This window comes from Clostridium hydrogeniformans DSM 21757 (genome assembly GCF_000686705.1).
GTDB classification, from domain to species: Bacteria; Bacillota; Clostridia; order Clostridiales; family Clostridiaceae; genus Clostridium_Z; species Clostridium_Z hydrogeniformans.
Map to the genome: position 1 here is coordinate 656,720 of NZ_KK366004.1, position 57,671 is coordinate 714,390.

Consider the following 57,671-nt stretch of genomic DNA (forward strand, 5'->3'; position numbering starts at 1 on the left):
GTGGGCTTAATTTAAAATTAATATCCTAGTAATTATAGTTCTTTTTTACATCTTCATAGAAGATAGCGGTAGAGGTTCTAACATAAGGCAATAGCCAAAGTAATCCAATGCCTAAGGTAAATATAGATAGAATCCACCAACCTATAAATGATAAATGAAGTAGAAATAATTTAATTTTATAACCCTTCATCATATTTACACTTTCCTCTATGGCATCATAGGAGCCTAAAAGTGGATTATCAAGAAGCATAAAATGTGCTAGTGCATATCTATTTAAAAAGATTCCAAGAATAATACAAATAATTATAAAAGTAATTATAATGAGGAAGATTGCAGGAGTAAATATATATTTACTACCATGATAATTTACTTCTGCAATTGAAGGATGAAATAAAGCTCCTGTTATGGTTAAAACCACAACTATAATTGCAGGTATTGACCATAAAAGACTAAAAATTGTAGTTAAAAGATGGCAAAGAAAATATCTCAAAAAACTTTTAAATGGATAAAATAGGTCTTCAAGAGAGGTTTTTTCTTTTCTACTAAGTTTAAGGAAAAAATAATTTACTCCAGCAATTAATGGACCTAAAATTATAAAAAATAAAAGGTTTAATAAAACACCTCCAAATCCATATTTATGTGTACTAGGAAGTGTTAATAAGGAGTCTATTAAGAAAAAAATAAAATAGCATAGAACAGCTTGTCCCCAATTACCTTTTAAAGAATCTCTAGCAGATTTTCTTATAGTATAAAAGTTCATATTTTCCTCCTAAATATTAAATATATTTATAAATATATTTAATATTTTATACATATATGAATGAGTTGGTGAATATTACCAAAGGAATTGTGAAAAATACTAAAAAAATTATAACTTATTACATAAAGTTTAAAAACTTTTCTTTAGGTTATATTAAGAAAATTAATAATAGAATTTAATAGAAATACCATGAATTCATTCCAGCATATAAAATCTCTAAGGTGGAGATAATATTTAATGAAGGAGTGATAGAAAATGGGACATAGAGAAGATAAAAAAGCAAAAAAAAGAACAGATAAATTTAAAAAGCCAGAGATAATTCATGAGGATGAAATGAAAAAACATAAGAGTAAGAATACTATAGGTAGTACAATAGGATAGAAAGGAGAGCTGGTTATGACAAGGGAATTTAAAAAAGGTGAATATGGGATAGCAGCAGATAAAGCTAAAAGTCTTCTAGATAAAGGTATAGGTATTACAGAAATAATATCCATGACTGGGCTTACAGAAGAAAGAATAAATAAACTTCATAAGAAAATGAGGGACAAGTTAACATAAAATAAATCTTAAGGAAAGATTTTATAAATTTCTATTTATTTCACAAAGATTTTTCTAATTTAGTATATATAGATTAAGTTATATATAAATTATTTAAATATTTAATATAAAGGAAAGATATTGCATATCTTTCCTAATTTTCTTTTTATAATTATAATGAATTTTCATATATTATGGTGTAGAATATAAACTGTAAAATCTACATAAGAAGATTAAAAATAGTTAGTAGATAGAATGGCTATTTTAGATTATATTTAATAAAAATACAAAGTTTAAATTGCGTTTTAGCATTTGTGGGGGGAATCTTATGAAAAAAGTAGCGGTAATTTTTAATGGTGGAACTATATCTATGAAGGTGGATCCAAAATTAAAGGCAGCGGTGCCAAGTCTCACAGGAGAAGAAATAATGTCTATGGTGACAGGAATTGAAAACTATGCAGAGATAGAGTCTCATACTTTTTCTTCTATGCCAGGACCACATATGACTCCAGAGATAATGCTTCAGTTATCAAAGTTTATAGAGGAACTTTTAAATAGAGGAGATATAGATGGGGTTGTAGTTACCCATGGAACAGATACTTTAGAAGAAACTGCTTATTTAGTGGATTTAACCTTAAATACAGATAAACCAGTAATTTTTACAGGATCTATGAGAAGTGGGTCAGAGCTTGGTTATGATGGACCTTCTAACTTAGCAGCTTCTATATGTACGGCCATATCAGAAGAAGCCAGAGGTAGAGGTGTATTAGTTTGTTTAAATGGAGATTTAAATTGTGCTAGGGAAGTTACAAAAACTAATTCCATGTCTCTTGATACCTTTAGGACTCCTAATTTTGGACCAATAGGTATGGTGGATAATAATAAGGTGTTATTTTATAGAAATAGTTATAACAAGGAAAATTATCACATAGATGAAATAGAGTCTAAGGTAGCTTTAATAAAATGTGCTGTAGGTATGGATTCAGCCTTTATAAATTATTCTATAGATAATGGATACAAAGGTATAGTTATAGAGGCTATGGGAAGAGGGAATATTCCACCTGAGATGGTAGAAGGAGTTAGGCGTGCCATAGAAAAAGATATACCAGTAGTTGTAGTATCAAGATGCTTTGAGGGAAGAGTTTGTGATTCTTATGGCTATCCAGGTGGGGGTAAAGATATAAGAAATCTTGGTGTTATTTTTGGTGATACCCTTCCAGGACAAAAGGCTAGAATAAAACTTATGGTTGCTTTAAGTAAAACTAAGGACATGAAAGAACTAAAAACTATATTTGAAAAGCACTTATATAGTGTTTAATAAATTGAAGTTAATTTACCTTAAAAATAAAGGAGCTGTGGAACTAAAGACTTTACATACAATATATTGATTTGCAAATTTTAAATTAGCAAAATATATTGTAGTATTTATTCTTAGTTAAAATATAGTTTTATTAGACTGGAGGTTTTCCGGGCTTAGAATTATATAAATTTTTAATTTATTGAATGATAAAATCCTATTTAGTTAAGGATAAGTATAACTAAATAGGACTTTTTAATACCTTTACAACTTATAAATGCGAACTTGGATTTGATATACTTTTTATATAGTTCGTATATTGACATAAGATAAATCTATATGATAGAATAATATTCGTGATATGACATGATACAGCACTAAAGATAAAGAGGATATTTATTCCTTGAGGAGGTAATGTTTTGATAGAAAAAATTTTTAAGTTAAAAGAAAATAACACTAATGTTAAAAAGGAGATTGTGGCAGGGGTAATAACTTTTTTAACTATGGCTTATATTATAGCGGTTAACCCAGATATACTTAGCAATACTGGGATGGACAAGGGTGCCTTAGTAACAGCTACATGTCTTTCAGCAGGGTTAGCTACTTTACTTATGGGAGCTTATGCAAATCTTCCTTTTGCACTGGCGTCAGGAATGGGAATAAATGCATTTTTTGCTTTTAGTGTAGTTTTAGGCTTAGGAATTACCTGGGAACAAGCCTTAACGGCAGTTTTTATAGAAGGAATAATTTTTATAATATTATCTTTAACTAAACTTCGTGAAATAGTGGTTAATAAAATTCCACTAACTTTAAAATATGCGGTAACATCAGGAGTTGGATTATTTATAAGCTTTGTAGGATTTGTTAATAGTGGAATAGTGGTTAAAAATGATGCTACTTTAGTATCCATGGGAAACTTAAAATCTCCAGTAGTTATAATAAGTGTAATAGGAATAATTACTATAGTTATACTACATAAGGCCAATGTTAAAGGATCTCTTTTATGGGGAATAGTTTTAAGTACTATAATAGCTTGGGGATATGCCTATTTTAATCCAGAAATGGCTAAAGCCTATAATATTATGCTTCCACAAGGAATAATAAAATATGAGAGCATAGCTCCTGTAGCTTTTAAATTAGATTTTTCATTTATATATAACATGAATACCTTATGGAATTTTGTAATAATAATATTTACATTTTTATTTGTGGATTTCTTTAATACTTTAGGTACATTAGTAGGAGTGGCATCTAAGGCAGGCATGTTAGATAAGGATGGAAATATAAAGGATGCAGGAAAAGCTTTACTTACAGATGCTATTAGTACAACCTTTGGAGCGGTGCTTGGAGTATCAGCTGTAACTGTTTATGTTGAAAGTTCCACAGGGGTAGCTGAAGGGGGAAGAACAGGTCTTACAGCAGTTACCACAGGGATATTATTTTTAATAGCTATGTTTTTTGCTCCTTTATTTGTAGCAATACCAGCTAGTGCTACAGCGCCAGCTTTAATAATAGTAGGATTCTTCATGATGGATAATATAGGGAAAATAGATTTCACAGATTTTGCAGAAGGAATACCAGCATTTTTAACTATAATATTAATGCCATTAACCTATAGTATAGGGGATGCTTTGACCTTTGGAATATTATCTTATGTAATAATAAATCTAGGATTAACTATACTAGGTAAAAAGGAAAATAAGGTCTCAGGAGTAATGATATGTTTAGCATTAATATTCCTGTTGAAAATAGTTGTATCTTAAGATATAAGTTATAGTTATGAAGATGGTGTAGTTTTTTATAAGAGCTACACTATTTTTATAAAAAACATACACGAAAAATAATTGAATTTATAAAAATAATAATATGTATATTGACAAATGAATATTAAATAAATTAAAATAATATTCGTAGAATATAAGAGGGGGATGGGTATGGATAAATTTTTTAAACTTAAAGAAAATAATACAAATATGAGAACGGAAATTATTGCAGGTATAACTACATTTTTAACTATGGCTTATATTATTGCAGTAAATCCAGACATACTTAGTATAGCAGGTATGCCTAAGGGGGCATTGGTAACTGCTACTTGTCTTACAGCAGGTCTTACTACAATATTTATGGGTTTATATGCTAATTTACCTTTTGGACTAGCTTCAGGAATGGGACTTAATGCTTTCTTTACATTTGGTGTGGTTATAGGTCTTGGAGTAAGCTGGCAAACAGCCCTTACTGCAGTTTTTATAGAAGGAATTATATTTATAATATTATCTTTAACTAATGTACGTGAAGCAGTAGTTAATACAATACCATTAAATTTAAAATATGCAGTAACCGTAGGTATAGGACTATTTATAAGTTTCATAGGATTTGTTAACAGTGGGGTAGTTATTAAAAATGAATCCACTATGGTATCTATGGGGAATTTTACTTCACCGACAGTAATCATTGCAGCCTTTGGACTTTTTACCATGGTTGTTTTTTATAAGAGAAATATTAAGGGGGCTTTACTTTGGGGGATAGCTGTTAGTACTATAGCAGCTTGGATATATGCCATAATAGATCCACAAGGAGCTGCTTATTACAAGATATTTTTACCAGAGGGAGTATTTAAATATGAAAGTATATCATCTATTGCTTTTAAACTAGATTTTTCTATTTTTAATGACCCATCAAAAATATGGACCTTAGTTGTGGTAGTTTTTACTTTCTTATTTGTAGATTTCTTCGATACGGTGGGAACACTGGTTGGAGTAGCTTCAAAAGCCAATATGATTGATAAGGAAGGAAAGGTGCCAGGAGCTGGAAAGGCTCTTCTTGTAGATGCCATAGGAACAACAGTAGGGGCTTTACTTGGGGTTTCAACAGTAACAACTTATGTAGAAAGTTCAGCAGGAGTTGCAGAAGGGGGAAGAACTGGACTTACATCCTTAGTTACAGGAGGTCTATTCTTACTAGCTATGTTCTTTGCACCATTATTTGTAGCTATACCAGGTTCTGCAACAGCACCAGCATTAATAATGGTAGGGTTCTTTATGATGGAGAATATAACAAAGATAGATTTTAGTGACTTTTCAGAAGGAATCCCAGCTTTCCTAACTATAATATTGATGCCTTTAACCTATAGTATAGGGGATGGTTTAACTATTGGGGTATTATCTTATGTGATTATAGGATTATTAGTTGGAGTATATGATAAGGGTAAGAAAAAAGTTTCTAATGTTATGATATGCTTAGCTTTTATCTTTATAATAAAACTAATAGTATCTGGAATAGGCTAAACTTAATACTAAAGCTTGTTTTAAAGGGAAAAGACTTTATTACTAAATTATTAGTGATAAAGTCTTTTTTTATATATTATGTTATTTTTAGTACCTCCTTAAATACAGGTGAATAGTATAAAGTAAACTATTTAAGGAGGAAAATCCATGAAAATAAACAATAGGTTAAGTTCTATAAAAGAATATCATTTTAAAACATTAGAAGATATAAAGGATAACCTTTCTAAAGAAGGGAAAGAGGTTTTTGATTTTGGAATAGGTGAACCAGATTTAAAGACTAGAAAAGATATAAAGGATACTATTATTAAATCCTTGGAATATGATGGATTTAATAAATATCCACCTTATGAAGGAATTAAGGAATTAAAAAGAGAAATATGCAAATATTATAAAAATATATATGATGTAGAGTTAGATGAGGATGAGGTTATAATATTAATAGGTTCTAAGGAAGGTATTAATAATACATTTCCAGCTTTTTGTGACTTTAAAGATGTAGCTTTAATACCAGCTCTTGGATATCCAGTTTATTCAACATCCTCAGCACTTTGGGGGATAGAAACTTATAGGTTTCCTCTTATAAGGGATAATGGGTATTTACCTAATATTAATAACATACCTAAGGTTGTTATTAAAAAGGCTAAGCTTATGGTGTTAAATTACCCAAATAATCCAACAGGAGCAGTAGCAACTAAGGATTTTTATGATGAGGTTCATAAGTTTGCTTTAGATAATGATATAGTAGTATGTAATGATAATGCTTATGGGGATATAATAAAGGATAATGAGGGGAGAATATCTTTACTATCTAGTGGAAAGGAAAATGTTTTAGAGTTTGGTAGTTTTTCTAAAACCTTTAGTATGACAGGCTTTAGGCTAGGATATGCAGTGGGGGATAAAAGGTGTATAGAGAGGCTATTAAAAATAAAATCTAATGTAGATTCAGGACAATTTCTACCAATACAGTATGCAGGTATAGAAGCTCTTAGTAAACTATCTCATGTATTAGAGGAGCTTAATATATATAATGAAAGAAGAAATATTCTTGAAAAAATATTAGATGAAAAGAATGTAGAATATTTTAAGGGAAAAGGAAGCTTTTATCTATGGGGAAAGGTTCCAAGGGGGTATTCCACTGATGAGTTTACAAAAGAACTTTTATATAATTATGGCATATTAGTTACCCCAGGCTATATTTTTGGATATCAGGGAGATGGATGGTTTAGGGTTGCTTTAACTAAAAATGTTAATATAATAGAAAAAGCATTTTCAAGAATTTCGGAGTTTTAGGGAGAAAACAGGTCAAAAATCAAACTTTTTGCAAATAAAACTTGAAATTCTCCTATTAAGTTATGTATAATAGGTAGTATGAATTGGGAGCAACCGTAAGGAGGAATGTCATGGTTAAGAGTATGACAGGCTTTGGGAGAGGAACTAGTGGTGAAGAAGGTAGCATAAGTTTCTCTGTAGAGCTAAAGAGTGTTAATCATAGATACTTAGATATAAATGTTAGGATGCCTAAAAGTATGATTTCCTTTGAGGAGAAAATACGAAAGATAATAAATGAGAGGCTAAGCAGAGGAAAAGTAGATATATTTATAACCTATAAGAATTATGGAGACTTCCATGGAGAAGCAATTTTAAATGAGGCTTTAGCAGATAGCTATTATAAGACATTAAAGTCTATTAAAGATAGGTATGAGAATGTTAAGGATGATATTTCTGTTTCTTTAATTTCAAGTTTTCATGATGTAATAAAGGTAGAAGAAAAAGAAGAAAATATGGAAGAACTTTGGGAAGGATTAAAGTTTAGCTTAGAAAATGCTCTTTCTATGTTAGTAGAGATGAGAGAAATAGAAGGGGAAAAACTAAAAGGGGATATTATCTTAAAGTGTGATAGTATAAAATCTTTAGTGGATAAAATTGAAGTTAAAGCTCCTGAAGTTGTTAAGGAATATAAAATAAGATTAGAAGAAAGAATAAAAGATTTAAGTGATAATATAACCTTAGACGATAATAGAATAAGTGTTGAGGTTGCTTTTTTTGCGGATAAGGCTAGTATAGATGAGGAGATAACAAGATTAAATTCTCATATAAATCAAGTTAAAAATACTTTAGAGTTAAATGAACCTATAGGAAGGAAACTAGATTTTATAGTGCAAGAAATGAATAGGGAAGCCAATACCATAGCTTCAAAATCTCAAGACTTAGAGATTACAAATATGGTTTTAGATATAAAAAATCACATTGAAAAAATAAGAGAACAGGTACAGAATTTAGAATAGTGTTTAGGAGGAAGAATATGAGTATAAAACTTATAAATATTGGCTTTGGAAACATAGTTTCTGCTAATAGATTAGTAGCTATTGTTAGCCCAGAATCTGCGCCAATCAAGAGAATAATCCAAGAGGCAAGAGATAGGGGTATGCTTATTGATGCAACTTATGGCAGAAGAACAAGAGCAGTTATAATAACAGATTCAGATCATGTTATATTATCAGCAGTTCAACCAGAAACAGTGGCACATAGATTATCTTCTAAGGAAGAGGAGCATGTGGATGAGGTTGATGAATAATGCAGGATAAAAAAGGTGTATTAATAGTAATATCCGGACCTTCAGGGGCAGGAAAAGGTACTATATGCAAGGAACTTTTAAATAGACATAACTTTTACTTGTCCATTTCAGCTACAACAAGATCCCCAAGAATTGGGGAAGTAGAAGGAGTGAATTACTATTTTAAAACCAGGGAAGAATTCCTAGAGAAGATTGAAGAAGGTGATTTTCTGGAGTACGCAGAGGTTTATGGAAATCTTTATGGAACACCAAAATCTAAAGTTCAATCTATGATAGATGAGGGTAAGGATGTAATTCTAGAAATAGATATACAAGGTGCCCTTAAGGTTAAGGAAAATGTTTCTGAAGGAGTATTTATATTTATACTTCCTCCATCAATGGAAGAATTAAAGCAAAGGATTATAAAAAGAGGAAGCGAAACTGAAGAGTCATTGATGACTAGATTTAAGTCTGCATATCAAGAAATTAATTATATTTCAAAATATAATTATGCAGTGGTAAATGATACAGTAGAAGAAGCTGTTAAGAAAATAGAAAGCATATTAGTTGCAGAAAACTGCAGAGTAGACAGAATGAAAGAAAAAATATTAGATTCTAAGGAGGGCTTAATCCATGAACAACTCTATGATTAATCCATCAATTTCAACACTATTAAATAAGGTAGACAATAGATATTCTTTAGTTATAGTAACTTCAAAGAGAGCAAGACAGCTTATTGAAGGAGATACTGCTAACGTTAAAGTAGAAGGAGTTAAACCACTAACTCTTGCTATAAATGAGGTTAATGAAGGATTTATACAGTATGAAGCAGTGAAAGAAGGTATCAAGTAGAAATGCCTAAAAAAAATGTGGTGCTTGGAGTATCAGGGGGCATAGCTGTTTATAAAGCCCTTGATATTGTAAGTCAGCTAGTTAAAAAGGATGTGGAGGTAGATGTTATAATGACAAAGTCTGCTACAGAATTTGTCACGCCTCTTAGTTTTCAATCCTTAAGTAGTAATGCAGTTATAGTTGATATGTTTAAGGAACCTAAACATTGGGAAATTCAGCACATATCTTTAGCTAAAAAAGCAGACATTATGCTTATAGCACCAGCCACAGCTAATATAATAGGAAAGATTGCTAGTGGAATAGCAGATGATATGTTATCCACAACAATTATGGCTACTAAGGCAAAGGTGATTTTTGCCCCTGCTATGAATACAAATATGTATGAAAATCCTATAGTTCAAAATAATATAGAAAAACTTAAGTCCTATGGATATGAATTTATAGAGCCAGCCAGTGGCAGACTTGCTTGTGGTGATACAGGCCGCGGAAAACTTGAAAGTACTGATTTAATAGTAGAACATGTTATGAGTGAGCTATACCCTATAAAGGACCTTAAGGGGAAAAGGGTATTAGTAACAGCTGGACCAACAGTTTCACCTATTGATCCAGTGAGATATATAACTAATAGATCCACTGGAAGAATGGGATATGCCATAGCAGAAGAGGCAAGAGATAGGGGTGCAGAGGTTACCTTAATTACAGGTCCTTCTAATATTAAAGAACCTTATAATGTGGATGTTATTCATGTAAATACCAATGAAGAAATGTTATCTTCTGTTTTAAGTCATTATGAAAGTTCTAACATAGTTATAAAGTCAGCAGCTGTGGCAGATTATAAGCCTAGGACTTATAGTGAGAAAAAAATTAAAAAAGGTGAAGGAGATCTTAGTATTACTCTAGAAAGGGATAATGATATATTACGATTTTTAGGGGATAAAAAGAAAGATCAAATTCTTGTAGGATTCGCAGCAGAAAGTAATGATTTAATAGAGAATGCATCCTTAAAGATGAAGAAAAAGAATTTGGACTACATAGTGGCTAATGATATAACTTCTAAGGATACAGGGTTTTCTTCAGAAGATAATAAGGTTATAATCCTAACAAAGGATGGAGAAGAAATATCTTTAGGAAAAATGCCTAAGAAAAGTGTAGCTAAGGAATTATTTAATATAATAAATAATAAAAAGCGCTAACTGCGCTTTTTTTCATATATATCATTTATATTACCTAAGCTTTAAAATTTTTAGAAAAGTTTATATACATATTTTTAGCAGCAATATAATTAATAAAATAAATTTATGCTTTTATTTGGAAGTTTAATTTATGGATAGATAGGTTATATATCTAATTAATCTTAAGTAATTGTAAATATAAAAGTATAATTTAAATATAAAAATTATAGTGGGATAAATATCTTATATTAATAGATAATAGGTTTAAATAATTTATTTAAGTAATATAATTTAGATAATATAATTTAGATAATATAAAGGATAGTAATATGGAACCAACGTTTTTTAGGTAAAGGGTGATAAAGTGAATAAATTCGCTGGAGTAATAGTAAATAATGATTCCGTGCAGGTAGATAGAGTCTTTACCTACAAAGTGCCGGAAGATATTAGAAATATAATTACCATAGGTCACAGGGTTAAGGTGTCCTTTGGTATGGGGAAAAAACTAATTGATGGATTTGTGGTAGAACTATATGAGGATATAGAAGAACAAGGAATAAAGTTTAAATCAATAAATAGTATTTGTGAAAAAGACCCTCTATTTACTAAGGAAGATTTTTATGTTGTCCAGTATATGAGAGATAGATATTTATGTACATATATGGAAGGTATAAGACTCTTTATACCTAGAGGTGTGACTAAAGGGGTATCATATAAAGAGAAGCAAGTACTATATTCAGTGAAAAATTTAGAAGTAAAATATGATAAAGAACCATATAACTCTATTTTTAAACTTATTAAGGATAATGAAGGTAAGTACACAAAAACTCAGCTTTGCAAGGAGTTTAGTCTTTCCTTAAGCTCTATAAATACCCTTATAAAACATGAATATTTAACAACAGAAAAAACTATAGTTAATAGATTTAATACTAGGGAATATAGTTTCTATGAAGAGAAAAACTTAACAAAAGATCAAGAAGAAGTGGTTAAAGAAGTTATAAATGGGTCATCCTTTATATATCTATTAAAGGGAGTTACAGGCAGTGGAAAAACTGAGGTATATATGAGAATTGTAGCCCAGTTTTTAAGAGAGGATAAAAGTGCTATAATTTTAGTACCAGAAATTTCCCTAACACCACAAATGGTTGAAAGATTTAAAGGAAGATTTGGTCGTGATGTTGCTGTTTTTCATTCAAAGCTTTCTGATGGAGAAAGATTTGATGAATGGCATAGAGTGAAAAGAGGAGAAGTTAAGGTTGCAGTAGGAGCAAGATCAGCCTTATTTCTACCATTTAAAGATTTAGGAATTATAATAATAGATGAAGAGCATGAGGCTACATATAAGTCAGAAAGTGACCCAAAATATAATGCAAAAGAAGTGGCAGAATTTATGGCAAGAAATAGAGGGCTTAAGGTACTTCTAGGATCTGCAACCCCATCTATTGATACTTATTATAGGGTCCATAAAAAAGAGATTAAACTATTAACTTTAAACCATAGGGCAGATGGAGCTAAGATGCCAGAGGTAAAAGTAATAGATATGAGAGAAGAGCTTAAAAATAATAATAAATCCATGTTTAGTAATGAGTTAAAAGAAGAGCTTGCAAGAGTTCTTGAAAGAGGAGAGCAAGCAATACTCTTCTTAAATAGGAGGGGCTTTTCAACCTTTGTATCTTGTAGAAAGTGCGGTTATGTATTTAAATGTGATAAATGCGATATATCACTTACATATCATGCTCATGGATCCTATCTTTCATGTCATTATTGTGGGAAAAGAACTTCTGTTAATACAACATGTCCTAGTTGTAAAAGTAACTATGTAAAGTATTTTGGAGTAGGTACAGAAAAAGTTGAGATGGCATTAAAAAAGGAATTCAAAGATGCTAAGGTTCTTCGTATGGATTTAGATACTACGAGAAGAAAAAATTCCTTTGAAGATATATATACCTCTTTTAAAAATGGAGAGGCAGATATATTAATTGGAACTCAAATGATAGCAAAGGGTTTAGATTTTCCCAATGTAACCTTAGTAGGAGTTATTGCCGCGGATCTTTCCTTAAACCTTCCAGATTATAGATCTGGAGAAAGAACATATCAGCTTCTAACCCAGGTATCAGGAAGAGCAGGACGTGGAAAAAAAGAAGGTAAAGTGATAATTCAAACATATCTACCGGATAACTATAGTCTTAAATATTCAAAAGATAATAATTATGAAGGATTTTTTAAGGAAGAAATATCCTTAAGGAATACCATGAATTACCCACCCTTTTCTAGAATAATGTCAATTAACATGAGCTCTAAGAGAGAAGACATACTTATAAAAACTATAGGAAAGGTTGGTATAAATTTAAAAGATTTATTAAAAAATACTAATAATATAGATATACTAGGGCCATGTCCGTGTATAATAAGTAAGATAAAAGAAATGTATAGATGGCAAATAGTTATAAAAGGAGATATAGGAGAAGATCTTGCTAAAGTTATAAGAGATAATACTTATACTTTAACTAAGGAAAATGCAGCTTATATAAGAATAAGTATTGATATAAATCCTAATAGCCTAATATAATATAAAAGAAGACATATATAATTAAACATTGGAAGGAGAATATACTATGGCATTAAGAAATATAAGAACCATGGGTGAAGATGTATTAAGAAAGAAGAGTAAACCTGTAGACGAGGTGAATGATAGAATAAGAACCCTTGTTAAGGATATGATAGAGACTATGTATGAGGCAGATGGGGTGGGTCTTGCAGCACCTCAAGTTGGAATACTTAAGAGAGTGGTTGTAATAGATGTTGGTGAAGGTCCAGTAGCTCTTATAAACCCAGAAATAATTCATAGCGAAGGAAGCTATATTGATGTAGAGGGATGCTTAAGTGTTCCAGGAGAGCAAGGAGAAGTAGAAAGACCTTTTAAACTTACAGTAAAGGCTTTAAATGAGAATGGAGAAGAAGTTATTTATAATGCAGAAGAGCTTTTTGCAAGAGCAGTATGCCATGAGCTAGATCATTTAGATGGAGTTTTATTTGTAGATAAAGTAATAAAGTAATTGAAGGAGGAGTAAAATATGAATATAGTATTTATGGGAACCCCAGATTTTGCAGTACCTTCTTTAAAAATTTTAATAGAAGAATTTAATGTTAGTGCAGTATTTACCCAACCAGATAGAAAAAAAGGTAGGGGGAAGAAGTTAGCTATAACTCCTGTAAAGGAAATAGCATTAGAGAATAATGTACCTGTATACCAGCCAGTAAAACTTAGAACTGATGAGGAATGTATAAAGGCTTTAAGGGATTTAAAACCAGATTTTATAGTTGTTGTTGCCTTTGGTCAAATACTTTCTAAAGAAGTTTTAGATATACCTAAATATGGATGTATAAATCTTCATGGATCATTACTTCCTAAATATAGAGGGTCAGCACCTATACAGCATTCTATAATTATGGGAGAAAAGGTAAGTGGAAATACCACTATGCTTATGGATGTAGGCATTGATACTGGAGATATGCTTTTAAAGGATCAAGTTGAAGTTAAGGAAGATATGACCTCAGGGGAACTTTATGATATTCTTAAAAATAAAGGAGCAGATCTTTTAGTAGATACTTTAAAGAAATATTCAAAAGGAGAAATAACTCCTATAAAACAAGAAGATGATAAAAGTACCCATGCATCTATGTTAAACAAAGACATGGCTAAGATAGATTGGAGTAAGACATCAGAAGAAATTCATAATTTAATAAGAGGATTAAATCCTTGGCCTGTTGCTTATACTTCATATAAGGATGAAAATATGAAGATATATAAAAGTCAGGTTTTAAATAAAGAAAGTACAAAATCACCAGGAACTATTATAAATGTTAACAAAGAGGGAATAGAAATTTCATGTGGAAAAGGAGTTATCTTATTAGAAGTTATACAATTTCCTAATGGAAAGCCTCTAAGTGTTGCTCAGTATATTAATGGTCATTCTATTGAGGAGCAGGAGATTTTAAAATAAGGAGGGGTTCATATGCCATTTTTTTATGACAGTACCTATTTATTTTTAATACCAGCTATGCTTATTTCTCTATGGGCTCAATTTAAAGTATCCTCTACCTTTGAAAATTATTCAAAGGTTAGAGGAAGTAGAGGAATAACTGGAGCAGAAGCAGCTAGAAATCTTTTAGACAGTAATGGTTTATATTATGTACCCATAGAGATTGTGAGGGGAAAACTCTCAGATCACTATGATCCAACAGTGAAAGTACTTAGACTTTCAGAAGATGTGTATTATGGAACATCTGTTGCTAGTGTGGGAGTGGCTGCCCATGAAGTAGGTCACGCAATTCAACATAAGAATTCTTATAAGCCATTAGTGATTAGGAATTCTATAGTACCAGCTGTAAATTTAGGATCTAGTTTATCTTGGATATTGTTTTTTGCAGGAATAGTTTTATCTATAAAACCATTGGTAACCTTAGGAATTGTATTTTTTTCAGCAGTGGTAGTGTTTCAAATTATAACATTACCTGTGGAATTTGATGCATCAGCAAGAGCCTTAAAGGAGATTAGAGCCCAAGGTATACTTTATGGAGAAGAAGAAAGAGGAGCAAAAAAGGTTTTAGATGCGGCAGCTTTAACCTATGTAGCAGCTACAATAATGGCAGTATCTCAACTTATAAGATTAGTAGCCATAAGTAACAGTCGTGATAATTAGAAATACGAGGTAACGATATGAAAGCAAGAGAAGTAATAGTTAAGGTATTAGATGAGGTTTTTAGTAACAGTGCTTATTCTAATATCGCTTTAAACAGTGAACTAAAGAAGAGCAATTTAAATGATAAGGACAGAGGACTAGTAACAGAAGTGGTTTATGGAACTATAAAATATAAATATTCTATAGATTTAATACTTAAGAACTTTATACAAAAGGATTTTAGTACTATACAAAATAATGTGCTTAATGTATTAAGAAGTGCCATTTATCAAATGCACTATTTAGATAAGCTTCCAAATTATGCAGTGGTTAATGAGGCTGTAGAAATTGGTAAAAAGGAATCAGAGGGTGCAGGAAAGTTTGTAAATGGTGTGTTAAGAAGTTATATAAGAAGTGATAAAGAGGATTTATTAAGAGAGTTTAGTGGAGATATTGGATTTTTATATTCCTATCCTAGATGGATGGTAAATCTCTTTACAAAGCAATATGGAGATTATGTAGCTAAATTAATCTTAAAAGGTTTAAATGAGACGCCTTATATGACAGTAAGAGTTAATGAACTTAAAGGAAGCTTTGATGATGCCTTTGAAAGTTTAGAAGAAAAAGGTTATGAGGTAGAAGAAGGTTATATATGTCCAGAGGCTATAATAATAAAAAGAGGTAAGGGAATAGAAGAAAATCAAGCATTTAAGGAAGGACTTATAACAGTTCAAGATGAAAGTGCTATGTTAGTTGCTCCTCTTATGGAAGTTAATGAAGATGAAGTAGCCATGGATTTATGTAGTGCTCCAGGAGGAAAAGCTACACATATGGCAGAGCTTATGAATAATAAGGGAACTGTAATTGCTCAAGATATACATGAGCATAAGCTTAAGCTAATAGAAGAAAATATATCAAGACTTAACCTTAATAATGTAAAAACCGTTCTTGGAGATTCTACTAAGCTTAATACTGACTTTATAAATTATGGAGATAAGGTTCTTATAGATGTACCTTGTTCTGGCCTTGGAATTATTAGAAAAAAACCAGAGATAAAATGGACTAAAAACCCAAGGGATTTAAGAGAAGTTGTAAAGGTTCAAAGAGAAATAATGGATAATGCTGCTCAATATGTAAAGAGTAAAGGAATATTACTTTATTCAACTTGTACTTTAAACAAGGAAGAAAATGAAAATAATATAGAGTGGTTCTTAAATAAGCATAGAGATTTTACAATTGAGAAGATATATTTAGGAGAGGCTGAAAATATAATATATAGTGATGCAGGGTATATTACAGTATTACCTAATAAGTATATGGATGGATTCTTTATAGCAAAACTTAGGAAAAGGTAATAGGAGAGAATAATGGAGAATATTTATGATTTAACCCTTAATGATCTTAAGCTATGGATGAAAGATAATAAAGAAAGTGAGTTCAGGGCTAAACAGGTTATGGATTGGTTATATAAAGGAATCAATTCTTTTAATGAAATGAAAAATATACCTAAATCTTTAGCTGAGAAATTGGAGGATAATTTTAAGTTCTATCTTCCAAAGGTAGTTCATGAGTATACATCAAAAGCAGATGGAACTAAAAAAATATTATTAGCCTTAGAGGATAATAATTTAATAGAATGTGTAATTATGAAATATAAGCATGGGAACTCCATATGTGTTTCTACCCAAGTTGGATGTAGAATGGGATGTAAATTTTGTGCATCTACCCTAGATGGAAGAGTACGTAATTTATCTAATGGAGAAATTTTATCTCAGCTAATAGTTGCAGAAAACTTAACTAAGGAAAGGATTTCCAATATTGTCTTAATGGGAAGTGGTGAGCCTTTAGATAATTATGATAATGTAGTTAAGTTTCTAGAGATTGTTAATGCAACCTATGGATTTAACATAGGTCAAAGGCATATAACATTGTCAACCTGTGGAATAGTCCCTAAAATAAAGGATCTTGCAGATAGAAAGATGCAGATAACATTAGCTCTTTCCCTTCATGCCACTACAGATGAAAGAAGAAAGTCTATAATGCCTATTGCAAATAAATATTCCTTAAAAGAAATATTAGAGGCATGCAGATACTATATAGATAAAACAGGAAGAAGGGTAACTTTTGAATATGCTTTAGTTAAGGGAGTTAATGATTCCCTAGAAGATGCTAGAGATTTAGCAAGACTTTTAAAAGGAATGCTGTGTCATGTTAATTTAATTCCTGTAAACGAGATTAAAGAAAATCATTTTAAAAAGACAGAAGCGGAAGAGGTAAAAGCTTTTTCTAAGGTTTTAAATGACTATGGTATAGAAGCTACAGTAAGAAGAGAAATGGGATCAGATATAAATGCTGCTTGTGGCCAGCTTAGAAGAAGCTATATAGAAACCCAAAAATAGCAATTAAAGGGGTGTTTTAAATGGTGGGATTCATAACTGATGTAGGAAATGTTAGGAGTATTAATGAGGATTATTTAGAAATTTATGAGGATGATGAAAAATTACTTTATGTAGTGGCAGATGGTATGGGAGGTCATAATGCTGGAGAGGTGGCAAGTAAATTAGCTACTGATACCATAATTTCTTATATAAAAGAAAGAAAAGTTGAATCTCCAGAGGAGCTTCTTAAGAATGCAATTAAAGCTGCTAATGAGAGGGTATATAATTATTCCTTAAGTAGCAATAATTTAAATGGGATGGGGACTACAATTACAGCTTGCTTAATAATTAAGGATAAGGTGTTTATAGGAAATGTAGGGGATAGTGGTTGTTTTATTTTAAAAGAAAATAATATAAAAAAGATAACCAAAGATCATTCCTTAGTTCAGGAACTTTTGGATGAGGGAAGCATTACAGAAGAGGAAGCTAAAAATCATCCCAATAAAAATATTATAACAAGAGCTATAGGAACGAAGGAAGAGGTTTTAACTGATATATATAAGCTAGAGAAAAATGACTTCCAACATATTTTGTTATGTACTGATGGTTTTACAAATGAAGTATCCAGTTCGGAGATAGTTGATTTAGTAAATTCATCTGAAAATTATAAGGATTTTTGCATAAAGGCTATAGAACTAGTAAAAACCAGAGGAGCAAGAGACAATATATCTTTAATTATAGTTGGAGGAGAGTAGTATGATGATAGGAACTGTGCTAGGTAACAGGTATGAGCTTATTGAAAAAATAGGCGAAGGTGGTATGGCAGAGGTATATAAGGCAAAGTGTAATAAATTAAATAGATTTGATGCAGTAAAAATATTAAAAAAAGAATTTTCCTCTGATACACTAGTAGTAGAAAAATTTAAAAGAGAAGCTACAGCAGTAGCAAACTTATCTGATAATAATATAGTAAATGTTTTGGATGTGGGTACCCAAGATGATATAAATTATATTGTTATGGAATATGTAAAAGGAAAAACATTAAAGGATGTAATAAGAGAAAATGGAAAGATTCCTTATACAAAAGCAGTAGGGTATGGAATAGAAATAGCTAAAGCATTAGACTGTGCCCATAGAAACAATATAATACATAGGGATGTAAAGCCACAAAATATTTTAGTAACTGAAGATGATATAATAAAGGTAACAGACTTTGGAATTGCTAAATCTACAGATTCCGCAACTATTACTAACACTAGTAAAATTTTAGGATCTGCTCATTATTTTTCTCCAGAACAAGCTAAGGGAAATTATATAGATTATAGAACTGATATATATTCTTTAGGAATTGTATTATATGAAATGGTAACAGGAAGGCTACCTTTTGATGCAGATAGTCCAGTATCAGTGGCATTAAAACATATACAAGAGCAACCTGTTCCTCCTATTAATATAAATGATACAATACCAGAGAGTTTAAACAGTTTAATATTAAAGGCAATAGAAAAAGATCCAATAAAAAGGTATTCTTCTTGTAAAGAAATCATAAATGATTTAATAAAAATAAAAAGAAATGAGAATATAGATGTGACTCCTAAAAAACAGGATGATCAGTTTACAAGAGTAATGAGTCCTATAACTGATGAAGATATTAGAAAGAGCAATGCTAATAAAGAAGCAAATAAGCCTTCTAATTCTCCTAAGAAGAATATAAAAGATGAAGAATTAGAAGAATATGATGATGACGATGATTATGAAGACGAGGATTATGGAAAAAGTAACAAAAAGAAATTTTTAATCTTATCCTTAGTTGGAATACTTGTGATAGCTCTTGGAGCTATAGGAGCTGCAATGGTATTTAAACCTTCTGATAAGAAGGCTGAATCTATAGAAGTACCACAAATCATAGGACTAAGTCAAGAAGAGGCTAAAAAGCTCTTAGAATCTAAGGGGCTTAAAATGGAGATTGTTGGAGAGAACCCAGATGATAAATATCCAGAGGGATCTATTGTTTCTAGCCATCCAGGAGTTGGAGAAAAGATAGAAAAAGGTAAGGAAGTTAGGGTTATAATAAGTGGAGGGGTAGAGAAATTAAAAGCCCCAGGGCTGGGAGAACTTGATAAAAATGCAGCTGATACCCTATTAAAGAGTCTGGGACTTTCATTAGGTAAGATAGAGTCTGAATACAATGATACAGTGCCAAGTGGAAAAGTTATTAGTCAAAACCCGGTGGAAGGTAAGGAAGTTAAAAAGGGAGATTCTATAGATATAGTTATAAGTAAGGGCCCACAAATAAAATATACTACTGTTCCCTATTTAGGAGAACAGCATAAATCTAATGTTCCTAATATTTTAAAGGGAAGGAAATTGACCCCAGGAAAAGTGAATGAAGAAAGAAAAGTAACTAATAACAGAGATGATTTAAATAAGAATTATACTGTAATATCTCAAAGCTTAGAAGCCGGTAAAGAAGTTGCAGAGGGTAGTGTTGTAGATGTTAATGTAATTGTATATGAATATAAAGAACCGGAACCAGAATTAATTAATATACCAGGTGGAATTAAAGGTGCTACAGTTAGAGATGCAAGAGCTATAATAGAAGGAGCGGGCTTTACCTTTAGTCCAGGAAGCTTTAAGGATGATGATGTTGTAAAAGACTATACTGTAAAAAATGGAAAAAGTAATAAGGCACCGAAAGGGGCTCTTATAACAATAAGTGGTGTAGAAGAAAAAAAGCCAGAAGAAAATCCAAAACCAAAACAGCCATAAAACCTGGTGATTTAAAAGTATAGGATAATAATAATCATTAAATAAATCCAGTAGGAGGAAATATGCAAGGAACTATAATAAAAGGCATAGGAGGCTTCTACTACGTAAAGGTTAATAATAGGGTTATAGAATGTAAGGCAAGGGGTAAGTTCAGATATGATGGACTTACCCCTATAGTCGGAGATAGGGTGGAAATAAGCCTTAATGGTGAAAAGGGAGTTATAGAAAAGATTTTTCAAAGATCATCAGAGCTTATAAGACCATTAGTTTCAAATGTAACCCAAGCCTTTGTAGTATTTGCTGCTAAAAATCCAGATATAAATATGGATCTATTAAATAGGTTCTTAGTGTTATGTGAGAATAATAATATTAAGGCAGTAGTATGTCTAAATAAAATAGATTTATGTACTAAAGAGGAATTAGAAGATTTTAAGCTTTTACTTAATAATATAGGTTATGAAGTTCTTCCAATAAAAGCTAAAGAGGGATATAATTTGGATAACTTAAAAGAAAGACTTAAAGGAAACGTAACTGTTTTATGTGGTCCTTCTGGAGCAGGAAAATCAACTTTATTAAATAAATTTAGTGGAAGAGAACTTATGGAAACAGGAGAAGTTAGTAAAAAGCTAGGAAGAGGTAAGCATACTACAAGACATAGTGAACTTATAGATGTAGAAGAAGGCTTTTTAGTTGATACTCCAGGATTTTCTAATATAGACATTACATTTATAGAAGAAGAGGACTTGATGCATTGTTTTCCTGAATTTAAGGAGTATAATGGAGGATGTAAGTTTTCAACCTGCCTACATAATAAGGAACCCCACTGCTCAGTTAAAGATGCAGTAGCTAAGGGGAATATAAGCGATTTTAGATATAACTTTTATTTAAAAACATTAGAAGAAATTCAAAGGGGGAAAAAGAAAAAATGGTAAAATTAGCACCATCAATATTATCAGCAGATTTTTCAAAACTTGGAGAACAAATAGAAAGGTTAAATAAAACAGAAATAGATATGATCCATATAGATGTTATGGACGGAAGTTTTGTTCCTAATATATCTTTTGGAGCACCAATAATGAAGTCTATAAGAAGTCTTACAGACAAAACTTTTGATGTACACTTAATGATAGAAGATCCTTCAAGATATATAAAAGACTTTGTAGATGCAGGTTCAGATATAATAACAGTACATTATGAAGCCGATAGACATATAGATAGAACTATAAATTATATTAAAAGCTTTGGAGTAAAGGCTGCAGTTGCTTTAAATCCAGGAACTCCTGTATCATCCATAAAAAATATATTTAAATCCTTAGATATGGTTTTAATAATGTCAGTAAATCCAGGATTCGGAGGACAAAAGTACATAAACTATGCTTCAGATAAGATAAAGGAAGTAAAAAATCTTTCAGAAGAATTAGGTCATAAGGTTATGATAGAAGTAGATGGAGGAGTAGATTCCTCTAATATAAATCAGGTAGTAAGTTGTGGGGCAGATGTTATAGTCGCAGGATCTGCTGTATTTAAAAATGGGGAAATAGAGGAAAATGTAAAAAGACTTAGAGAGGCATTATAAGATGAAAATAGTGGTAATAGGAGGGGGAAATAAACCTTCCAAAGAGCTTCTTAAAAAAAGCTGTAATAATTGTGATCTTATAATTGCAGCGGACAAAGGGGCACAGTATTTATTTGAGGAAAATATATTTCCTAATATAGTTTTAGGAGATTTTGATTCCATAGATAATGAAATATTAGAAAAGCTTAAGGAAAAGAATCTTAATATAGAAGTTTACCCTAAGGAAAAAGACTTTACAGATAGTGAGTTAGCTTTAAACATAGCCCTAAAGCATAATCCAGAAGAAATAATTATTTTAGGGTGTATAGGTACAAGAATGGATCATGTTCTAGGTAATATTGGTCTTCTTTATAAGTGTTTAGAGAAAAATATAAAGGGAAAACTTGTAGATGATAATAATATAATTTTTTTAGTTAATAAGAGTACAACTTTAAAGAATGAGGGAATGAAATACATAGGATTTCAAGGCTTTAGAGATATGGTATCAGACTTTAATATAAGAGGAGCTAAGTATGACCTTTATAATCACAATTTAAAGTTCGGAGAGTGTATTACTGTATCTAATGAATTTATAGAAGATTCCATGGATATTATTTTTAATGAGGGAATTGTTATGGTTATATATTCAAATGATTAAGTATAGTTAATCATTTGGTTTTTAGAAATGAAATTAAACTTATCCAGGGATTTTACTCTAGAGAAGTTTAATATGAAGTAATCAGTAAAAATAAAATTCCTAAGGATATATATATTTAGTAGGTTAGAGTATCTAAATAAGGTTAAAAATAATAATGTAATAAAAATTTATATAGTCACCAAAAAATTACTATATCATATAATGATATCAAAGCAAGTAAATTTTTGGTGATTTTTTTGTCTAGAAAATTATGTCCAAGAACAGTTATTGGAATGGTTATAGGAGCAGTAGGTATGGGGATTTTACTTGCTGTACTTGTTCCTATATGGGGGTGGCTTTTAGTAGCAGGGGCAGCCTTAGTTTATATAGGGTGGTATGTTGCTGAATGTTTCAGAAGATAATATATATGGAAATTATTATGGGAGGATGTTATGAAGATTATTGCTATTAAAGTACCTAAATTTATATCAAAAATAATAAAAATATTTAAAAGAAAGTAGAACAAAAGAATATGAAAAAGACAAAATAAAAAATGCAATTGTTATTTACAACTGCATTTTTTGTTTTGCCTTTTATATAGCACGTTGAACCTTTCCGGATCTTAAGCATCTTGTACAAACATGAACAGTTTTAGGTGTTCCGTTAACTACTGCCTTAACTTTCTTTACGTTTGGAGCCCATTTTCTCTTTGATTGTCTATGAGAGTGGCTGTACTGTACTCCAGAAATAACACCCTTGTTGCAAACTTCGCATCTTCTTGACATTATAAAACACCTCCTCTAACCCTACGAAGAATAGTCTTCAATCATAACGTAAGTTATTTTAACATAAAGTCAATATGGTTTGCAAGTGAAATATTAGTATATCTTAAAAAATAATTAATTAACTTATTTAATTTCCTTGAATAAATCCTGTAATTAATATAGAATATACTATATGGAATTTTTCAAGGAGGAGAATGATTATGATAGGTTTTTCCAATGAAAGCGGATATGTAGGATATTCAGAAGAAGTTATAGCTAATATAGTAGGTCTTTCCACTATGGAATGCTACGGAGTCGTTGGAATGGCTTCAAAGAACGCAACTGACGGATTTTGGGAGCTTATGAGAGCTGAGAACCTAAGTAAGGGTGTTAAGATAAATAGTAAAGATGATGAGCTTAATATAGAACTTTTTGTTGTAGTTCAATATGGAACTAAAATATCTGTTATAGCAGATAATATAATTCAAAAGGTTAAATATAATGTAGAAAATTATACAGGTTTAAAAGTTAACAGTGTAACAGTGAATGTACAAGGTGTGAGAGTCTAGGAGGTACAGAATGAAGTATTCAAAAATAAATGGTGAAAATTTTTATAACATGGTTATAAATGCTTCAAATAGATTAGAAGAGCAAAAGGAGTTTGTAAACTCTTTAAATGTGTTTCCAGTACCAGACGGAGATACTGGAACTAACATGTCTATGACTTTTAGATCTGCAGTGAAAGAAATAGAAAACATGGATGTATCCTCAATTGGGGAAGTAGCAAAGAAACTTGCTAAAGGAGCCCTTATGGGAGCAAGAGGAAACTCAGGAGTAATATTATCTCAAATATTACGAGGAATATCTAAAGGCCTTGATGGAAAAGAAGCGGTAGATGCTGAAGAGTTTTCAAATGCTTTATTAGAGGGTAGCAAGGCGGCTTATAAGGCTGTTATGAGACCTATAGAAGGTACTATCCTTACTGTGGTAAGGGCTGCAGGAGAGGCAGCAGTTGCGTCTAAAAAGAAAGATGTAACGGAGTTAATGGAAGAAGTGTGTATAAAGAGTAATGACATGCTGAATAAAACTCCAGAGATGCTTCCAGTACTTAAAAGTGCAAAGGTAGTAGATTCAGGTGGAATGGGTCTTTTAATTATCTTAAAGGGAATGCATGAGGCTTTAAATAATGATATAAAGGCAGTAATACAAGATGCGGTAGCGTCTAAAGAAAATGTATCAGCTGCAAATAATTTAGAGTTAAATGCAGAGGATATAAAGTTTGGTTATTGTACAGAGTTTATAATCTTAGGAAATGCGGATAAGGCAGATAACTTTAAGGAAGAAATTGAAGTTTTAGGTGACTCTATGATAGTAGTTGGATATGAGGATGTAATAAAGGTTCATATTCATACTAATGATCCAGGAGCAGTTTTAGCTAAGGCAGTTACCTTAGGAGAATTATCTAAGATAAAAATAGATAATATGAGGGAAGAACATAGAAGTCTTGTTGTAGATCAGAATGAATATGAAAAGATAGAGACTGCAATTTCTAATGAATCAACTGAGAGAAAGAAATATGCCTTTGTTTCTGTAGCTATGGGAGAAGGAATTAAGGATATTTTTGAAGACCTTGGAGTTGATTATGTCATTGAAGGTGGCCAGACAATGAATCCAAGTACTGAGGATATAATGAAGGCTGTTAATGACATAAATGCAGATAATATATTTATACTTCCAAACAATAAGAACATAATAATGGCTGCCAATCAAGCAGCAGATCTTTCAGAAGATAAAAATGTGGTGGTTATACCAACAAAGACAATTCCACAAGGAATAGTATGTGTTACTATGTTTAATCCAGAAGCTGAAGTTAAGGACAATGTAGAAGCAATGGAAGATGCTATGAGCAGCGTTAAAACAGGATCTATAACTTATGCAGTTAGGGATACTGAAATGGATGGAAACATAATAAAAGAGGGAAATATCCTAGGTCTTGTAGAAGGTAAAATTAAAGAAGTGGGAGAAGATGTCATAGAAACAACTAATGAGGTTATAAAATCTATGGTAGATGACGAAAGTTCTTTAATAACACTTTTCTATGGTAGTGATATAGATGAAGAGAAGGCTAAGAGTCTACAAGAGAATCTTGAAGAACTATATGAAGACTTAGACGTTCAAATGTATAAGGGTCAGCAGCCATTATATTATTTTATAATTTCTGTTGAATAAATATAAAAAAGCCTTCGGGCTTTTTTTATTTGAGTTAAGGAGAGGATACAGTGAATATTTATAGCTATGTTCATGAATTAAAGGGAGTTGGACCTAAGGCAAAAGAAGCCTTAAATAAAGCGGGTATATATACTATTTTAGATTTGCTTTTATATTTCCCAAGAGATTATGAAAACATAGATTTGAATATAGATATAGAGGATATAGATGAAAAACAAAAAATTGCTTTAGATTGTACTTTAATTGAGGTTAAAAGAGATGTGAGAACTCAAACTAAAAAGACCTTAACAACCCTTATATTTAATTATAAGGGACTAAAAGTTAGGGCAGTTTGGTTTAATCAACCTTATATAAAGATGACTTTTAAAATAGGAGAAACATATAAACTTCTTGGAAAGTATAAGAAAAAAGGAAAAGACCTTGAAGTTATGAATCCACTAAATGCATGTAAGGAACTTGATAAAACAGAAATAATACCTAAGTATAATTTAAATAGTAATCTTACAAATAAACTTTTATCAAAGCTTATTCATGGAGTATTAGACAATGTGTTGATAAAAGAGAATCTGCCTTTAAATATAGTAGATAAATATAACTTTATATCTTTAAATGATTCCATAAGGGAAATACATTTTCCAAAGGACAGAGTAACTTTAAAAAAAGCTAAGGATAGGTTGAAGTTTCAAGAGCTTTTCACCTATTCTGTAAAAATACTGATGCTTAAAAACCATATAAAGGGAGACAGAAAAGGAATAGGATTTAAAATCTCAGAAGAATTAGCTTTGCTTAAGGAAAAGTTACCTTTTTCCTTAACTAAGGCTCAAAGTAGGGTAATGAGAGAAATTCTTATAGATGAAAAGAAGACCAGTCCTATGAATAGATTAGTTCAAGGAGATGTAGGAAGTGGAAAAACCATAATAGCCATAATAGCCATGTTTAATGTAATAAAAAATGGGTATCAAGGAGTATTTATGGCACCTACTGAAATTTTAGCAAATCAACATTACTTAGAGATTCTTAAGGTACTAGAGGGCTTTGATGTGGAAGTAGAGCTTTTAACAGGAAGTACTAAAGGAAAAGAAAAGCTAAGGATTAAAGAAAGAATAAGAAATGGTGATCCTATAATAGTGGTGGGAACTCATGCCTTAATAGAAGATGATGTGGAGTTTAAGAGGTTAGGGATGGTGATAACCGATGAACAGCATAGGTTTGGTGTTCATCAAAGGAGTAGGCTTATAAATAAAAATGAAGAAGCTGATGTTTTAGTTATGACAGCAACTCCTATACCTAGAACTTTATCCTTATATCTTTATAGTGATTTGGATATATCTATAATAGATGAGTTACCTCCAGGAAGACAAAAGATAGATACTGTATTTTATAATGAGGAAAATAGAAGCCTTGGATATGAGCTTGCATTAGAGGAGATTAAGAAGGGAAGGCAGGTTTATATAGTTTGTCCCTTAATTGAAGAAAATGAGGACTTAAAGATTAAGTCTGTAGAGGAAACTTATGAGTATTTAGTAGAAGGACTTCTTAAAGGGGTACCTATTGAAATTCTCCATGGAAAAATGAAGCCAAAAGAAAAAGATGAAATAATGAAAAGATTTAAGGTTGGAGAAACAAAAGTATTAATATCAACCACAGTAATTGAGGTTGGAGTCAATGTGCCTAATGCTAGTGTTATGATAATTGAAAATGCAGAAAGGTTTGGACTATCTCAGCTTCATCAGTTAAGAGGAAGAGTTGGGCGTGGCAGACATAAATCTTACTGTATATTAATTGCTAAGGCTAATAACAATGTAACTAAAAAGAGAATGCAAATAATGACTATGAGCAGTGATGGGTTTTATATTGCAGAACAAGACCTTAAAATAAGAGGGGGCGGAGAACTCTTTGGATTTAGGCAACATGGGGATAATGGGCTTATATTAAGTGATTTTGTAGAAGATATAGATATACTAAAGGCTGCCAATAATGATGCTAAATTTGTTGTAGAAAGTAACACTATGGAAAATATAAAGATATGTAAGGAAATAGTAAACTCTTTAGAAAATACAACAAAATACATATGCTTTAATTAATGAAGCTAAATTTATTTTGTAGACTTTCTTTACTTATGATAAAATAATATAAAGCAGACTAAAGGAGGACAAAAAATGAGAATAATTGCAGGTCGTGCTAAAGGAAGAAGGATTTTGTCTCCAGATACTATGGAAACAAGACCTACCTTAGATAGGGTTAAAGAAAACATTTTTAACATAATACAGAATTATGTTAGAGATTCAGTGGCTTTAGATGTTTTTGCAGGAACAGGAAGCTTAGGTTTAGAAGCAGTTAGTAGAGGGGCAAAAGAATGTTATTTAATTGACAAGAGCCCAGTTACATTTCCACTTCTGAAAAAGAATGTGGAAAACTTAAAATTTCAAGATGAATGTACTTGTTTAAATATGAATGCCTATGATGCTCTTAAAAGATTCATAGATAATAATAAAGTTTTTAACTTAATATTTATAGACCCTCCTTATCTAAAGGATATGATTCCAAAAGCTATAGATATGATAACTGAAGGAAATCTATTAGATCCTAATGGGTTAATTGTAACTAAAATAGATTCCACAGAGGATATTTATAAGGGGAATCATAGGATTGAATTAATAAACGAAAGAATATACGGAAATACAACAGTGTGTTTTTATAAGTATAAGGAGGATTAATCATGAGAAGGGCTGTTTACCCTGGAAGTTTTGATCCTGTAACTAATGGACACTTGGATATAATAAAAAGAGCTTCAAAGATCTTTGATGAAGTTATAGTGGTGGTTTTAGTTAATGTGGATAAAAAAGGACTTTTTAGCAATGAAGAAAGGGTAGAACTTATAAAAAGAGTTACGAAATCCTATAAAAATGTTAGAGTTGAAAGCTATAATGGATTACTTATAGACTTTATGAAATGTGAAGATGTTAAAGTTATAATAAAAGGTTTAAGGGCAGTTTCAGATTTTGAGTATGAATTTCAAATGGCTTTAATGAACAATAAGCTAGATTCAACAGTTGAAACCCTATTTATGATGACCAATGCAAAATACTCTTATTTAAGTTCATCCTCAGTAAAGCAGGTAGCAAAATTTGGAGGGTGTATTAAAGGACTAGTGCCAGAAGAAATAATAGAAGATGTAGTGAGGAAAATAAAAGAATAGGGGGAGAGCTAGATGGAGGTTATAGAGTTAATCGATTATCTTCATGAATTAGTAGATACGGCTCCTAAGGTTCCTATATCTGGTAAGGTAGTTTTAGATAAGAAGGAGCTATTAAGCATATTAGATGATATAGTTTCATATCTTCCAGATGAACTTAAAAAAGCCCAGTGGGTTTTAGGAGAAAAGGACAGAATGCTTTCAGAAGCTAAACATCAATATGATTCAATGATGAAGGAATGTCAGGATATAAGAAGGAAGCAAATAGAAAGTCATGATATAACCAAAGAGGCGGAAGTTAGGGCTCATGACATAATAAATAAAGCTCAAAGAGAAGCAAAAGAAATGATGATTGGGTCAAGAGATTATGCTGATGAGGTTCTTTGCACCTTAGATAAAGAAATAGAAGAAAAAGGACGAATGCTTTTAGAAAGCATGAAAAAAGATATGGACGGTTATTTAACATCCATATCTAAGGATATGATAAATTCAACAAAGATAATAAGAGAGAACATAAAAGAATTAAGAAATATTAAATAGTTTTCTTAATTTTATAAGTAACATAGGGATTATAAAAAGTAGTATTAAGGGTATAAAAGAAATATAAATATTTTTATTAAAAGTAGGATTAAAAGTATATATATCTATAGGTATAAAAGTAAAAATAATGTAAGTTATAAAAAAGCTTATTATACCTTGGATGAATTTTTTTAGGATGTATCTGGAAATGGATACATCCTTTATTTTATATATAAAGGAATGAACCTGGCAAATTATAGAAAGTCCACTAAAGCTACATAAAAAGCTTATAAATGATAGTTTTAGATTTATAGGTAGTGAACTTTCAGCTAATATATAGCATCCATTAGTTATTTCAAAGATTCCAAGAACAACCCCAGATACAGCATCCTTAGGTAAAAAGAATAATAATTTTGATAAGTAGTTTACTATATTATAAAAGCCATTAGAATTTTTAATTATAGCTACTAATATAGAAAATATTACAACATAAGTACCAACTGATAGTGCAGTTTTTAATGAGTTATCCAAAGCCTCTTTAAAGATGGAGCCAAAATTAGGCTTTGTAAAATTTATGTTTTTTTCTAAAGATGGTTCTTTGGTTAAGGGTCCTATATAAGCCATAATAAAAGAAGAAACATAGTTAGCGATAAGAAGATAGACCCCAACCCTTGGAAGCTTGACCATGGATGTACTTACAGCCCCTATTATAAAAAGAGGACTGGCACTACTTGCTATGTTTAGAAGTCTTTTAAAAGTGTTTTTATTAATAAGTTTTTCTTCATATAAGTGACAACTATATTTTGCCCCTAAAGGATAGCCGCAAAGTAGGTTTACTGCTAAAGTAAGACTACATTGACTTGGAAGCCTTAGAGGCTTGCAAATAAGTGGACCAAGAGCTTTAGAGTAGATAGAAACCCCTCCATAGAGTATTAAAAGTTCTGTTATAACTAAGAAGGGGAATAAAGTTGGAAACAGATTGTTAAAAAATAGTTTAGCTCCATTTATGCAGGAGTCTATTATAAGGTTAGGATTTAGAATAAAGTATATGGTTATTAAGGTTAATAAAAATGTGGCTATATAGTTTATTCTATTATTTTTAAGAAGTATAAACATAAGAATAAATATGCCTATAAGAGAAAGATAAAATAAATATATCAAAAGAACCTCCAAATAATTGATTCATAAAAATTATATTACTATAATCTTAGAATATTCATAAATTAGAAAAAGAGATTTTAAGTTATATTAAAGTTAATATAACTTAAAATCTCTTTATGAATTCAATATAAATGGAGGGTATAAGAAATCAGAGTTCTCTTTTATGTTATTACAAAGAAGGCTATAAGCTCTGGTTCCCTGAAGGTCTAACTGTAAAAATGGGTTGGTATCCTTTAGGAGTTTAGTTAAGATTTTAACCTCACTATTTAATTTTATATTCTTTAAAATTTTACTACCATTTTCATTGAAAGCAAGGGGGCGTATATAATTAGGACAAGTTTTTCTAAGAGATAAAATATCGTAATTATCAAAACCAATAAAATACTGACAGAGTATACGATTTATTCTTGTGTAAGTATATCTCTTACTTTTAACTTTTAGAATCAATTCATTTAAAGATGAAGAGTTAATTATTTCCTTTAAAATTTTATTATCTAAACCCTCTGAAGCTTCAGGAATAAGAGAAAGATTATTTTTATTACATAAAAGCTTATATTTTATAAAGGAAAAGATTTTTTCTTCAAAGACAAAATCATAACCTTCATTTTTTAGAGTAGAAAGAATATCATAAGAAGCTTTAGGCATATGTTCTGACAATGGATTTAAATCTTCATTATTTTTTAAATAGTCTCTTATAGATGTGGCGCTAGAGAATATTGGATTCAATGAAGAATCATTATATCCACCACCTATTCTTTCAATGGTTAAAGGTTTTATATTACTATTTAATTTTATTAAGCTTTTACAATACTCTATGGCGAGAATATTATTAGGAGAAGATAAGAGACTATCTATAGTATTATTAAGTATTGATGTTTCCTTTAAGTAATCCTTAAGGGCAAGAGTCCTAGAGGTTGTAAAAGGTAACCCCTTGTTTAGATAATCCTTAAGTAAAGTTTTATATTTTAGTGGCTCATTGGAAAGTACTTCGGCAATGAGAATTATATTATTTACATCTCCACATTCACTACCAAAGGATAGATAATCTATGGAATTTAATCCATTTAAAATGGATACGGCACCATGAGAAAAGAACTCAGCTGAAGATAAGGAAAATAAGGTAGGCAGCTCTAATACTAGGTCTGCGCCATTTAGAACAGCCATTTTAGCTCTACTCCATTTATCCATAATTGAAGGAATACCCCTTTGGGTGAAGTTTCCACTCATTAAGACAATTAATAAAGAATCCTCTGTTAAAGCCTTAGTTTTTTTGATATGATATAGATGACCACTGTGAAAAGGGTTATATTCAGAAATTATAGCACTAATCTTCATAAAAATGCTCCTTCTATTTTAAATATATAATATTATACAGTATTTTTGGCAAAAATTAAATATAAGTAATTTTTAGCTTGGATTCAGAAAATTTATAAAATAAAGAATTTAATATTTGCTAATATATTTATGATTTTTTGTTGAAAAGTATATACTATTAAGAGTATATTATATATAGAAAGCCTTATTTTTGAAAGGAGTAATGAACATGGACTTAATGAAAAAGATTTGGGAAGATGCTAAAAGTGATGTTAAGAGGATAGTTCTTCCAGAAGGTGATGAGGAAAGAACACTGAAGGCTTCTGAGGACATAAAAAAAGAAGGACTTGCAGAAGTAATCTTAGTTGGTAATTTAAAAAGTATAGAAGAGAAAGCTAAGAATATTGGTGTTAACTTAGAGGGAATAGAAATAATAGATCCTGAAAACTCATCAAAAACAGAAGAGTATGTTAATGCTTTTTATGAGCTTAGAAAAAATAAAGGTATGACAATAGAGAAGGCTAATAAGATAGTTAGAGATCCTCTTTACTATGGAACAATGATGGTTAAACTTGGGGATGCTGATGGAATGGTTTCAGGTGCTGTACATACAACAGGAGATCTTTTAAGACCAGGACTTCAAATAATTAAGACTTTACCAGGAGTATCAGTTGTTTCAAGTTTCTTTATAATGCTTGTACCTAACTGTGAATATGGTGAGGATGGAATGTTATTCTTCTCAGATTGTGCTGTTAATCCAAATCCAACTGCAGAGCAATTAGCATCTATTGCTATAGCTACAGCAGAAACAGCAAAAAACTTATGTAAGATAGATCCAAAGGTTGCAATGCTTTCTTTCTCAAGTATGGGAAGTGCTGATCATGAACTTGTAGAAAAGGTAAGACGTGCAACAGAGATAGCTAAAGAATTAAGACCAGATTTAGATATAGATGGAGAACTTCAATTAGATGCTGCTATAGTTGATAAGGTAGCTAAGCAAAAGGCTCCAAATAGTAAGGTTGCAGGTAAGGCTAATGTATTAATATTCCCTGATCTTCAGGCAGGAAATATAGGATATAAATTAGTTCAAAGATTTGCAAGAGCAGAAGCAATTGGACCAGTGTGCCAAGGATTTGCAAAGCCAATAAACGACTTATCAAGAGGATGTAGTCCAGAGGATATCGTTAATGTGGTAGCATTAACTGCTGTTCAAGCTCAAAGTGGAAGTAAATAAGAAGTAACTTTTTAGATATATAAAATAAATAAAGTGAAACTTAATTCACATGGGATTTTTAATTCAGATTAATTTATATGATGGCTAGGAGCTGTAACACCCCAAGCCTCTAAAGTTTAGGGATAACAGTTGCTATGCCACTAGATGAGCTTATTTAACCTTCAGATGGTGGAAAGAACACCATCTGAAGGAAGATTCGTTCTATAATAAATAGTTTAGGGGCTTTACAATTCTTATAGCCAGTATTAATTTAGCTAGGGTATTAGAATTGTAAAGTCCCTGAATAAGAATATGTTTTACAAAAAGAGAGGAGAAATAATATGAAGGTTTTAGTTATTAACTGTGGAAGTTCTTCATTAAAGTATCAATTAATTGATATGAGTAATGAAAAAGCGTTAGCTGTAGGTTTAGTTGAGAGAATAGGTATAGAAGGTTCTATACTTACTCAAAAGGTTGAAGGAAGAGATAAATATATAATAGAAACTTCAATGAAAGATCATAAAGTTGCTATAGGTCTTGTTTTAAATGCTTTAGTTGATGAGAAAAATGGAGTTATAAAGAGCATGGATGAAATCTCAGCAGTTGGACACAGAGTTGTTCATGGTGGAGAAAAGTATGCTAAGTCTGTAGTTGTAACAGAAGAAGTTATGAAAGAGTTAGAAGAGTGTGCAAAACTTGCTCCACTTCATAACCCACCAAACATAATAGGAATAAATGCATGTAAGGAGCTTATGCCAAATACACCAATGACAGCAGTATTTGACACAGCATTCCATCAAACTATGCCAGAAAAAGCATATATATACCCACTTCCATATGAATTATATGAAAATAATGCTATAAGAAAGTATGGATTCCACGGAACTTCTCATAAGTATGTTTCAAACATAGCAGCAGAAGAGATGGGTAAGGATATAAAGGATCTTAAGATAATAACTTGTCACCTTGGAAATGGAGCAAGTGTTGCTGCAGTTAAAAATGGAGAGTGTGTAGATACTTCTATGGGATTCACTCCACTTGAAGGATTAGCAATGGGAACTAGATGTGGAGATATAGATCCTGCAATAGTTACATTCTTAATGACAGAATTAAATATGTCTGCTGATGAGGCTAATACAGTGTTAAATAAGAAGTCAGGAGTTCTTGGAATTTCAGGAGTTTCTTCAGATTTTAGAGATATTGAAGGAGCTGCTGCAGAAGGAAATAATAGAGCTAAGCTTGCATTAGATATATTCAATTATAGAGTTAAACAATACATAGGATCTTATGCTGCATCTATGGGTGGAGTTGACTGTGTAGTATTTACAGCAGGACTTGGAGAAAATGCAATAGAGACAAGAGAAGAAATATGCAGTGGATTAGAATTCTTAGGAATAGAAGTAGACCATGAGAAAAACAATATACGTGGTAAAGTAAAAGAAGTAAGCAAAGATGGTTCAAAGGTTAAGGTATTCGTAGTACCAACAAATGAAGAGCTTGTAATTGCAAGGGACACAGTAAGTTTAGTTAAATAAATTCCAAAATAAACTTGACTTTTAAATTTTAAGTTTATATAATAAATTGTGTTCATAGGGTATATTTTATTATTCCCTACAAAATATTATCTATATAAGGCAAAAGCTAATAAGCTTTATATGGGGTGAAATTATGAAAATTAATATTTCTGAATTAATAGGAAAAAAATTAAAGAAGAAATCCGTAGAACTTTCTTTTAAAGGAGAGGAGTTTGTCCATGAGGGAGATGAAATTAAATTTTTAGATCCCATTAATGCCCATGGAGAAATTATTTCTAGGGATAATATAGTAAGCTTAGACGTTAATATTCAGACTAAACTAAGCCTTCCTTGTTCTAGATGTTTAAAACCTTTTGTTTATCCTATAAATATGGAGATGAATGAAAAATTTTCAATATCAGATGGTGAGGATGAAAATGCTATTACCCTTGACGAGGAAATCTTAGATATTCCAGAAATGATCAAGGGAAGTATAGTTATGGCATTACCAATTAAAAAACTTTGTAGTGAGAACTGCAAAGGTCTCTGCCAGCAATGTGGTGCCAATTTAAATTTAGATAATTGCTCTTGTGATAATCTAGATATTGACATAAGGCTGGCAAAGTTAAAAGAATTGTTTCCAAGTGATTAAGGAGGTGTAATAATGGGAAATCCAGCAAGAAAAACTTATAAAGCGAAGAGAGACTCAAGAAGAGCTCAAACTTTCAAGTTAAGTGTACCAGGAATAATAGAATGTCCACAATGCCACGAAATGAAACTTGCTCACAGAGTATGTAAGAGTTGTGGTTACTATAAAGGTAAAGAAGTTGTTGCATCTGAAAAATAAAGAAAGTCTTATGACTTTCTTTTCTTTGTATATAAAAGAATTTTAAGGGGCGTTGATTATGAAAATTGCAGTTGACGGATTTGGAGGAGATAATTCTCCAGGTGCTATAGTTGAAGGCTGTGTTCTTGCAACTAAAGAAATAGATGTTAATATAATAATCACAGGAAAAAAAGAGATTCTTGAGACTGAACTTAGTAAATACGACTATGATAAAAATAAAATAAAAATCCATGATGCAGAAGAGGTAATTAGTTGTAATGAGGAACCTGTTAAGGCTATTAGAAGAAAGAAAAATTCATCTTTATACAAAGCTTTAAGTCTTGTTAAAGAAGGAGAGGCTCATGGGGTTATCTCAGCTGGAAGTACAGGAGCTTTTATGGCTGGAGCTACATTAGTAGTTGGTAGAATAAAGGGAATAGATAGACCAGCCCTTGCACCAGTTATGCCAGGAAAAAATGGACCTTTTATGTTAATTGATTGTGGAGCAAATGCAGAGTGTAAGCCACCATATTTAGTTCAATTTGCTAAAATGGGAAGCGTATATATGGAAAATATAATGAAAATAAACACACCTTCTGTAGGCCTTATAAATATAGGGGCTGAAGAGGAAAAAGGAAATGAGCTGACAAAGGCTTCATATAAGCTTTTAAAAGAAGCACCATTAAACTTTGTTGGTAATGTGGAACCTAGAGATATTCCCCTTGGAAATACTAAAGTTCTTGTTTGTGATGGATTTGTAGGAAATACAGTACTTAAGATGTATGAGGGAGTAGCGGGAACAATCTTCTCTACATTAAAGGAGAATATGCTAGCCTCAACAAGAGGAAAACTTGGTGCATTAATGTTAAAGCCTGTATTTAAGAAATTTAAGAAGGACTTTGATTATAAAGAAGTTGGGGGAGCAGCCTTCCTTGGAATAGATGGAATATGTATAAAAGCTCATGGAAGCTCAGATAGTAAAGCCATAAAAAACGCTATAAAGCAGGCTAAAATATTCTATGACAACAAAGTCATCGAAAAAATAAAAGAAAAAATAATTGAAGCGTAAATTTTATATATTTTATTTATTGACGACTTTCTAAATATGTAATATTATCTAGGTATAGAATTTCTTAGGGAGGTGAAAAATTTGGTATTTGAAAAAGTAAAATCAATAATAGCAGATAAGTTAAGTGTTAGTGAAAGTGATATAACTATGGAAACATCTTTTGTTGATGACCTTGGAGCAGATTCCCTTGATGTAGTTGAGCTAATCATGGCTTTAGAAGATGAATTTGAAATAGAAATATCTGATGAGCAAGCAGAGAGTGTTACTACTGTTGGCGAAGTTGTGGAATATATAAGAGAAAATAGTGAAGATTAACATTTAGAAGTCCCGTAAATCGGGGCTTTAATTATATGAAATAAAAGTTTATTCTTGAATTTGTAATGCTTTGGCAAATTGAAGAATAAACTTACGCGGGAGTTGGACAGATGTTATTTAATAATTTAATAGGAGAACTTGAGAATAAAATAGGAGTTAAGTTTAATAATAGGAAATATATTGAGGTAGCTCTTACTCATAGTTCTTATGCTAACCAATATAAGAATGTAAAGTTTAACGAAAGATTAGAATTTTTAGGAGACTCTGTACTTCAATTATCTATTACGGAGTATCTTTTTAATCATTATGAAGATAAAACAGAAGGGGAGCTTACTAAAGCTAGAGCTTTAATAGTATGTGAAAATTCCCTTTATGAAATAGCTAGGAAATGGTCTCTTGGAAAATATATAAAAATGAGTAAAGGGGAAGAGCTCACAGGAGGGCGTGATAGGGTATCAATACAGGCAGATTGTGTAGAGGCTATATTAGCAGCTATTTACCTTGATAAGGGCATAGAATTTGTTGAGAAGTTTATAATAGAGAATTTAAAAGATACTATAGAAAAAGCTATAAACAATGAAATAGTTTTAGATTATAAGACTAAACTTCAAGAAACCCTTCAGAAAAATGGAGAGGTAACTATAGTGTATAATCTTACTAAGTTTGAAGGGCCTCCTCACAGAAGAAAATTTTATACAGAGGTTTTAATAGATAATTCTGTAATGGGAAATGGAGAAGGATATAGTAAGAAGGAGTCAGAACAAAGTTCAGCGAAAGAAGCACTTAAGAAGTTGGAGGATTTAGATGAAAAGTAAAAGACATTATATAATACCTATCTTTGTACCACAAATAGGTTGCCCTCATAATTGTGTGTTTTGTAATCAGAGTAGGATTACAGGAGAAAACCTAAAAGATATGGGGGTTAAAGAAGAAGAGGATGTAAATGCTGATACTGTAAGAAATACCATAGAAGAATACTTAAGTACTATAGACAGGAATGGGGCTATAGTTGAGGTATCTTTCTTTGGGGGAACATTTACAGGTATACCTATGGAAAAACAAAGAGAGTTATTGTCTGTGGCTAAAGAGTATAAGGACTCAGGAAGCATAGATTATATAAGAATGTCAACAAGACCAGATTATATAGATGAAAACATATTAAAGCATTTACAGGGATTCAATGCAGACATAATAGAACTAGGTGTGCAATCCTTAGATGAAGAAGTTTTAAAAAAGTCAGGCAGGGGTCATAGCAAAGAAGATGTAATAAGAGCGTCTAAACTTATTAAGGAGTATGGATTTACCTTAGGCCATCAAATAATGCTAGGATTACCTTCAGATAACTTTAAAAAGGATATAAATACAGCCTTAGAGAGTATTTCTATGAAACCAGATATATGTAGAATATATCCAGCTCTTGTTATAAAGGATACTCCCATGGAAATTATGGTTAAAAAGAATCTATATAAGCCCTATACCTTAGAAGAGGCAGTGGAAATAAGTAAAATATTATATTCTATGTATATAAGTAATGGAATTAAGGTTATTAGAATAGGGCTTCAGCCAACGGAGAATATTAACTATGATGGGGACATTATAGAAGGCCCATTTCACCCTGCTTTTAGGGAATTGGTAGAAGGAAAAATTTATAATGGACTTATAGATAAATGTATAAGAGAGTTTAATAGTAATATAGTTATAGAGGTAAATCCTAAGGATATATCTAAGATATACACCAATAAAAAAGAGTTTTTTTATGACATATTAAAACAAAATAATATAAAAAAACTGAGAATAGTTGAGAATCCATCTCTTTCAAGAGGAGAACTTTTAATAAAGAATGATGAAAATAACATAAAAATGTCTATAAGTTCATGGATTGAAGAAATTGCAAAAGAAGGAAAAGATACTCTTTTATAGAATATACCTAAATATGTTAAATTTAAAACAATATTTAGACATATCTAGGAGGATTTATTATGGAAGTATTAAAGGTATCAGCGCATTCACAGCCAAAATCAGTAGCAGGTGCTTTGGCAGCCCTACTTAGAGATAGAACAATTGCGGAAATACAGGCTGTAGGGGCAGGGGCTGTTAATCAAGCAATAAAGGCTATTGCTATAACAAGGGGGTTTGTTGCTCCCAATGGTATAGATTTAGTGGTAATACCAGCTTTTTCAGAGATAAAAATTGAAGGAGAAGAAAGAACTGCTATTAAGTTCATAGTTGAACCTAGATAAGTAAAAAAATACTTAGCTGTTTTTTGAAAATACTCTAAGACCTTGGTTAATACTAAGGTCTTTTTATAATTATAGAGAGTTCTTGATATTTTATTATATTTTTTATAAACTAATATAAGATAAAATAAATATTTTATGATTAAATTAAAAGAATCTTTAAAAGTAAATAAGATATTGAAATATATAATTATATATCTATAACTTAGATAAGATAAGTGATACTTTAAATAAGATAAAGGGATAAAAAATAAAGGAGTGTTTAATTTGAGAGCGAAGACAAGAGAAAAAATAACTAAGGGATTAGTGATTTTTATGATTTTGGTGTTTGTATTATCTATATTACCTACGGTATTTAGATAAGTTAGAAGGAGACGTGAATATATGTTTTTAAAGTCCATAGAAATAAGAGGTTTTAAGTCCTTTGCAGATAAAATAGAGCTAGATTTTAAGCAAGGAGTAACTGCTGTGGTAGGACCTAACGGCAGTGGTAAAAGTAATATTTCTGATGCTATTAGATGGGTTCTAGGAGAGCAAAGTGCAAAGAGTCTTAGGGGAGGAAAGATGGAAGATGTCATCTTTGCGGGAACCCAATATAGAAAACCAGTAGGACTTGCTCAGGTGGCTTTGACTTTAGATAATGCTGAAGGAGAGCTTCCTATTGATTATTCAGATGTAACCATATCAAGAAGGTTATATAGATCAGGAGAAAGTGAATACTATATAAATAACACCTCTTGTAGACTTAAGGATATCCATGAACTTTTTATGGATACTGGTATAGGTAAGGAAGGGTATTCTATTATAGGGCAAGGAAAAATAGATGCAATATTAAGTGGTAAGGCAGAGGAAAGAAGAGCACTACTTGAAGAGGCTGCAGGAATAGTAAAATTTAAAACAAGAAAAGAAGAAGCAGAGAAAAAACTTAATAATACAGAACAAAACTTAGTAAGAATTAATGATATTTTAGGTACATATGAGGAGAGAATTGAGCCACTTAGAATAGAAAATGAGAAAGCAGGTAAATTTATAGCTCTTTCAGAGGAGTTAAAGACCTTAGAAATATCCTTAATAGTGGATTCTATAGATAAGGTTAAGAATAATGCTAAGGGAATAGATGAGGAGATAAAAGAGTTAAATAAGACTATAGAGGGGCAGGAAAAAGAAAGAAACGAATTTAAAGGTATTTCGGAAAAGTTAGAAAATACATTAGAAGATGAAGATAAAAAATCAAGTGAAGATAAGGTAATATATTATAGCAGTAAGGAAAAGTCCCAGGAACTTGAAGGGGAAATTCAGCTTCTTAATGAAAGAATAAAAAATATAGATTTTAATATAGAGAAAAACTATAAAGAAATTGAAGAAGAAAAACATAAGGTTAAGAGTCTTATAGATAATAAGAAGGAAAATGAAGAAAAACTCTTAATAGATAAAGAGAATCAGAAGTTAATAAATGAACAGATTGAAACTTTAGAGAAGACAATACAAGATTATAACAAGGGGCTTAAGGATATAGAACGGGGCTCCATAGATTTAAGGGATAAGGAAATAAAGGCTTTAAGAGATATAGCCTCAGAAGAAAATAAAATAGAGATGTTAAATAAGGATATAGAAAGCCTTAGCAGTAAATTAAAAGTTTTAGAAACATCTTATGATAACTCCAATAACTCTTTAAAAATTAATATTACTACAAAGAATATGTTAGATGGGAATAAAGAAGAGCTTTTAAAGAAAATAGAGTCTATTAATGAAGACATAAAAAGTAGTAGAAAAGAAATGAATAGGCTTTTAAGTGTTATAAACCAAAATGAAAAAGTTCTTAAAGAGAAAAATATAAAATTCAATAAGCTAGAGGCAAATCACCAAATGCTTAGAAACCTTCATAAGCAATATGAAGGATATGCAAGAGCTGTAAAACTTATTATGAAAGAGGTTAGTGAAGAAAGAATTCCTAATATGAAAGGAAATTGTCATGTTCTAGGAGAAATTATTAAGGTTAAAAAAGAATATGAAACTGCCATTGAAATTTCTCTAGGGGGAGGAATTTCTGACATAATTACAGAAAATGAATCTCAGGCGAAGATACTAATAAACCACCTGAAAAAGAATAATTTAGGTAGAGCCACTTTTCTTCCATTAACTATAATAAAGGGTAGAAAAGTAAATTTAAATGACAATATAAAAAAAATAAAAGGCTATATAGGAATAGCAAGTGAGCTTATTTCTTATGATGAAAAGTTTACACCTGCTATAAATTATGTATTAGGTAGAACTATAATTTGTAATTCTATGGATGAAGCCTTAAATTTTGCAAAGTATACGGATTATTCTTATAAGATAGTAACCCTTCAAGGAGAGGTTATAAATCCAGGAGGAGCCCTTACTGGAGGAAGTATATATAATAAAAATGTAAATATAATAGGAAGAAAAAGAGAGATAGAGGGAATAGAGAAGGAGTTAAATGAGATATCTAAAGACTTAAGAGATTTAAATGCTAAAGTTATTATTGAGAAAAATAGCTTTAAAAATTTAGATGATAAGTGCTTAAATCTAAAGGATGAGGTACACTTTAATAATATAGAAGTTACTAGAATCCAAGGAGAGATATCTAGTATAGTAAATGAAAATACAAAGTTAAAGGAAGCTTTAGAGGTTTCTCTTAAGGAAAAAGAGCTTATAAGTAAAAAAATTACTAGAAGTTATGAGGAATTAGAGCTTAAGAAAGAAAATATAGTAAAATTAAAAGAAGAAGAAGAGTCAATAAAAAGGAATAAGGAATTAAGAGAAAAAGAATTGTTAAGTAAAGAAGAAAATTTAACAATACATAAGGAAAACTTAGTAGAGCTTAAAGTTAAAAAGGCACAAATAGATGAAACCTTAGGAAGTGAAATTAAGGAAATAAGAAGGTTAGAAAATGATATAAAGGAATTAACTCTTAAGGAAGAGCTTAAAAACAGTGATATAGATAAAAATATTTTAAGTAAGAAGGAAAGCCTAAGGAGTATAGAAGAAAATAAAAAATTAATAGAAGAATTAAATAAAAAAATTCAAGGAATGAAAAGTGATTTTGAAACTTATGAAGCAAATAGGGTTAAACTTAAGGAAGAAATAAAGTTAAATAATAATAAAATAGAAAGCTTAACTTTAGATCTTAATAAACTGGAGGATTCCATAAACAAAAAGAGCATAACAAAGGCTAAGTATGAAGTGGAAGAAAACTCTCTTTATTCTAAACTTAACGAGGATATGAATTTAACCTTAGCTGAGGCTTTAGACTTAAGTATAGAGGTAGTTGACTTAGAAGATTTTAAAGGAAATATAGGGAGATTAAAAGGGAAAATCTCATCCCTTGGAACAGTTAATTTAGGAGCCATAGAAGAATATGAAGAAGTAACTACAAAGTATAAATTTATGAGTACTCAAAGAGAAGATTTAGATAAGGCTAAGGAAGAGCTTGTTAGTGTAATAGGTGAGATGACTTCTAAGATGAAGGATGTTTTTAATAGCAATTTTAAAATTCTTAAGGAGAATTTTAATGAAACCTTTAGAGAATTATTTAAAGGAGGAAGTGCAGATTTAATATTAGGAGAGGGAGATGAACTTTCTGCTAATATAGAAATAAATGTACAGCCCCCAGGAAAGAAACTTCAAAATATAAGTCTTATGTCTGGTGGAGAGAAAGTATTATCTGCCATTGCCTTATTATTTGCTATACTAAAAATGAAGCCTACACCATTTTGTATATTAGATGAGATAGAGGCAGCTCTTGATGATGCTAATGTTAATAGATATGCAGAATTCTTAAAACAATTTGCAGGAAATATACAGTTTATAGTAATAACCCATAGAAAAGGAACCATGGAAGCAAGTGATATCCTTTATGGAGTAACCATGGAGGAGAAAGGTGTTTCTAAGGTGGTTTCTGTGGATCTAAGTGCTTAATAGAAGGAGGAGAAAACATGTTTGGAGGATTTTTTGAAAAATTAAAAACTGGACTTTCAAAAACAAGGGATAACTTAACAGACAAAATGAATGAGGTATTTAATTTAGCAGTAACTATTGATGAGGATCTTTATGAGGAGCTAGAAGAAATATTAATTACCTCAGATATAGGGGTGGATACATCAGTAGAAATTATAGAGAGACTTAGAAAAAGAATAAGAGAAGAGAAAATAAAGGATGTAGAAGAGGTTAGACCTTGTCTTAAAAAAGTTATAAGGGATATGATGAGAGAAGGAACTAAGGAAGTAGAAGAGTATGAAGGAGAAAAAGCTATTTTGATTATAGGAGTTAATGGGGTTGGAAAAACCACATCCATAGGAAAAATAGCAGCTCAATACAAAAAACAAGGTAAAAAAGTTTTATTAGCTGCAGCGGATACCTTTAGAGCAGCGGCTATAGACCAACTAGAGGTTTGGAGCCAAAGGGCTAATGTAGACTTAATAAAACATCAAGAGGGGTCAGATCCAGCAGCAGTTGTATTTGATGCCATATCTGCTGCAAAAGCGAGAAAGGTAGATATTTTAATTTGTGATACGGCAGGAAGACTTCATAATAAGAAAAATCTTATGGATGAGCTTTCAAAAATCAACAGAATAGTAGATAGAGAATTTAAAGAGTCTAAGAAAGAAACTTTACTAGTACTTGATGGAACAACAGGACAAAATGCTGTAATTCAAGCTAAGCAATTTAAAGAGGTCTGTGATATAGATGGAATAATTCTTACAAAGCTTGATGGAACAGCTAAAGGTGGAGTTGTAATATCTATAGTTAGGGAACTTAATATACCTGTAAAATATATAGGTGTTGGAGAAGGAATAGAAGATCTACAAAAATTTAATGAGGAAGAATTTGTTGAGGCACTTTTTTAAAAAAGTGTTAAGTAAAAATACTTGACAGGGCTCTAGAGTTTTGATATTATATCTTTTGTAAGTTAGGTGATTGATATGGAAAAAAGAGTAGAGATATCCTTGCTTATGGACTTCTATGGAGAACTTTTAACAGATAAACAAAAAAGCATTATGATGCTTTATTATAACGAAGATTTATCATTAAAAGAAATCTCAGAGTTAAATGAAACCAGTAGGCAAGCAATACATGATTTAATTAAAAGATGTTATAAACAACTTTTATCTTATGAAGAGAAGTTAGGACTTCTTGAAAAAAGCTTAAGTCAAGAAAAAGCTAAAGAAGAAATACTTAAGGAACTTAATAGTTTGGATCACCAAATAGTAGATGAAAAGCAAAAGAAGAAGATTTATAATATAGAGCAACTTGTCAAGGAAACCATTTAAATGTAGGAGGTTTTAACATGGCTTTTGAAGGATTAGCATCAAAACTTCAAGATACACTTAAAAAGTTAAAAGGCAAAGGTAAGCTAACAGAAAAAGACGTAAAAGAAGCCATGAGAGAGGTTAAGCTTGCTCTATTAGAGGCAGATGTTAACTACAAGGTAGTTAAAAGCTTTATAAAATCTGTTAGTGAGAAGTGTTCAGGAAGCGAAGTACTTGAGAGTTTGACACCAGGACAACAGGTGGTTAAGATAGTTAATGATGAGCTTACAGCTCTTATGGGAAATAGTGAAAGCAAGATAAATTTTGATGATAAAGGACTTACAGTTATAATGCTTGTAGGACTTCAAGGTGCTGGTAAGACTACCATGGCAGGAAAACTTGCTTTATCACTTAGAAAGAGAAATAAAAAGCCATTACTTGTTGCAGGGGATATATATAGACCAGCTGCTATAAAGCAACTTCAAACAGTGGGAAAGCAAATAGATATTCCAGTGTTCTCTATGGGGGATAAAGTAAGTCCGGTGGACATTGCTAAGGCTTCAATAGAACATGCAAAAAGCAATGGACTTAATGTAGTTATAGTGGATACAGCAGGAAGACTTCATATAGATGAAGAACTTATGCAAGAACTTAAGGATGTAAAAAGTGGTATAGATCCTAATGAAATATTACTTGTAGTTGATTCAATGACAGGGCAAGATGCTGTAAATGTAGCTGAAACCTTTAATGACTCATTAGATATTTCAGGAGTTGTATTAACAAAGCTTGATGGTGATACTAGAGGGGGAGCAGCCCTTTCCATAAGATCCATGACTAATAAACCTATAAAATTTGCAGGGGTTGGAGAGAAGATGACTGATCTTGAAGTCTTCCATCCAGATAGAATGGCATCTAGAATACTAGGAATGGGAGATGTTTTATCTCTAATTGAAAAAGCCCAACAAGCTATAGATGAAAAAGAAGCAAAGGAACTTGGTTCCAGAATGTTAAATCAAGAATTTAACTTCGAAGATTTCCTTCAAGCAATGGCTCAAATGAAGAAACTTGGACCTTTAACCAAGATTTTAGAAATGATGCCAGGAGTAGGAGGGAAAGAGCTTCAGGGAATTGATTTAAGCCAAGGGGAAAAGGAAATGGGTAAAACTGAGGCAATAATTAATTCCATGACAATAAAGGAAAGACGTAACCCACATTTAATTTCTTCTTCAGGTTCTAGAAGAAAAAGAATAGCAAAGGGTTCAGGTACCACTATTCAAGATGTAAATAAACTTTTAAAAAGTTATGAGCAGATGAAGAAGATGACGAAACAAATGAAGGGCATGCAGAAGAATTCTAAAAAAGGATTTTTAGGCAAACTTCCTTTCATGTAATAAATACACTAAAGTTTTAAAGGAGGTGAAATACATGGCAGTAAAGATAAGATTAAGAAGAATGGGTGCTAAGAAAGCTCCTTTCTACAGAGTAGTTGTTGCTGATTCAAGAAGTCCAAGAGACGGAAGATTCATAGAAGAAATAGGATATTACAATCCTGTTGCTGAGCCTCAAGAGCTAAAGATAGATAGCGAAAAGGCTAAGAAGTGGATGGAAAACGGAGCTCAACCAACAGATATCGTAAAGAAGCTTTTCGGTAGAGCTGGAGTTTAATCCAGTATTGGTTAGGAGGTGAATTCTCATAGGATGTTTTAGGATATCTTGTGAGAAGCTTTGAATGAAAAACTTAGTCGAAATTATCGCTAAATCCTTGGTGGATAACCCGGATTTAGTTGAAGTTAATGAAATCACTGGAGAACAATCTATTATAATAGAGCTTAAAGTTTCTCAAGATGATATGGGCAAAGTTATAGGAAAGCAAGGCAGAATAGCAAAAGCTATTAGAACCGTTGTAAAAGCCGCAGCAATAAAGGAAAATAAAAGAGTAGTAGTAGAAATACTAAATTAGAAGGAGTTAGGTTTTGCCTAGCTCTTTTTAATTAATCTATATAAAATAATTAATTTATATAGTATTCTATGTTCTCTTATAATTTATTGATTGTATAGGAAGTATAAAATCAATAAATTATAAGGGAACATAGGTAGTTTTATTTTACATAAAATACAAGTGTAATCTTTAAATAAATATTTTTTATTTAGGATATATTTAATGTTATAAAAATAACTAAATTTTGGTGGTGATATATTATGAAAGAATTTATGACTATTGGACAGATATCAAAACCCCATGGTGTTAAAGGGGAAGTAAAGGTTTTTCCTTTAACAGACAATGTAAAAAGATTTAAGAAATTAAAGACTGTTTTTATTGATGATAAAGAAGTAAAGGTTGTTTGGTGTAAGCTTCAATCAGATAGGGCAATATTAAAACTTGAAGGAATAGAGTCCATGGATGATGCAGAAAAGCTTAGAAATAAATATTTAAATATAAGAAGAGAAGATGCAATAAGACTTCCAAAAGATACTCATTTTATAGTAGACATTATTGGGTGCTCTGTTTATGATAGTAATGAAGTTTTTATAGGAGAAGTTAAGGAAATAATAAAAACTGGTTATAATGATGTGTATTGGGTTAAAGATGGTAAAAAGGAAGTTTTAGTTCCAGTACTTAAGGAAATAGTATATGATATAGACGTTGAAAATAAGAAGATAGTTATTAAACCAGTTGGAGAATGGCAAGATGAAGATTAATGTCTTAACTCTTTTTCCAGATATGTTTAATATTTTTAATGAGAGCATAATAGGGAGAGCAAAGGAAAAGGGAATAATATCCTTAGAAACTTGTAATATAAGAGACTATTCAGAGAATAAGCACAAAAAGGTAGATGATTATCCTTATGGAGGAGGTGCTGGAATGGTTATGACTCCTCAGCCTATAGTTTCTTCCATAGAGGAAACTAAAAAAATAAATAAGGGCAAGGTTATTTTTCTTGGGCCTCGTGGAAAAACCTTTAATCATAAACTTGCAGAAGAATTAAGTAAAGAAGAAGAACTTATATTTTTATGTGGACATTATGAAGGCATTGATGAGAGGGTGTATAAGTACATAGATATGGAAATTTCTCTTGGAGATTTTGTTCTTACAGGGGGAGAAATGGCATGTATACCAGTTATAGATAGTATTTTAAGACTTATTCCAGGGGTATTATCAAAGGAAGATAGCTTCATGGAAGAATCCTATTATAATGGAACATTAGAGTATCCTCAATATACAAGACCTGAAACTTTTAGAGGGGAAAGAGTACCAGAGGTTTTACTTTCTGGTCATCATGAAAATATAAGAAAATGGAGAAGGCTTATGTCTCTTAGAATAACTAAGAATAGAAGACCAGATCTTTATAAGAAAATTCTACTTACAAAGGAAGACAAAAAACTTCTGAAAAGTGAATAAAATATATTGAACTCTTAAATATAACTATGATATAATAAACTTTGTGCTAGTACGGGCGGTCCTCTATGGTACTTATACTGTAAGAACGTCAAGATTATTTAAGGAGGGAATGCACATGAACGAATTAATAAGAGCTATAGAAGCTGAACAATTAAGAAATGACTTACCAAGCTTTAATGTAGGAGATACTGTTAAAGTATACGTTAAGGTTAAAGAAGGAAACAGAGAAAGAACACAAATGTTCGAAGGAACTGTTATAAAGAGACAAAATGGTGGAGTTAGAGAAACTTTCACAGTAAGAAGATTAGCTTACGGTGTTGGAGTTGAAAGAACTTTCCCAATAAATGCTCCAATAGTTGAAAAACTAGAAGTAGTAAGAAGAGGTAAGGTAAGAAGAGCTAAGTTATTCTACTTAAGAGATAGAGTAGGTAAGGCAGCTAAGGTTAAGGAATTAATCAGATTATAATAGAACATAATTATTTAAAAGAGGGGTTAATGCCCCTCTTTTATTTACATAAATACCTTGATTGAATTTAAGGTAAGGGTATATATAGATGAAGACATTTTTAGGGTGAGGTAAACTTTAATATAAGAAGGATTTACCCTAAGAAAAAATTTATATACACTGTTATTCTTAATTATAGGGTTTTAAGTTTTAAACTTAATTTATACATATATCCAAGAAAAGATAAATCAAGGATATTTTTAATGAATAGGTTAAGCGTTTATGTAAAAACCCTATAGTATAGTAACATGATTATAGTTAGAACTAGGATATAAATTACAAGAGATTTAGAAAGGGTGATTTTAATGGCTATTAACTGGTTCCCTGGGCATATGGTTAAAACCAGAAGAGAGATAAAAGAAAATTTAAAATTAGTAGATGTAGTTATAGAGATAAGAGATGCTAGAATACCAAAGTCTAGCTCTAACCCAGAAATAGAAGAATTATGTAAGGGTAAGCCAAGAATAATACTTTTAAATAAGAGCGATCTTTGTGAAAAAAATACTACAAAGAAGTGGATAAGAGAATTAACTAAAGAGGATATTAGAGCCATTGAGGTTAATTGTGTAAAAGGAGAAGGCCTTAAGAATATTAAGCCTATGATGGAAGAACTTTTAAAAGAGAAACATGATAGACTTAAATCTAAAGGACTTAAAAATATAGTAATGAGAGCTATGGTAGTTGGAATACCTAATGTGGGAAAATCTTCTTTTATAAATAAAATGGCTCAAAATAATATTGCTAAAACTGGAGATAGACCAGGAGTAACTAAAAATAAGCAGTGGATAAAAACTAAAATAGGTATAGAGCTTATGGATACCCCAGGTATACTTTGGCCTAAGTTTGAGGATGAAGAAGTAGCTTTAAGTCTAGCTTTTACAGGAGCCATAAAGGATGAAATAATGGATGTGGAAGAGCTTGCATTAAAACTTGTAGAAAAACTTCAAAATATGTATCCAGAAAATTTAAAGACAAGATATAAGATTCAAGATATACATGAAAATCCATTAGACACTCTAGATGCTATTGCTAAAAAAAGAGGGGCTATAATGGGTGGAGGAGCCATAGATTATAATAGGGTTTCCGTTATGCTTTTAGATGAATTTAGAGGTGGGAAAATAGGAAACATATCCCTAGAAACACCTTAAAGATAGGGGGATACATATGGATTTACTAAATATAAATACTCTTGAAGACCTTAAATTTAAAGATATAAAATTAGCAGTAGATTCTTTAGATATTAGTGTTCTTAGAGAGGAAGATTTAAAATACTTAGGTAATCTTATAGGAAATGATAAAAGAAAAAATGTAGTTTCTCTTATAGGAAAATTAGAGAGAAGTTATACTAAATATAAAGAAGAAAATATTAGAGTTAGAAAGCTATATGATTTTGATAGGCAATTTGGAGAAAATATAATTCTAGCAGGAGTAGATGAGGTAGGTAGGGGACCCTTAGCTGGTCCTATAGTAGCTGCAGCTGTAGTTTTAGATTTAAAGAACCTAAATGATATAATACTATATATAAATGATTCTAAGGCCTTATCAGAGCGTAAAAGAGAGGAACTTAGTGAAATCATAAAAAAGAAAGCTATTAGTTATAGTATAAGTGAAGCTTCTAACTTAGAAATAGATGAAAAGGGTATAGCTTATTGTAATAATAAAGTGTTTAAGGAAGCTTGTTATTCTTTAAATACAAAGCCTGATATTGTATTATCCGATGGATATATGATAAAGGATTTTACCATAAGAAATAAATCGGTAATAAAGGGAGATGCCCATAGTGCATCTATAGCCTGTGCCTCTATAATAGCAAAAGTATATAGAGATAATCTTATGAAAAAGTACCATGAAGTTTATCCAAATTATGATTTTAATAATAATTCAGGATACGGTACTAAAAAGCATATAGATGGTATAAAAGAATATGGAATAACTAAAATACATAGGAAAAGTTTTTTAAGAAACATATGTGAGGATTAAAAGGTTAAAATATTTTTAATAAGATTAAACCTACACCTATCATCATTTGTATTTAAAAATACCTCAAGGGCATCAAACCTTACAAAGTGTTTGGTAAGCCCTTTTTTTATTATATAAAATTCCGCTAGTTTTTTGAGTTTTAAGGATTTGTATTTAGTTATGGCTTCTACAGGATATCCATATTTAGTTGAGAATCTAGTCTTTACCTCAATAAAACATAAGATATTATTATGAAAGGCTATTATATCTATTTCTCCTATTGTGCAGTAAAAATTTCTTTGAAGAATTTTATATCCTTCCTTAATTAAAAAGTCACAGGCTATATCCTCACCATAACTTCCTATGGATTTATTTAAATTTTTCATAATACCTCCTATTAATACAGATTTTGATTATTACATATCACTTTTTCTTAAAACTTTAAAAACATATTTAAATATATGTTATATTTAAATAGTAAAATAAAACAAAGGTTGGGATTTTATGAATATATCTTTAAGTTTAAGAAAAGTAGTAAAAAATAAATTTCCAGCACTGACTCATAGAAATTTTAGATATTTCTGGTTTGGTCAGTGTGTTTCTTTAGTGGGCACCTGGATACAAAACACAACTCAAAGTTGGCTAGTTTTAGAAATTACTACAGAAAATACCGCATTTCTTTTAGGTGTCATAAATGCACTTCAATTTTTACCACTTATGTTATTTTCTTTGTTTTCAGGAGTAATAGTAGATCGATTTAATAAACGTAATATTTTAATTTTTACTCAAATTGGTCTTATGATTATGGCATTTTTGCAGGGAATACTAGTTTGGACTAACACCATAGAGTATTGGCATTTAATGATTATAGCTTTTTTAGTGGGATGTTTAAACTCCATTGATTTTCCAACACGTCATTCTTTTGTTATAGAACTTGTAGGAAAATCAAATCTTATGAATGCTATAGCCCTTAATTCCACTATATTTAATGCAGCAAGGATTTTTGGACCGGGTATTGGTGGACTTTTAATAGGGTATGTTGGGATAGCTCCTTGTTACTTTATAAATGCAGTTACCTTTATTCCTGTGATTTTTGGAATATATAGTATAAAGGGTATAGTAGCAACTAAAAGTAAGGTTAATAATGGTAGTGTTATAAAGGATATAAAAGAAGGTTTAATTTATATAAAAAATAATAAAATTTTAGTAAGAACCTTTGCTCTTATAACCATAGTAGGAATTTTTGCTTTTAATTACAATGTTTTAATACCTATTTTTTCAACTGAGGTTCTAGGATTAACTAGTAAAGAGTATGGATTTTTAATGTCTTCCTTAGGAGTAGGCTCTTTAATTGGAGCCTTAAGAATGGCCACAAAGAAAAGTTCTATGCCTAAGGAAAGGTCAATACAGATAATAGGGTATATAGTTTCTATTTTGTTAATAATTATAGGCATAACTACTAAGTATTATACTTTATCCTTGTTTTTGGCCTGTATTGGAATTTTTAATGTATCATTTTCAACAAGTGCTAATTCTAGGGTCCAGTTAAATAGTAAGGATGAGTATAGAGGACGTGTTATGAGTGTTTATAGCATGCTATTTGCAGGAGTAGCACCTATTGGTAGTATGTTTACAGGCGCTTTATCTAATAGTGTAGGACCAAAAGGAACATTTGTATTAAGTGGAGTTATTGCAGCTTTATTAATAACTTTAATAAATATATTATTTAAAACTAAGGATAAGGAATTATAAAATAAGATTTATATGTCAATAATCACATTGAGGTGAGATTATATGGCTATTAATCTAAATAGTGCCACCATAAGAGGGATAGAAGGAGAAATGGTTAGGGTAGAGGTAGATATAGTAAGGTCTCTTCCATCCTTTACCATAGTAGGACTTCCAGATACCACTGTAAAGGAGTCAAAGGAGAGGGTCAGAAGTGCCATAATAAATAGTGGATTTGAATTTCCTTTAGGAAGAATAATTGTAAATTTGGCTCCAGGAAATCTTAAAAAAGAAGGAACATATTTTGATCTTCCTATTGCCTTAGCTATACTTAGAATAACTGAGCAGATACAAGGGTTTAATGAAGAAGAATTTATAATCTTAGGAGAGCTTTCTTTAAATGGAGAGTTAAGAGGAGTAAAGGGAATTCTACCTATAGTAATTGAATCCAGTAATAATGGGTTTAAGAATTTTATTGTACCCTATGATAATGTAAAAGAATGTTCTATTATAAAAAATACAAAAGTATATGCTTTTGAAAACTTAAAAGAAGTTATAGGATTTTTAACCTATAGAGATGTTATGCCTTATTCTATAAAAGAGGATAAGGTGAACATAAGAAACTTAGGGGATTTTCAAGAGGTAATAGGACAAGAAAGTGTAAAAAGAGCATTAGAAGTAGCTTGTGCTGGAGGTCATAGTGTAATACTTTATGGAGAACCAGGTACAGGAAAATCAATGCTTGCTAATAGAATCCCTAGTATATTGCCGGAATTAAGTTATGAAGAATCCTTAGAGGTTACTAAAATATATAGTGTCTGTGGTATATTAAATAAAAATAATGGATTGGTTAAGGAAAGACCTTTTAGGAGGCCTCACCATACCACATCTAATATAACCTTAGTTGGTGGGGGAAGAGATTTAAGACCTGGAGAGATAACCTTAGCCCATAATGGGGTACTATATTTAGATGAGATACTGGAATTTAAAAAAGATGTATTAGAGGTTCTAAGGCAACCTTTAGAGGAAAGAAGCATAACTGTATCAAGATTAAGCGGAACTGTAGAGTACCCCGCAAGCTTTATTTTAATTGGATCAATGAATCCCTGCATTTGTGGTATGGCCCTATCAAATTCTCCCTATAAGAGATGTTCTTGTACGGAAAGGGAGAAGAATAGATATATTAAAAAACTATCAGGACCCCTATTAGATAGGATAGATATGTTTATTTTTGTTCCTCCAGTTAATATTGAAGAATTAAATGGAGGAGGGTCCCTAGGTGAAACTTCTAAAGAAATTAGAAAAAGAGTGGAGAAGGCTAGAAAGAAGCAGAGGGAAAGATTTAAAAAGGAAAATATATATTGTAATAGTGAAATGAACCATAGGCATATACGTAATCTAGGAGAGATAAACAAAGGGGCTTTAAACATACTAGATAAAATATATTTAAAGTACAATATAAGTCCAAGGGTATATGATAAGTTAATAAAACTATCTAGAACTATTGCAGATTTAGATAATAGTGATTCGATTAAAGAGGGTCATATTATAGAAGCAATTCAATATAGAAAATTTATAAATGAAGAAATAATCTAGACATCTAATATAGGTGTCTATTTTTGTATACATAAAAAATTATTGGATATAATTTAAAAATAAAAAAGGAGGATAGGGTATGAATATAACCAATACTAATACTGTTCTTTGGATAGCTTCATCATCTATAAGCAATACTAAGAAGAACTATATATATGATCTTTACAATGATAAGGAAGAATTATTATATAATATAGTAAATTATAAGCTTAATATGCTTTCTTTAAAGGAAATGGAGGAGCTTATAAGAAGCTTTAATAAAGAAAATATTAATGCTATATCACAAAGGATTAAAGAAGAGGAATTAAAGTATCTTTTATATGGAGAAGAAGATTATCCTAAGGAGTTTTATAACATAGAAGAACCACCATTTATTATTTTTTACAAGGGAAGTTTAGATATTTTTAAAAATAAAAAGGTATCAATAGTTGGAGCAAGAAATTGCACAACTTATGGAAAAGAGGTTACAAAATATATTGTTAAAGAGTTAAGTTCATATAATATTAATACAGTAAGTGGAGGTGCCAGGGGAATAGATACTATAGCTCACTTAACATCCATAGAAAATAGGAGTAAAACTTTGGCTGTTCTTGGATGTGGTATAGATATTGTATATCCTAAGGAAAATTTAAGATTATTTAAAGATATAGAAAAAAACGGATTAATACTAAGTGAATTTCTTCCAGGTACTCCTCCCATTAATTATAATTTTCCACAAAGAAATAGGCTTATAAGTGCCTTAGGAGATATAGTAATTATAATAGAAGGAAGCAATAAAAGTGGCACCCTAATAACTGCATCCCATGCTTTAAAGCAAGGAAAGGATGTAATGGCAGTACCTGGACCTGTTTATTCGGAATTAAGCAAGGGCTGTAATAAGTTGATAAGGGATGGTGCTTATCCATTCACTGAAATAGAAGATGTTTTAAGTTTACTTAAAATTAATAAAAACTCTAATAAATTAAAGGAAGAAAATAATAAAGCAGAGAATAATACATTAAAAGAGAGAATATACAATATAATAAGGAATGAACCTATGCATATTGATACTATTGTGAAAATAACTAATATTGACATAAAGGTATTATATGAGTTATTATTTGAATTGCAATTTGAAGAAAGAATTTTAGCTTTAAATGGAAATTTCTATGTGAAAGCCATTTAATTGAATAATTAATTAAGACATACAGGGGGTGAATTCTCCATATTAAATTTAATATTATGGAGTAACATATGGGACAAAAACTTGTAATAGTAGAATCTCCAGCAAAGGCAAAGACCATAAGTAAATATTTAGGGAAAAATTTTGTTGTTGAGGCTTCAATGGGTCATGTTAGAGATCTTCCTAAAAGCCAATTAGGAGTTAATATAGAAGAAAATTATAATCCTAAATATATAACAATAAGAGGAAAAGGAGATCTTTTAGATAAGCTTAGAAAGTTAGCTAAGAAAAGTGAAAGAATATACTTGGCAACTGACCCTGATAGAGAGGGTGAAGCTATATCTTGGCATTTGGCCAATGTTTTAAAAATTGATGATGCTGAAAAATGTAGGATAGAATTTAATGAAATAACTAAAAATGCGGTACAAAACTCTATAAAGAACCCAAGAGAAATTAATAAGGATTTAGTAGACGCCCAGCAAGCTAGAAGAATATTAGATAGGTTGGTTGGTTATGAAATAAGTCCTATTTTATGGAAAAATGTTAAATGGGGATTAAGTGCAGGAAGAGTTCAATCAGCAGCACTTAACTTAATATGTGACAGAGAAGATGAAATAAGTAAGTTTGAGCCAAAAGAGTACTGGACTATTGACTGTCTTCTTCAAAAGGAAAAAAATAAATTTAAGGTAAAGCTACATAGTATAGATGGAAAGAAAGCTGAGATTAATAATGAAGAGGAAAGTACCTCAATTCTAAAAGAAATTAAAAATGGAGAATTTAAGGTAAGTAAGATAAAAAAGTCTGTGAAGAATAAGAATCCAATGGCGCCTTTTACCACAAGTACTCTTCAACAAGAGGCTTATAGAAAGCTTAATTTTCAAACTAAGAGAACAATGTCCGTGGCTCAACAGTTATATGAAGGTATAGAGGTTAAAGGACACGGAACCCTAGGATTAATAACTTATATGAGAACTGACTCTGTTAGAGTATCTCAGGATGCTCAAAATGCAGCCTTAGATTTTGTTGAAAACTCTTATGGAAAGGATTATGTTCCACAAACACCTAGGATTTATAAAGGAAAAAAGAATATACAGGATGCTCATGAAGCTATAAGACCAAGTTATATTGAAATAACTCCAGAGATTGCTAAGAAAAGTTTAAAGGATGAGCAATACAAATTATATTCCTTAATATGGAATAGGTTTATTGCTAGCCAAATGGCTTCTGCACAACTTAATTCCTATGGAATAGAGGTTGAAAATGGAAGATATAATTTTAGAGCTAGTGGATCTACTGTTAAGTTTGATGGATTTATGAAAGTATATGAGTATGTAACTGAAGAGGAAGAGGAAAGCACCAAGCTTCCAGAACTTTTAGATGGAGAAATATTAAAGCTTAATAAAGCTGATGGGAATCAACATTTTACTCAACCACCAGCAAGATTTACAGAAGCGAGTTTTGTTAAGGTTTTAGAAGAAAAGGGAATAGGAAGGCCAAGTACTTATGTTCCTACTATATCTACATTATTACAAAGAAAATATGTAGAAAGAGAAAAGAAAAATCTAATACCTACGGAACTTGGACAGATAGTAAATAATATTATGGAAGAGTACTTTAATCAAATAGTAGATGTAGAATTTACAGCAGGAATGGAAGGTAAGCTTGACAATATAGAGGAAGGAAGTGAAACCTGGTCTAAAGTAGTAGATGAATTCTTCACTCCTTTAAAAACAAGTATTGAGATAGCAGAAAAAGAGATATCAAAAATAACCATAGAGGATAAAGTTAGTGATGTTCCTTGTGATAAGTGTGGAAGGCTTATGGTAATTAAAAGGGGAAGGTATGGAGAGTTTTTAGCTTGCCCTGGATATCCAGATTGTAAGAATACTAAACCAATAGTAGAAGAAGTTGAGGCTCCTTGTCCTGTATGTGGAGGAAAGGTGTTACTTAAAAGAAGTAAAAAAGGAAGAAAGTTTTATGGTTGTTCTAATTATCCAGAGTGTAATTTTGTAAGTTGGCAAGAACCATCTACAAAAAAATGCAATTTATGCGGAACATATATGCTTAAAAAATATAATAAGTCTAAGGGTAACTATTTAGAGTGTGCAAATAGTGAATGTAAAAACAAAGAGTATGAAGAGGAAAACAAGGATAAAAAGGAAAATGGTTAGTTCTCAAGAAATTGGTAATTTTATTTATAGTATTTAAGTAAAATGTCGAAAATAAAAAAATATGGTTGAAATAGAAATATCATTATGTTATCATAGTCTAGGTGGTTTGGAAACTATTCTAAAAATTTAATGTTTTTAGAATATTCGGAATTAAAAAAGTAATTCTTCCACATATAGCAAGTATTAAAATAAATATTTTAGTAATAGTAGTAAATTTGTAATAGCAAGGAGGAGAAAAATGTCCACATTATTGAATAAAACAAGGATGTTAAATAGGATATTACAAAAGTCTGGTACAGAACCAGTAGTATTTGATGATATTTGTAAGTTATTAAGTGATGTTTTAAATTGTAATGTTTATATAATAAGCAGAAAAGGAAAAATATTAGGACATAATTTTTCAAACGGATTTGAATGTGATGTTGTAAAAGATAATGTTGTAGTAGAAGGAAGATTTCCAGAAGATTACAATGCTAAGCTTCTAAATATTAATGATACAATGCCTAACCTTCCAAATAAGGGTGAATGTGTATTTGATGTAGAAGAGGAATGTGAAGCACCAGGAAAGCTTTCAACAATAGTACCTATAATTGGAAATAGAGAGAGGATAGGTACATTATTATTAGCTAGATTTGGAGAGCCTTTTACAGATGAAGATTTAGTTATAGTAGAATATAGTGCAACTATAGTTGGTCTTGAAATGTTAAGAGCAAAACAAGATCAAATAGAAGAGGAAGCAAGAAAGAAGGCTGTGGTTCAACTTGCAATAGGAACTCTTTCTTATTCTGAGCTTGAAGCTGTAGAGCATATTTTCAATGAATTAGATGGTACTGAAGGTTTACTTGTTGCTTCAAAGATAGCAGATAAGGTTGGAATAACTAGATCTGTTATAGTTAATGCTTTAAGAAAATTTGAAAGTGCTGGAGTCATTGAGTCTAGATCCCTTGGAATGAAGGGAACTCATATAAGAATTTTAAATGAAAAATTATTAGATGAGTTAAATAAAATAAAATAGGTATATTTAAGTTAAGGGGGAAGTTGGA

At 30.9% G+C, this 57,671-nt stretch carries 59 protein-coding genes; 54 read left to right on the forward strand and 5 right to left on the reverse strand.

The features are described 5' to 3' along the window. Positions 1-25: 25 nt before the first annotated feature. A complete protein-coding gene (locus BR69_RS0116330) occupies positions 26-760 on the reverse strand; it encodes a DUF975 family protein (protein ID WP_027634155.1) in 735 nt (244 codons plus the stop codon). A gap of 255 nt (positions 761-1,015) precedes the next feature. Between BR69_RS0116330 and BR69_RS22330 the strand changes: the two genes are divergently transcribed. The 23 genes from BR69_RS22330 (at position 1,016) to BR69_RS21875 (ending at position 22,899) form a co-directional block, all read left to right on the forward strand. Next, positions 1,016-1,141, forward strand: a complete 126-nt coding sequence (locus BR69_RS22330; RefSeq protein ID WP_278246100.1) for a hypothetical protein — start codon at positions 1,016-1,018, stop codon at positions 1,139-1,141. A gap of 15 nt (positions 1,142-1,156) precedes the next feature. Further along, positions 1,157-1,318, forward strand: a complete 162-nt coding sequence (locus BR69_RS21870) for a hypothetical protein (RefSeq protein WP_160169959.1) — start codon at positions 1,157-1,159, stop codon at positions 1,316-1,318. Between the two features lie 307 nt (positions 1,319-1,625). Further along, positions 1,626-2,615 (forward strand): asparaginase, encoded by a 990-nt coding sequence (locus tag BR69_RS0116345; protein ID WP_027634156.1) that lies wholly within the window; start codon positions 1,626-1,628, stop codon positions 2,613-2,615. Positions 2,616-3,016: 401 nt separating this feature from the next. Beyond that, entirely contained in the window at positions 3,017-4,357 is a 1,341-nt protein-coding gene (locus BR69_RS0116350; RefSeq protein ID WP_027634157.1) for an NCS2 family permease, read from the forward strand. Positions 4,358-4,528: 171 nt separating this feature from the next. Next, complete coding sequence (locus BR69_RS0116355) at positions 4,529-5,878, forward strand: NCS2 family permease (RefSeq protein WP_027634158.1); 1,350 nt, start codon at positions 4,529-4,531, stop codon at positions 5,876-5,878. 147 nt (positions 5,879-6,025) lie between these two features. After that, positions 6,026-7,168, forward strand: a complete 1,143-nt coding sequence (locus BR69_RS0116360) for an aminotransferase class I/II-fold pyridoxal phosphate-dependent enzyme (RefSeq protein WP_027634159.1) — start codon at positions 6,026-6,028, stop codon at positions 7,166-7,168. A gap of 110 nt (positions 7,169-7,278) precedes the next feature. Beyond that, complete coding sequence (locus BR69_RS0116365) at positions 7,279-8,163, forward strand: YicC/YloC family endoribonuclease (protein WP_027634160.1); 885 nt, start codon at positions 7,279-7,281, stop codon at positions 8,161-8,163. Between the two features lie 17 nt (positions 8,164-8,180). Then, positions 8,181-8,453, forward strand: a complete 273-nt coding sequence (remA, locus tag BR69_RS0116370; RefSeq protein WP_027634161.1) for an extracellular matrix/biofilm regulator RemA — start codon at positions 8,181-8,183, stop codon at positions 8,451-8,453. Next, positions 8,453-9,085, forward strand: a complete 633-nt coding sequence (gene gmk, locus BR69_RS0116375; RefSeq protein WP_027634162.1) for a guanylate kinase — start codon at positions 8,453-8,455, stop codon at positions 9,083-9,085. Before remA ends, gmk begins: the two co-directional genes overlap by 1 nt. Beyond that, positions 9,066-9,284, forward strand: coding sequence for a DNA-directed RNA polymerase subunit omega (rpoZ, locus tag BR69_RS0116380; RefSeq protein ID WP_027634163.1), 219 nt, complete (start codon positions 9,066-9,068; stop codon positions 9,282-9,284). The genes gmk and rpoZ overlap by 20 nt, the downstream gene beginning before the upstream one ends. Positions 9,285-9,286: 2 nt before the next feature. Beyond that, positions 9,287-10,477 carry a bifunctional phosphopantothenoylcysteine decarboxylase/phosphopantothenate--cysteine ligase CoaBC gene (gene coaBC / locus BR69_RS0116385; RefSeq protein WP_027634164.1) on the forward strand — a complete coding sequence of 397 codons (1,191 nt, stop codon included), beginning with the start codon at positions 9,287-9,289 and terminating at the stop codon, positions 10,475-10,477. A gap of 343 nt (positions 10,478-10,820) precedes the next feature. Continuing rightward, positions 10,821-13,025, forward strand: a complete 2,205-nt coding sequence (priA, locus tag BR69_RS0116390; RefSeq protein WP_027634165.1) for a primosomal protein N' — start codon at positions 10,821-10,823, stop codon at positions 13,023-13,025. 46 nt (positions 13,026-13,071) lie between these two features. Continuing rightward, a complete protein-coding gene (gene def, locus BR69_RS0116395; RefSeq protein ID WP_027634166.1) occupies positions 13,072-13,512 on the forward strand; it encodes a peptide deformylase in 441 nt (146 codons plus the stop codon). Positions 13,513-13,530: 18 nt separating this feature from the next. Beyond that, a complete protein-coding gene (gene fmt / locus BR69_RS0116400; protein WP_027634167.1) occupies positions 13,531-14,460 on the forward strand; it encodes a methionyl-tRNA formyltransferase in 930 nt (309 codons plus the stop codon). A gap of 12 nt (positions 14,461-14,472) precedes the next feature. Next, positions 14,473-15,159 (forward strand): zinc metallopeptidase, encoded by a 687-nt coding sequence (locus BR69_RS0116405; protein ID WP_027634168.1) that lies wholly within the window; start codon positions 14,473-14,475, stop codon positions 15,157-15,159. A gap of 17 nt (positions 15,160-15,176) precedes the next feature. Further along, positions 15,177-16,493, forward strand: coding sequence for a 16S rRNA (cytosine(967)-C(5))-methyltransferase RsmB (gene rsmB / locus BR69_RS0116410; RefSeq protein WP_027634169.1), 1,317 nt, complete (start codon positions 15,177-15,179; stop codon positions 16,491-16,493). A 12-nt stretch (positions 16,494-16,505) separates the two neighbouring features. Next, positions 16,506-17,537, forward strand: a complete 1,032-nt coding sequence (gene rlmN, locus BR69_RS0116415) for a dual-specificity RNA methyltransferase RlmN (protein ID WP_027634170.1) — start codon at positions 16,506-16,508, stop codon at positions 17,535-17,537. A gap of 20 nt (positions 17,538-17,557) precedes the next feature. Continuing rightward, entirely contained in the window at positions 17,558-18,271 is a 714-nt protein-coding gene (locus BR69_RS0116420) for a Stp1/IreP family PP2C-type Ser/Thr phosphatase (RefSeq protein ID WP_027634171.1), read from the forward strand. 1 nt (position 18,272) lies between these two features. After that, on the forward strand, positions 18,273-20,285 hold the full coding sequence (gene pknB / locus BR69_RS20730) for a Stk1 family PASTA domain-containing Ser/Thr kinase (protein WP_051623652.1): 2,013 nt from the start codon (positions 18,273-18,275) through the stop codon (positions 20,283-20,285). A 62-nt stretch (positions 20,286-20,347) separates the two neighbouring features. Further along, the gene (gene rsgA / locus BR69_RS0116430; RefSeq protein WP_027634172.1) at positions 20,348-21,217 is read left to right on the forward strand and encodes a ribosome small subunit-dependent GTPase A; all 870 of its coding nucleotides are present in this window, start codon (positions 20,348-20,350) and stop codon (positions 21,215-21,217) included. After that, positions 21,211-21,861, forward strand: coding sequence for a ribulose-phosphate 3-epimerase (gene rpe / locus BR69_RS0116435; RefSeq protein WP_027634173.1), 651 nt, complete (start codon positions 21,211-21,213; stop codon positions 21,859-21,861). The genes rsgA and rpe overlap by 7 nt, the downstream gene beginning before the upstream one ends. A gap of 1 nt (position 21,862) precedes the next feature. Continuing rightward, complete coding sequence (locus BR69_RS0116440) at positions 21,863-22,498, forward strand: thiamine diphosphokinase (protein ID WP_027634174.1); 636 nt, start codon at positions 21,863-21,865, stop codon at positions 22,496-22,498. 236 nt (positions 22,499-22,734) lie between these two features. Next, positions 22,735-22,899, forward strand: a complete 165-nt coding sequence (locus tag BR69_RS21875; protein ID WP_160169960.1) for a hypothetical protein — start codon at positions 22,735-22,737, stop codon at positions 22,897-22,899. 171 nt (positions 22,900-23,070) lie between these two features. Here BR69_RS21875 and rpmB read toward each other — a convergent pair whose 3' ends face one another. Further along, entirely contained in the window at positions 23,071-23,262 is a 192-nt protein-coding gene (gene rpmB / locus BR69_RS0116450; protein ID WP_027634175.1) for a 50S ribosomal protein L28, read from the reverse strand. A 200-nt stretch (positions 23,263-23,462) separates the two neighbouring features. Between rpmB and BR69_RS0116455 the strand changes: the two genes are divergently transcribed. From BR69_RS0116455 to BR69_RS0116480, 6 genes are all read left to right on the forward strand, one after another. Then, positions 23,463-23,810: an Asp23/Gls24 family envelope stress response protein gene (locus BR69_RS0116455; RefSeq protein ID WP_027634176.1), complete on the forward strand. Its 348-nt coding sequence runs from the start codon at positions 23,463-23,465 to the stop codon at positions 23,808-23,810. Between the two features lie 10 nt (positions 23,811-23,820). Then, positions 23,821-25,470 (forward strand): DAK2 domain-containing protein, encoded by a 1,650-nt coding sequence (locus BR69_RS0116460; RefSeq protein ID WP_027634177.1) that lies wholly within the window; start codon positions 23,821-23,823, stop codon positions 25,468-25,470. 50 nt (positions 25,471-25,520) lie between these two features. Then, positions 25,521-27,554 (forward strand): ATP-dependent DNA helicase RecG, encoded by a 2,034-nt coding sequence (gene recG, locus BR69_RS0116465; RefSeq protein ID WP_027634178.1) that lies wholly within the window; start codon positions 25,521-25,523, stop codon positions 27,552-27,554. Positions 27,555-27,629: 75 nt separating this feature from the next. After that, positions 27,630-28,187 (forward strand): 16S rRNA (guanine(966)-N(2))-methyltransferase RsmD, encoded by a 558-nt coding sequence (gene rsmD, locus BR69_RS0116470; RefSeq protein ID WP_027634179.1) that lies wholly within the window; start codon positions 27,630-27,632, stop codon positions 28,185-28,187. Positions 28,188-28,189: 2 nt separating this feature from the next. After that, positions 28,190-28,669: a pantetheine-phosphate adenylyltransferase gene (coaD, locus tag BR69_RS0116475; RefSeq protein ID WP_027634180.1), complete on the forward strand. Its 480-nt coding sequence runs from the start codon at positions 28,190-28,192 to the stop codon at positions 28,667-28,669. A gap of 12 nt (positions 28,670-28,681) precedes the next feature. Further along, complete coding sequence (locus tag BR69_RS0116480; protein WP_027634181.1) at positions 28,682-29,206, forward strand: hypothetical protein; 525 nt, start codon at positions 28,682-28,684, stop codon at positions 29,204-29,206. On the opposite strand, the gene ylbJ is transcribed toward BR69_RS0116480, so the two are convergent. Together ylbJ and BR69_RS0116490 are read right to left on the reverse strand one after the other, a co-directional pair. Further along, positions 29,189-30,346, reverse strand: a complete 1,158-nt coding sequence (gene ylbJ, locus BR69_RS0116485; protein WP_027634182.1) for a sporulation integral membrane protein YlbJ — start codon at positions 30,344-30,346, stop codon at positions 29,189-29,191. The two genes, BR69_RS0116480 and ylbJ, sit on opposite strands and share 18 nt — an antisense overlap. 114 nt (positions 30,347-30,460) lie before the next feature. Further along, positions 30,461-31,681: a nucleotidyltransferase gene (locus tag BR69_RS0116490; RefSeq protein ID WP_027634183.1), complete on the reverse strand. Its 1,221-nt coding sequence runs from the start codon at positions 31,679-31,681 to the stop codon at positions 30,461-30,463. 208 nt (positions 31,682-31,889) lie between these two features. On the opposite strand from BR69_RS0116490, the gene pta reads away from it, so the two are divergent. From pta to BR69_RS0116590, 20 genes are all read left to right on the forward strand, one after another. Then, positions 31,890-32,894 (forward strand): phosphate acetyltransferase, encoded by a 1,005-nt coding sequence (gene pta, locus BR69_RS0116495; protein ID WP_027634184.1) that lies wholly within the window; start codon positions 31,890-31,892, stop codon positions 32,892-32,894. Between the two features lie 320 nt (positions 32,895-33,214). Further along, a complete protein-coding gene (locus tag BR69_RS0116500; RefSeq protein ID WP_027634185.1) occupies positions 33,215-34,408 on the forward strand; it encodes an acetate kinase in 1,194 nt (397 codons plus the stop codon). A gap of 133 nt (positions 34,409-34,541) precedes the next feature. Next, positions 34,542-35,039: a YceD family protein gene (locus BR69_RS0116505; protein WP_027634186.1), complete on the forward strand. Its 498-nt coding sequence runs from the start codon at positions 34,542-34,544 to the stop codon at positions 35,037-35,039. Positions 35,040-35,051: 12 nt separating this feature from the next. Next, entirely contained in the window at positions 35,052-35,234 is a 183-nt protein-coding gene (gene rpmF, locus BR69_RS0116510) for a 50S ribosomal protein L32 (protein ID WP_027634187.1), read from the forward strand. A 58-nt stretch (positions 35,235-35,292) separates the two neighbouring features. Further along, positions 35,293-36,282, forward strand: a complete 990-nt coding sequence (gene plsX / locus BR69_RS0116515) for a phosphate acyltransferase PlsX (protein WP_027634188.1) — start codon at positions 35,293-35,295, stop codon at positions 36,280-36,282. 81 nt (positions 36,283-36,363) lie between these two features. Next, on the forward strand, positions 36,364-36,597 hold the full coding sequence (acpP, locus tag BR69_RS0116520; protein WP_027634189.1) for an acyl carrier protein: 234 nt from the start codon (positions 36,364-36,366) through the stop codon (positions 36,595-36,597). A gap of 110 nt (positions 36,598-36,707) precedes the next feature. Then, a complete protein-coding gene (rnc, locus tag BR69_RS0116525; protein WP_027634190.1) occupies positions 36,708-37,412 on the forward strand; it encodes a ribonuclease III in 705 nt (234 codons plus the stop codon). Then, positions 37,402-38,517, forward strand: coding sequence for a radical SAM protein (locus tag BR69_RS0116530; RefSeq protein WP_027634191.1), 1,116 nt, complete (start codon positions 37,402-37,404; stop codon positions 38,515-38,517). Before rnc ends, BR69_RS0116530 begins: the two co-directional genes overlap by 11 nt. A 59-nt stretch (positions 38,518-38,576) precedes the next feature. Beyond that, positions 38,577-38,837 carry a stage V sporulation protein S gene (locus tag BR69_RS0116535; protein WP_027634192.1) on the forward strand — a complete coding sequence of 87 codons (261 nt, stop codon included), beginning with the start codon at positions 38,577-38,579 and terminating at the stop codon, positions 38,835-38,837. Positions 38,838-39,218: 381 nt separating this feature from the next. Further along, positions 39,219-42,776 carry a chromosome segregation protein SMC gene (gene smc / locus BR69_RS0116540; RefSeq protein ID WP_027634193.1) on the forward strand — a complete coding sequence of 1,186 codons (3,558 nt, stop codon included), beginning with the start codon at positions 39,219-39,221 and terminating at the stop codon, positions 42,774-42,776. 17 nt (positions 42,777-42,793) lie between these two features. Then, positions 42,794-43,705 carry a signal recognition particle-docking protein FtsY gene (ftsY, locus tag BR69_RS0116545; protein ID WP_027634194.1) on the forward strand — a complete coding sequence of 304 codons (912 nt, stop codon included), beginning with the start codon at positions 42,794-42,796 and terminating at the stop codon, positions 43,703-43,705. A 75-nt stretch (positions 43,706-43,780) separates the two neighbouring features. Beyond that, entirely contained in the window at positions 43,781-44,128 is a 348-nt protein-coding gene (locus BR69_RS0116550) for a putative DNA-binding protein (RefSeq protein ID WP_027634195.1), read from the forward strand. 17 nt (positions 44,129-44,145) lie between these two features. Further along, the gene (ffh, locus tag BR69_RS0116555; RefSeq protein WP_027634196.1) at positions 44,146-45,498 is read left to right on the forward strand and encodes a signal recognition particle protein; all 1,353 of its coding nucleotides are present in this window, start codon (positions 44,146-44,148) and stop codon (positions 45,496-45,498) included. 34 nt (positions 45,499-45,532) lie between these two features. Beyond that, positions 45,533-45,772 (forward strand): 30S ribosomal protein S16, encoded by a 240-nt coding sequence (rpsP, locus tag BR69_RS0116560; protein ID WP_027634197.1) that lies wholly within the window; start codon positions 45,533-45,535, stop codon positions 45,770-45,772. Between the two features lie 64 nt (positions 45,773-45,836). Next, positions 45,837-46,067, forward strand: coding sequence for a KH domain-containing protein (locus tag BR69_RS0116565; protein WP_027634198.1), 231 nt, complete (start codon positions 45,837-45,839; stop codon positions 46,065-46,067). Positions 46,068-46,306: 239 nt separating this feature from the next. Continuing rightward, the gene (rimM, locus tag BR69_RS0116570; RefSeq protein WP_027634199.1) at positions 46,307-46,807 is read left to right on the forward strand and encodes a ribosome maturation factor RimM; all 501 of its coding nucleotides are present in this window, start codon (positions 46,307-46,309) and stop codon (positions 46,805-46,807) included. Further along, entirely contained in the window at positions 46,797-47,507 is a 711-nt protein-coding gene (gene trmD, locus BR69_RS0116575) for a tRNA (guanosine(37)-N1)-methyltransferase TrmD (RefSeq protein WP_027634200.1), read from the forward strand. Before rimM ends, trmD begins: the two co-directional genes overlap by 11 nt. A gap of 115 nt (positions 47,508-47,622) precedes the next feature. Beyond that, positions 47,623-47,973, forward strand: coding sequence for a 50S ribosomal protein L19 (gene rplS, locus BR69_RS0116580; RefSeq protein WP_027634201.1), 351 nt, complete (start codon positions 47,623-47,625; stop codon positions 47,971-47,973). A 344-nt stretch (positions 47,974-48,317) separates the two neighbouring features. Further along, positions 48,318-49,160 (forward strand): ribosome biogenesis GTPase YlqF, encoded by an 843-nt coding sequence (gene ylqF, locus BR69_RS0116585; protein ID WP_027634202.1) that lies wholly within the window; start codon positions 48,318-48,320, stop codon positions 49,158-49,160. Between the two features lie 16 nt (positions 49,161-49,176). Beyond that, positions 49,177-49,992, forward strand: a complete 816-nt coding sequence (locus BR69_RS0116590; RefSeq protein WP_027634203.1) for a ribonuclease HII — start codon at positions 49,177-49,179, stop codon at positions 49,990-49,992. Here BR69_RS0116590 and BR69_RS0116595 read toward each other — a convergent pair. Continuing rightward, positions 49,989-50,357, reverse strand: a complete 369-nt coding sequence (locus BR69_RS0116595) for a YraN family protein (RefSeq protein WP_027634204.1) — start codon at positions 50,355-50,357, stop codon at positions 49,989-49,991. The genes BR69_RS0116590 and BR69_RS0116595 overlap by 4 nt on opposite strands. A 118-nt stretch (positions 50,358-50,475) precedes the next feature. On the opposite strand from BR69_RS0116595, the gene BR69_RS0116600 reads away from it, so the two are divergent. From BR69_RS0116600 to codY, 5 genes are all read left to right on the forward strand, one after another. Beyond that, positions 50,476-51,723, forward strand: a complete 1,248-nt coding sequence (locus BR69_RS0116600; RefSeq protein WP_027634205.1) for an MFS transporter — start codon at positions 50,476-50,478, stop codon at positions 51,721-51,723. A 42-nt stretch (positions 51,724-51,765) separates the two neighbouring features. Then, positions 51,766-53,295 carry a YifB family Mg chelatase-like AAA ATPase gene (locus BR69_RS0116605; RefSeq protein ID WP_027634206.1) on the forward strand — a complete coding sequence of 510 codons (1,530 nt, stop codon included), beginning with the start codon at positions 51,766-51,768 and terminating at the stop codon, positions 53,293-53,295. Between the two features lie 79 nt (positions 53,296-53,374). Beyond that, complete coding sequence (gene dprA, locus BR69_RS0116610; protein ID WP_034850033.1) at positions 53,375-54,460, forward strand: DNA-processing protein DprA; 1,086 nt, start codon at positions 53,375-53,377, stop codon at positions 54,458-54,460. Positions 54,461-54,528: 68 nt separating this feature from the next. Continuing rightward, a complete protein-coding gene (topA, locus tag BR69_RS0116615) occupies positions 54,529-56,628 on the forward strand; it encodes a type I DNA topoisomerase (protein WP_027634208.1) in 2,100 nt (699 codons plus the stop codon). A gap of 238 nt (positions 56,629-56,866) precedes the next feature. Next, entirely contained in the window at positions 56,867-57,643 is a 777-nt protein-coding gene (gene codY / locus BR69_RS0116620) for a GTP-sensing pleiotropic transcriptional regulator CodY (protein ID WP_027634209.1), read from the forward strand. The last annotated feature ends 28 nt before the right edge of the window (positions 57,644-57,671 follow it).

What these genes read in the sequence shown, in the direction of transcription:
- BR69_RS0116330 (WP_027634155.1), bottom strand. Translation starts at nt 760, where the DNA reads ATGAACTTTTATACTATAAGAAAATCTGCTAGAGATTCTTTAAAAGGT.
- BR69_RS22330 (WP_278246100.1), top strand. Translation starts at nt 1,016, where the DNA reads ATGGGACATAGAGAAGATAAAAAAGCAAAAAAAAGAACAGATAAATTT.
- BR69_RS21870 (WP_160169959.1), top strand. Translation starts at nt 1,157, where the DNA reads ATGACAAGGGAATTTAAAAAAGGTGAATATGGGATAGCAGCAGATAAA.
- BR69_RS0116345 (WP_027634156.1), top strand. Translation starts at nt 1,626, where the DNA reads ATGAAAAAAGTAGCGGTAATTTTTAATGGTGGAACTATATCTATGAAG.
- BR69_RS0116355 (WP_027634158.1), top strand. Translation starts at nt 4,529, where the DNA reads ATGGATAAATTTTTTAAACTTAAAGAAAATAATACAAATATGAGAACG.
- BR69_RS0116360 (WP_027634159.1), top strand. Translation starts at nt 6,026, where the DNA reads ATGAAAATAAACAATAGGTTAAGTTCTATAAAAGAATATCATTTTAAA.
- BR69_RS0116365 (WP_027634160.1), top strand. Translation starts at nt 7,279, where the DNA reads ATGGTTAAGAGTATGACAGGCTTTGGGAGAGGAACTAGTGGTGAAGAA.
- remA (WP_027634161.1), top strand. Translation starts at nt 8,181, where the DNA reads ATGAGTATAAAACTTATAAATATTGGCTTTGGAAACATAGTTTCTGCT.
- gmk (WP_027634162.1), top strand. Translation starts at nt 8,453, where the DNA reads ATGCAGGATAAAAAAGGTGTATTAATAGTAATATCCGGACCTTCAGGG.
- rpoZ (WP_027634163.1), top strand. Translation starts at nt 9,066, where the DNA reads ATGAACAACTCTATGATTAATCCATCAATTTCAACACTATTAAATAAG.
- coaBC (WP_027634164.1), top strand. Translation starts at nt 9,287, where the DNA reads ATGCCTAAAAAAAATGTGGTGCTTGGAGTATCAGGGGGCATAGCTGTT.
- def (WP_027634166.1), top strand. Translation starts at nt 13,072, where the DNA reads ATGGCATTAAGAAATATAAGAACCATGGGTGAAGATGTATTAAGAAAG.
- fmt (WP_027634167.1), top strand. Translation starts at nt 13,531, where the DNA reads ATGAATATAGTATTTATGGGAACCCCAGATTTTGCAGTACCTTCTTTA.
- BR69_RS0116405 (WP_027634168.1), top strand. Translation starts at nt 14,473, where the DNA reads ATGCCATTTTTTTATGACAGTACCTATTTATTTTTAATACCAGCTATG.
- rsmB (WP_027634169.1), top strand. Translation starts at nt 15,177, where the DNA reads ATGAAAGCAAGAGAAGTAATAGTTAAGGTATTAGATGAGGTTTTTAGT.
- rlmN (WP_027634170.1), top strand. Translation starts at nt 16,506, where the DNA reads ATGGAGAATATTTATGATTTAACCCTTAATGATCTTAAGCTATGGATG.
- BR69_RS0116420 (WP_027634171.1), top strand. Translation starts at nt 17,558, where the DNA reads ATGGTGGGATTCATAACTGATGTAGGAAATGTTAGGAGTATTAATGAG.
- pknB (WP_051623652.1), top strand. Translation starts at nt 18,273, where the DNA reads ATGATGATAGGAACTGTGCTAGGTAACAGGTATGAGCTTATTGAAAAA.
- rsgA (WP_027634172.1), top strand. Translation starts at nt 20,348, where the DNA reads ATGCAAGGAACTATAATAAAAGGCATAGGAGGCTTCTACTACGTAAAG.
- rpe (WP_027634173.1), top strand. Translation starts at nt 21,211, where the DNA reads ATGGTAAAATTAGCACCATCAATATTATCAGCAGATTTTTCAAAACTT.
- BR69_RS0116440 (WP_027634174.1), top strand. Translation starts at nt 21,863, where the DNA reads ATGAAAATAGTGGTAATAGGAGGGGGAAATAAACCTTCCAAAGAGCTT.
- rpmB (WP_027634175.1), bottom strand. Translation starts at nt 23,262, where the DNA reads ATGTCAAGAAGATGCGAAGTTTGCAACAAGGGTGTTATTTCTGGAGTA.
- BR69_RS0116455 (WP_027634176.1), top strand. Translation starts at nt 23,463, where the DNA reads ATGATAGGTTTTTCCAATGAAAGCGGATATGTAGGATATTCAGAAGAA.
- BR69_RS0116460 (WP_027634177.1), top strand. Translation starts at nt 23,821, where the DNA reads ATGAAGTATTCAAAAATAAATGGTGAAAATTTTTATAACATGGTTATA.
- rsmD (WP_027634179.1), top strand. Translation starts at nt 27,630, where the DNA reads ATGAGAATAATTGCAGGTCGTGCTAAAGGAAGAAGGATTTTGTCTCCA.
- coaD (WP_027634180.1), top strand. Translation starts at nt 28,190, where the DNA reads ATGAGAAGGGCTGTTTACCCTGGAAGTTTTGATCCTGTAACTAATGGA.
- BR69_RS0116480 (WP_027634181.1), top strand. Translation starts at nt 28,682, where the DNA reads ATGGAGGTTATAGAGTTAATCGATTATCTTCATGAATTAGTAGATACG.
- BR69_RS0116490 (WP_027634183.1), bottom strand. Translation starts at nt 31,681, where the DNA reads ATGAAGATTAGTGCTATAATTTCTGAATATAACCCTTTTCACAGTGGT.
- pta (WP_027634184.1), top strand. Translation starts at nt 31,890, where the DNA reads ATGGACTTAATGAAAAAGATTTGGGAAGATGCTAAAAGTGATGTTAAG.
- BR69_RS0116500 (WP_027634185.1), top strand. Translation starts at nt 33,215, where the DNA reads ATGAAGGTTTTAGTTATTAACTGTGGAAGTTCTTCATTAAAGTATCAA.
- BR69_RS0116505 (WP_027634186.1), top strand. Translation starts at nt 34,542, where the DNA reads ATGAAAATTAATATTTCTGAATTAATAGGAAAAAAATTAAAGAAGAAA.
- rpmF (WP_027634187.1), top strand. Translation starts at nt 35,052, where the DNA reads ATGGGAAATCCAGCAAGAAAAACTTATAAAGCGAAGAGAGACTCAAGA.
- plsX (WP_027634188.1), top strand. Translation starts at nt 35,293, where the DNA reads ATGAAAATTGCAGTTGACGGATTTGGAGGAGATAATTCTCCAGGTGCT.
- rnc (WP_027634190.1), top strand. Translation starts at nt 36,708, where the DNA reads ATGTTATTTAATAATTTAATAGGAGAACTTGAGAATAAAATAGGAGTT.
- BR69_RS0116530 (WP_027634191.1), top strand. Translation starts at nt 37,402, where the DNA reads ATGAAAAGTAAAAGACATTATATAATACCTATCTTTGTACCACAAATA.
- BR69_RS0116535 (WP_027634192.1), top strand. Translation starts at nt 38,577, where the DNA reads ATGGAAGTATTAAAGGTATCAGCGCATTCACAGCCAAAATCAGTAGCA.
- smc (WP_027634193.1), top strand. Translation starts at nt 39,219, where the DNA reads ATGTTTTTAAAGTCCATAGAAATAAGAGGTTTTAAGTCCTTTGCAGAT.
- ftsY (WP_027634194.1), top strand. Translation starts at nt 42,794, where the DNA reads ATGTTTGGAGGATTTTTTGAAAAATTAAAAACTGGACTTTCAAAAACA.
- BR69_RS0116550 (WP_027634195.1), top strand. Translation starts at nt 43,781, where the DNA reads ATGGAAAAAAGAGTAGAGATATCCTTGCTTATGGACTTCTATGGAGAA.
- ffh (WP_027634196.1), top strand. Translation starts at nt 44,146, where the DNA reads ATGGCTTTTGAAGGATTAGCATCAAAACTTCAAGATACACTTAAAAAG.
- rpsP (WP_027634197.1), top strand. Translation starts at nt 45,533, where the DNA reads ATGGCAGTAAAGATAAGATTAAGAAGAATGGGTGCTAAGAAAGCTCCT.
- BR69_RS0116565 (WP_027634198.1), top strand. Translation starts at nt 45,837, where the DNA reads ATGAAAAACTTAGTCGAAATTATCGCTAAATCCTTGGTGGATAACCCG.
- rimM (WP_027634199.1), top strand. Translation starts at nt 46,307, where the DNA reads ATGAAAGAATTTATGACTATTGGACAGATATCAAAACCCCATGGTGTT.
- trmD (WP_027634200.1), top strand. Translation starts at nt 46,797, where the DNA reads ATGAAGATTAATGTCTTAACTCTTTTTCCAGATATGTTTAATATTTTT.
- rplS (WP_027634201.1), top strand. Translation starts at nt 47,623, where the DNA reads ATGAACGAATTAATAAGAGCTATAGAAGCTGAACAATTAAGAAATGAC.
- ylqF (WP_027634202.1), top strand. Translation starts at nt 48,318, where the DNA reads ATGGCTATTAACTGGTTCCCTGGGCATATGGTTAAAACCAGAAGAGAG.
- BR69_RS0116590 (WP_027634203.1), top strand. Translation starts at nt 49,177, where the DNA reads ATGGATTTACTAAATATAAATACTCTTGAAGACCTTAAATTTAAAGAT.
- BR69_RS0116595 (WP_027634204.1), bottom strand. Translation starts at nt 50,357, where the DNA reads ATGAAAAATTTAAATAAATCCATAGGAAGTTATGGTGAGGATATAGCC.
- BR69_RS0116600 (WP_027634205.1), top strand. Translation starts at nt 50,476, where the DNA reads ATGAATATATCTTTAAGTTTAAGAAAAGTAGTAAAAAATAAATTTCCA.
- BR69_RS0116605 (WP_027634206.1), top strand. Translation starts at nt 51,766, where the DNA reads ATGGCTATTAATCTAAATAGTGCCACCATAAGAGGGATAGAAGGAGAA.
- dprA (WP_034850033.1), top strand. Translation starts at nt 53,375, where the DNA reads ATGAATATAACCAATACTAATACTGTTCTTTGGATAGCTTCATCATCT.
- topA (WP_027634208.1), top strand. Translation starts at nt 54,529, where the DNA reads ATGGGACAAAAACTTGTAATAGTAGAATCTCCAGCAAAGGCAAAGACC.
- codY (WP_027634209.1), top strand. Translation starts at nt 56,867, where the DNA reads ATGTCCACATTATTGAATAAAACAAGGATGTTAAATAGGATATTACAA.